The sequence below is a fragment of the Amycolatopsis keratiniphila subsp. keratiniphila genome (genome assembly GCF_001620365.2).
In the GTDB taxonomy this organism is placed as follows: Bacteria; Actinomycetota; Actinomycetes; order Mycobacteriales; family Pseudonocardiaceae; genus Amycolatopsis; species Amycolatopsis keratiniphila.
Genome location: NZ_LQMT02000005.1, coordinates 382,166 through 439,836, shown reverse-complemented (window position 1 = coordinate 439,836; position 57,671 = coordinate 382,166). Strand labels below are relative to the sequence as shown.

Annotated in this window: 42 protein-coding genes (2 of these 42 running past the window's edge); 17 read left to right on the top strand and 25 right to left on the bottom strand. The window is 70.3% G+C overall.

Going from position 1 to position 57,671, the window contains the following annotated elements; translation table 11 throughout:
* Together AVR91_RS04025 and AVR91_RS04020 are read right to left on the bottom strand one after the other, a co-directional pair.
* A protein-coding gene (locus tag AVR91_RS04025; RefSeq protein ID WP_063270882.1) for a flavin monoamine oxidase family protein crosses the window boundary here: on the bottom strand, nucleotides 1-390 show its 5' end (the start). The gene continues 1,272 nt to the left of window position 1, outside the view; only the first 390 of its 1,662 coding nucleotides appear in the window; the start codon lies at nucleotides 388-390; its stop codon lies beyond the left edge, outside the window.
* Nucleotides 391-498: 108 nt separating this feature from the next.
* A complete protein-coding gene (locus tag AVR91_RS04020) occupies nucleotides 499-1,188 on the bottom strand; it encodes a VC0807 family protein (RefSeq protein ID WP_063270883.1) in 690 nt (229 codons plus the stop codon).
* Between the two features lie 217 nt (nucleotides 1,189-1,405).
* Here AVR91_RS04020 and AVR91_RS04015 point away from each other — a divergent pair, with 217 nt between their 5' ends.
* A complete protein-coding gene (locus AVR91_RS04015) occupies nucleotides 1,406-2,188 on the top strand; it encodes a methyltransferase domain-containing protein (protein ID WP_228709117.1) in 783 nt (260 codons plus the stop codon).
* A 237-nt stretch (nucleotides 2,189-2,425) separates the two neighbouring features.
* On the opposite strand, the gene AVR91_RS04010 is transcribed toward AVR91_RS04015, so the two are convergent.
* From AVR91_RS04010 to AVR91_RS03995, 4 genes are all read right to left on the bottom strand, one after another.
* Complete coding sequence (locus AVR91_RS04010) at nucleotides 2,426-5,221, bottom strand: helix-turn-helix transcriptional regulator (protein WP_158077382.1); 2,796 nt, start codon at nucleotides 5,219-5,221, stop codon at nucleotides 2,426-2,428.
* Between the two features lie 236 nt (nucleotides 5,222-5,457).
* Nucleotides 5,458-5,919, bottom strand: coding sequence for a helix-turn-helix domain-containing protein (locus AVR91_RS04005; protein ID WP_063270886.1), 462 nt, complete (start codon nucleotides 5,917-5,919; stop codon nucleotides 5,458-5,460).
* A 164-nt stretch (nucleotides 5,920-6,083) separates the two neighbouring features.
* Nucleotides 6,084-7,193: an MAB_1171c family putative transporter gene (locus AVR91_RS04000; RefSeq protein ID WP_063270887.1), complete on the bottom strand. Its 1,110-nt coding sequence runs from the start codon at nucleotides 7,191-7,193 to the stop codon at nucleotides 6,084-6,086.
* Nucleotides 7,190-7,732, bottom strand: coding sequence for a hypothetical protein (locus AVR91_RS03995; RefSeq protein WP_063270888.1), 543 nt, complete (start codon nucleotides 7,730-7,732; stop codon nucleotides 7,190-7,192). The genes AVR91_RS04000 and AVR91_RS03995 overlap by 4 nt, the downstream gene beginning before the upstream one ends.
* 674 nt (nucleotides 7,733-8,406) lie before the next feature.
* Between AVR91_RS03995 and AVR91_RS03990 the strand changes: the two genes are divergently transcribed.
* From AVR91_RS03990 to AVR91_RS03950, 9 genes are all read left to right on the top strand, one after another.
* On the top strand, nucleotides 8,407-8,751 hold the full coding sequence (locus AVR91_RS03990; RefSeq protein WP_228709116.1) for a hypothetical protein: 345 nt from the start codon (nucleotides 8,407-8,409) through the stop codon (nucleotides 8,749-8,751).
* A 409-nt stretch (nucleotides 8,752-9,160) separates the two neighbouring features.
* Entirely contained in the window at nucleotides 9,161-10,033 is an 873-nt protein-coding gene (locus AVR91_RS03985; RefSeq protein ID WP_228709115.1) for a peptidase inhibitor family I36 protein, read from the top strand.
* A gap of 141 nt (nucleotides 10,034-10,174) precedes the next feature.
* On the top strand, nucleotides 10,175-10,564 hold the full coding sequence (locus AVR91_RS03980; protein WP_228709114.1) for a helix-turn-helix domain-containing protein: 390 nt from the start codon (nucleotides 10,175-10,177) through the stop codon (nucleotides 10,562-10,564).
* A 103-nt stretch (nucleotides 10,565-10,667) separates the two neighbouring features.
* Complete coding sequence (locus AVR91_RS03975; RefSeq protein ID WP_063270892.1) at nucleotides 10,668-13,115, top strand: ATP-binding protein; 2,448 nt, start codon at nucleotides 10,668-10,670, stop codon at nucleotides 13,113-13,115.
* A 115-nt stretch (nucleotides 13,116-13,230) separates the two neighbouring features.
* A complete protein-coding gene (locus AVR91_RS03970; RefSeq protein ID WP_063270893.1) occupies nucleotides 13,231-21,138 on the top strand; it encodes a non-ribosomal peptide synthetase in 7,908 nt (2,635 codons plus the stop codon).
* A complete protein-coding gene (locus AVR91_RS03965) occupies nucleotides 21,135-28,049 on the top strand; it encodes a non-ribosomal peptide synthetase/MFS transporter (RefSeq protein WP_063270894.1) in 6,915 nt (2,304 codons plus the stop codon). Before AVR91_RS03970 ends, AVR91_RS03965 begins: the two co-directional genes overlap by 4 nt.
* Nucleotides 28,050-28,192: 143 nt before the next feature.
* Nucleotides 28,193-28,696 (top strand): hypothetical protein, encoded by a 504-nt coding sequence (locus AVR91_RS03960; RefSeq protein WP_063270895.1) that lies wholly within the window; start codon nucleotides 28,193-28,195, stop codon nucleotides 28,694-28,696.
* 279 nt (nucleotides 28,697-28,975) lie between these two features.
* Nucleotides 28,976-31,504 carry a tetratricopeptide repeat protein gene (locus AVR91_RS03955; RefSeq protein WP_063270896.1) on the top strand — a complete coding sequence of 843 codons (2,529 nt, stop codon included), beginning with the start codon at nucleotides 28,976-28,978 and terminating at the stop codon, nucleotides 31,502-31,504.
* Nucleotides 31,505-31,526: 22 nt separating this feature from the next.
* A complete protein-coding gene (locus AVR91_RS03950) occupies nucleotides 31,527-32,111 on the top strand; it encodes a dihydrofolate reductase family protein (RefSeq protein WP_063270897.1) in 585 nt (194 codons plus the stop codon).
* Nucleotides 32,112-32,240: 129 nt separating this feature from the next.
* Here the strand turns inward: AVR91_RS03950 and AVR91_RS03945 are convergent, their stop codons facing one another.
* From AVR91_RS03945 to AVR91_RS03935, 3 genes are all read right to left on the bottom strand, one after another.
* Nucleotides 32,241-33,203: an RNA polymerase subunit sigma-70 gene (locus tag AVR91_RS03945; protein ID WP_063273550.1), complete on the bottom strand. Its 963-nt coding sequence runs from the start codon at nucleotides 33,201-33,203 to the stop codon at nucleotides 32,241-32,243.
* An 81-nt stretch (nucleotides 33,204-33,284) separates the two neighbouring features.
* A complete protein-coding gene (locus AVR91_RS03940) occupies nucleotides 33,285-33,695 on the bottom strand; it encodes a VOC family protein (protein ID WP_016335614.1) in 411 nt (136 codons plus the stop codon).
* Between the two features lie 38 nt (nucleotides 33,696-33,733).
* A complete protein-coding gene (locus AVR91_RS03935; RefSeq protein ID WP_063273549.1) occupies nucleotides 33,734-34,468 on the bottom strand; it encodes a helix-turn-helix domain-containing protein in 735 nt (244 codons plus the stop codon).
* Nucleotides 34,469-34,813: 345 nt separating this feature from the next.
* Here AVR91_RS03935 and AVR91_RS03930 point away from each other — a divergent pair, with 345 nt between their 5' ends.
* Nucleotides 34,814-35,626: a S1 family peptidase gene (locus AVR91_RS03930; RefSeq protein WP_063276334.1), complete on the top strand. Its 813-nt coding sequence runs from the start codon at nucleotides 34,814-34,816 to the stop codon at nucleotides 35,624-35,626.
* Between the two features lie 225 nt (nucleotides 35,627-35,851).
* Here the strand turns inward: AVR91_RS03930 and AVR91_RS03925 are convergent, their stop codons facing one another.
* The 9 genes from AVR91_RS03925 to AVR91_RS03885 are packed head-to-tail and all read right to left on the bottom strand — an operon-like array spanning nucleotide 35,852 to nucleotide 46,103.
* Nucleotides 35,852-37,351 (bottom strand): class I adenylate-forming enzyme family protein, encoded by a 1,500-nt coding sequence (locus AVR91_RS03925; RefSeq protein WP_063276333.1) that lies wholly within the window; start codon nucleotides 37,349-37,351, stop codon nucleotides 35,852-35,854.
* Complete coding sequence (locus AVR91_RS03920; protein ID WP_063276332.1) at nucleotides 37,348-38,721, bottom strand: CoA transferase; 1,374 nt, start codon at nucleotides 38,719-38,721, stop codon at nucleotides 37,348-37,350. The genes AVR91_RS03925 and AVR91_RS03920 overlap by 4 nt, the downstream gene beginning before the upstream one ends.
* Nucleotides 38,718-39,509 carry a class I SAM-dependent methyltransferase gene (locus AVR91_RS03915; protein WP_063276331.1) on the bottom strand — a complete coding sequence of 264 codons (792 nt, stop codon included), beginning with the start codon at nucleotides 39,507-39,509 and terminating at the stop codon, nucleotides 38,718-38,720. Before AVR91_RS03915 ends, AVR91_RS03920 begins: the two co-directional genes overlap by 4 nt.
* On the bottom strand, nucleotides 39,500-40,993 hold the full coding sequence (locus AVR91_RS03910; protein ID WP_211282626.1) for a class I adenylate-forming enzyme family protein: 1,494 nt from the start codon (nucleotides 40,991-40,993) through the stop codon (nucleotides 39,500-39,502). Before AVR91_RS03910 ends, AVR91_RS03915 begins: the two co-directional genes overlap by 10 nt.
* Entirely contained in the window at nucleotides 40,990-42,294 is a 1,305-nt protein-coding gene (locus AVR91_RS03905) for a protoporphyrinogen/coproporphyrinogen oxidase (RefSeq protein ID WP_063276330.1), read from the bottom strand. Before AVR91_RS03905 ends, AVR91_RS03910 begins: the two co-directional genes overlap by 4 nt.
* Nucleotides 42,291-43,214, bottom strand: coding sequence for a UbiA family prenyltransferase (locus tag AVR91_RS03900; RefSeq protein WP_063276329.1), 924 nt, complete (start codon nucleotides 43,212-43,214; stop codon nucleotides 42,291-42,293). The genes AVR91_RS03905 and AVR91_RS03900 overlap by 4 nt, the downstream gene beginning before the upstream one ends.
* Complete coding sequence (locus tag AVR91_RS03895) at nucleotides 43,211-43,852, bottom strand: class I SAM-dependent methyltransferase (RefSeq protein WP_063276328.1); 642 nt, start codon at nucleotides 43,850-43,852, stop codon at nucleotides 43,211-43,213. Before AVR91_RS03895 ends, AVR91_RS03900 begins: the two co-directional genes overlap by 4 nt.
* Nucleotides 43,852-44,973, bottom strand: coding sequence for a DegT/DnrJ/EryC1/StrS family aminotransferase (locus tag AVR91_RS03890; protein ID WP_063276327.1), 1,122 nt, complete (start codon nucleotides 44,971-44,973; stop codon nucleotides 43,852-43,854). Before AVR91_RS03890 ends, AVR91_RS03895 begins: the two co-directional genes overlap by 1 nt.
* Nucleotides 44,970-46,103 carry a DegT/DnrJ/EryC1/StrS family aminotransferase gene (locus AVR91_RS03885; protein ID WP_063276340.1) on the bottom strand — a complete coding sequence of 378 codons (1,134 nt, stop codon included), beginning with the start codon at nucleotides 46,101-46,103 and terminating at the stop codon, nucleotides 44,970-44,972. The genes AVR91_RS03890 and AVR91_RS03885 overlap by 4 nt, the downstream gene beginning before the upstream one ends.
* 180 nt (nucleotides 46,104-46,283) lie before the next feature.
* On the opposite strand from AVR91_RS03885, the gene AVR91_RS03880 reads away from it, so the two are divergent.
* Genes AVR91_RS03880 through AVR91_RS03855 form a run of 6 tightly spaced genes read left to right on the top strand, consistent with a single transcriptional unit; the run spans nucleotide 46,284 to nucleotide 51,646 of the window.
* Nucleotides 46,284-47,303 (top strand): Gfo/Idh/MocA family oxidoreductase, encoded by a 1,020-nt coding sequence (locus AVR91_RS03880; RefSeq protein WP_063823201.1) that lies wholly within the window; start codon nucleotides 46,284-46,286, stop codon nucleotides 47,301-47,303.
* A complete protein-coding gene (locus tag AVR91_RS03875) occupies nucleotides 47,293-48,111 on the top strand; it encodes a sugar phosphate isomerase/epimerase family protein (RefSeq protein ID WP_063276325.1) in 819 nt (272 codons plus the stop codon). Before AVR91_RS03880 ends, AVR91_RS03875 begins: the two co-directional genes overlap by 11 nt.
* Nucleotides 48,108-49,328, top strand: a complete 1,221-nt coding sequence (locus tag AVR91_RS03870) for a M20/M25/M40 family metallo-hydrolase (protein WP_063276324.1) — start codon at nucleotides 48,108-48,110, stop codon at nucleotides 49,326-49,328. Before AVR91_RS03875 ends, AVR91_RS03870 begins: the two co-directional genes overlap by 4 nt.
* Nucleotides 49,325-50,374: an Ldh family oxidoreductase gene (locus tag AVR91_RS03865; protein ID WP_063276323.1), complete on the top strand. Its 1,050-nt coding sequence runs from the start codon at nucleotides 49,325-49,327 to the stop codon at nucleotides 50,372-50,374. The genes AVR91_RS03870 and AVR91_RS03865 overlap by 4 nt, the downstream gene beginning before the upstream one ends.
* Nucleotides 50,371-51,315, top strand: coding sequence for a Gfo/Idh/MocA family protein (locus AVR91_RS03860; protein WP_063276322.1), 945 nt, complete (start codon nucleotides 50,371-50,373; stop codon nucleotides 51,313-51,315). Before AVR91_RS03865 ends, AVR91_RS03860 begins: the two co-directional genes overlap by 4 nt.
* Entirely contained in the window at nucleotides 51,248-51,646 is a 399-nt protein-coding gene (locus AVR91_RS03855) for a DUF6917 domain-containing protein (protein WP_063276321.1), read from the top strand. The genes AVR91_RS03860 and AVR91_RS03855 overlap by 68 nt, the downstream gene beginning before the upstream one ends.
* Before the next feature lie 195 nt (nucleotides 51,647-51,841).
* Here the strand turns inward: AVR91_RS03855 and AVR91_RS03850 are convergent, their stop codons facing one another.
* From AVR91_RS03850 to AVR91_RS03820, 7 genes are all read right to left on the bottom strand, one after another.
* Nucleotides 51,842-52,378: an EF-hand domain-containing protein gene (locus AVR91_RS03850; RefSeq protein WP_063276320.1), complete on the bottom strand. Its 537-nt coding sequence runs from the start codon at nucleotides 52,376-52,378 to the stop codon at nucleotides 51,842-51,844.
* A gap of 78 nt (nucleotides 52,379-52,456) precedes the next feature.
* The gene (locus AVR91_RS03845; RefSeq protein ID WP_063276319.1) at nucleotides 52,457-53,704 is read right to left on the bottom strand and encodes a nucleotide sugar dehydrogenase; all 1,248 of its coding nucleotides are present in this window, start codon (nucleotides 53,702-53,704) and stop codon (nucleotides 52,457-52,459) included.
* Between the two features lie 14 nt (nucleotides 53,705-53,718).
* Nucleotides 53,719-54,030, bottom strand: a complete 312-nt coding sequence (locus AVR91_RS03840; protein WP_063276318.1) for a hypothetical protein — start codon at nucleotides 54,028-54,030, stop codon at nucleotides 53,719-53,721.
* A gap of 330 nt (nucleotides 54,031-54,360) precedes the next feature.
* The gene (locus AVR91_RS03835; protein WP_170064536.1) at nucleotides 54,361-55,287 is read right to left on the bottom strand and encodes a ribokinase; all 927 of its coding nucleotides are present in this window, start codon (nucleotides 55,285-55,287) and stop codon (nucleotides 54,361-54,363) included.
* Nucleotides 55,284-56,318 (bottom strand): phosphotriesterase family protein, encoded by a 1,035-nt coding sequence (locus tag AVR91_RS03830; protein ID WP_143253862.1) that lies wholly within the window; start codon nucleotides 56,316-56,318, stop codon nucleotides 55,284-55,286. Before AVR91_RS03830 ends, AVR91_RS03835 begins: the two co-directional genes overlap by 4 nt.
* Nucleotides 56,311-57,306 (bottom strand): DMT family transporter, encoded by a 996-nt coding sequence (locus tag AVR91_RS03825; RefSeq protein WP_063276316.1) that lies wholly within the window; start codon nucleotides 57,304-57,306, stop codon nucleotides 56,311-56,313. Before AVR91_RS03825 ends, AVR91_RS03830 begins: the two co-directional genes overlap by 8 nt.
* 31 nt (nucleotides 57,307-57,337) lie before the next feature.
* Nucleotides 57,338-57,671: the final stretch of a glutamine amidotransferase gene (locus AVR91_RS03820; RefSeq protein WP_063276315.1), read on the bottom strand. Its footprint extends 419 nt past the window's final position; the window shows 334 of its 753 coding nt (coding positions 420-753); its start codon lies off the right edge, out of view; its stop codon occupies nucleotides 57,338-57,340.

Sequence of the window (57,671 nt, the reverse complement as noted above, 5' to 3'; positions counted from 1 at the left end):
CGTGGTGGAAGTGCTGCGGGACAACGGGTTCGCGAACGGCTTGGTCTCCAGGCCGACCTCGTCGATGTACCGGTACAGGGTGGTGGCCGAGGGCGGGAACCGCATCGCGCCCATCTCCGCGACCGCGCCGTCCTTGCCCGCCAAGGGGATGGAGCGCATCCGCCCGCCGATCTGGCCCGCTTCGTAGACCACCGGTTTCAGGCCGAGGCGCAGCAGTTCGTAGGCCGCGACCACACCCGCTATCCCGCCACCGACGACGGCGACCTCCTGGCCGAGGCGGTCCGGCGGCAGCTCACCGAGCCCGGCCGGATGCGCGAGCCAATCGTCGTAGGCGAAGGGGAAATCGGGGCAGAGAGTGGTCAGCGGGGGCGCGAAATCGGCTGCGGTCATCGTGGCGGATCTCCCTGGTCATCGGGGCCACACTGTCTCGACCGAAACGTACGACGGGGTCCGGCGGGGACCAACCCCTCACTTTCCCCTATTCGCCCCTAGTCCATTTTAGACAGCCGCAGGCGCCACATCCGCCGTGTGAAGCGATTTTTCCAGGCCGCGGCCGGCGGAGCGGCGCCGGTACCAGACGGTCCAGGCGACCACGCCGGTGATCGCGGTCAGTTCGATCGCGGTGGACAGGCCGACCATCACCGACGCGGGCAGCAGGTAGATCAGGACGAGCCGGGCGGCGGACTCGGCGACCAGGACCGCGCCCCAGCCCGCGGTGGAGACGCGGTGCAGTTTGCGGAACTCGGGTTCCGCGACGTACAGCCGGTCCCAGCCCAGCCGCCGAGCCGGGGTCAGCGCCCGGATCCGGCGGGAGATGAAGAAGGTCACCGGCTTCCCGAAGACGAGGCTGCCGAGGAAGGCGATCCCGGCGAGGCCGCTGGTGAAGGGATCCTTGGCCAGCAGCAGACGTTCGTCCCCGCTCACCAGGGAGACCAGCAGGGTCACCGCGCAGACGCCGAGCACGAACACCCCGAAGCCGTCGACCTTGCGTTCCTTGACCGCGACGGCGAGTACGAGGACGCCGATGGCGACCGTGGCCGCCACCAAGGCGGAGCCGCTGCTCCACCCGAAGGCGAGCAGCGCGTAGTAGACGACGACCGGCACGGTGACGTCGGCGATCAACGAGACGAGGGAGCGCCTGCGCGCGCCGCGGCCGTCGGTGTCCTGGTTCTTGGTTTCCCCCGGCATGTGGAGTTCCTATCACGGGGAAACCATCCGTGCGGAGAACTTCACCCCCTATTCTCCGAACCCCTATTCCCGACGTCGGTGCCGTTCAGTGGTCAAGTCACCCCCTGCATTTCGGCTACCGGACCAAGATCACCGATACCGTGGGGTGGAAAGGAACTCGCGTGACCGTAGGAGATATACCAGAATGCAACGGAACTTCAAGGAATTCAAGATAACGGTGGACCCGGTCAGGGACGACTTCCTCCGGGCGAAGGGGCCCGGCCAGCGCAACCTCCTGCTCGGCCGCGCGGTGTTCGAGTTCGCCAGCGACCTGGAGCACCTGGACACCATCCAGCAGGAATTCGTCGACGGCTCGCACCGGCCGCTGATTCGCCAGAACTGGCAGGACAGCACCGCGGACTACAGCGATCCGACGCAGCTGCTCATCCAGGGACAGCAGGTGATGCAGAACTGGGAACGGCCGCTGATGAAGGTGCTGGCGGAAAACGCCGCGGCGAACGGCGGGGATCTGCTCGAAGTCGGTTTCGGGATGGGTATTTCGGCCACCTACGTCCAGGACGCGGGCGTCCGGTCGCACACCCTGATCGAAATCAACTCCGAGGTGAAGGCGGAGTTCGAGAAATGGCGCTCACAGTGGCCGGACCGCGATATCCGGCTGGAACTCGGCGCCTGGCAGGACGTGCTCGGCGGCCTCGGCCAGTACGACGCGATCCTGTACGACACCTATCCGACCGACGAACGGGAATTCGCCAGGACACTGGGCCCGAAGGCCATCGTGCTGGCGGCCGAATTCTTCGAGCACGCCGCCGCCCATCTTCGTCCCGGCGGCGTCTTCTCCTACTACACCAACGAAATCGACTCATTGAGCCGGGCGCACCAGCGCGCTCTGCTCGAACATTTCAGCTCGTTCCGGGTGGAGGTCGTCCGCGACCTGAAGCCGCCGGCCGACTGCACCTACTGGTGGGCGGGCACGATGGCGGCCGTGACCGCCGTCAAGTAGACGGGACGACGAAGGTCTCCTTACCCAAGCCGGGTAAGGAGACCTTCGTCGTGTCGCGAGCCGGAGATCGACCTGCAGGGCCGATCACGATCAGGGGTAAGGCATAGGTGTCATGCTCGCCCGTCGGCGTGCCGGCTTCGGATGTTGTGAAAGTGGCTTTCGCAACCTTCAACGTTGCGAAAGTGGCTTTCGCAACACCTGACTGAACGGTACGACATAACTTGCCTATCGTTTCGGTCAGGCGCTGTTGACGACCGAAACCTGGAGCCACGACGGGAGATCCCGGCGCCGGTTGACGTCCAGCTTGCGGTAGACGCGGGTGAGATGCTGCTCGACCGTGCTCACCGTGATGTAGAGCTTGCTCGCGATCGCCCGGTTCGTGTGGCCGAGGGAAGCGAGCCCGGCGACCCGTCGCTCGGCCTCGCTCAGCGACTCGATCAGCTCGCGTTCGACGCCCGACACGGCGACTTCCGCCGCGGTGGACGCCGGCCTTCCCTCGTCGCCTGTCCCGTCGAGACGCAGATCCCGGCAGATCACTTCGGCGTGGCAACCCTTCGCGATATGCCACGCCTGCCGGGCCACCGTGCGCGCGCGGCCCGACTCGGCCAGCGTGTAGTGCGCGCGGCTGAGATCGCCGAGCGCGCGGGCGAGTTCGAGGCGGATACCGCCCGCCTGGAAGATCTTCACCGCTTCACGCAGCAGTTCCGGCCGCTTCTGCGGTTCGGCGATCTTGGCCTTGAGCCGCAACGAGATTCCTCGCACATGCGACGTCGAGCCGGCAAGCTTCGCGAGCTGCTCGTCCAGCAGGGACTTGGCCTTCTCCGGCATGCCGAGCCGGAGGTACGCCTCGGCCGTGTCGCCGCGCCAGGGCACCAGCACCGGCAGGTCGAAATCCCAGCTCTTGCTGAGTTCCCCGCACAGGACGAAGTCGCCGAGCGCGGCGTGCACGCGGTCGGTCTCCAGGTAGAGCCTGCCGCGGGCGCGCAGGTAGTGCAGGCCGAACCGGGTTTGCAGCATCGAGGCGGGCACCGGCTGGTTGATCTGCGCGGCCGCCTCCTCGAATTTGCCCATCCCGACGGCGGCGAGGCACAGCGTCGCCAGCGGGACTCCGACGGCCACTCCCCAGCTCTGCGGCGTGATGAACGTCAAGGCCGCCTTGGCCTGCTTCTCCGCCGTCACCAGATCTCCCTGGCGCAGCGCCATTTCCGCCCTGGCCGCGGCGAACACGGCCTGCCAGCTGGGCGCGTCGCAGTCGGCGGCCTCCTGCTGCAGCAGCTCGCACCACGGCACCGCCTTGTCCAGCCGGTCGGCGTAGATGAGCGCGAACAGCGCGCTGCGCACGGATTCGACCATCGTGTCGCCGAGCTGGATGCTCTTCAGCACGTTCTCGGCCGAGGCGATCGCGTCGTCGTCGGGGCCGTTGGTGACGATCCGGCTCAGCGCCATCGCCGCCTGGACGTTGGGGTCGAAGGATTGCGCGGGAACGCGGTCCTTCGCGGCCGGGGCAGGCAGCTTGTCGCGCAGAACGGGATAGGAACAGAGGATGAACAGCCGGGTGATGCGCAGTTCCGCCTCGGTGCGGTCGTCGGCCGACGGCTCCATGACGGCGAGCTTGTCGAGCACCTCGCCCGCTTCCGCGGTGCGGCCGTGCCACAGCAGGAACCGCACCAGGATGGCGGCGGCCCGTACCGGGAGGTGCCCGGCGAGGAAGATCTCGTAGAGATGGTCGGTGTGCACGGCGCCGATGGCCGGGTTGTTCCGCCATTCCAGACCGGCGAGCTGGGTCACCATCTCGACCTCGAGTGCTTCGTCGCCACACGACCGGCAGGCCAGTTTCAGGCATTGGACCGCGAACGAGGTCTGGTTGTCCACTTTGGCCAGTTCGGCCGCGGTGCGCAGCACGGGCACCGCCCACGGCCGCTCGGCCCGGTCGGCGGCGACGAGGTGACGGGCCACCTCGAGCGCGCCGGCGCCGTCGTGGTGCAGGAGCACCGCGGCGCGCTCGTGCAGTCGCGCGCGTTCCGCGACCGGGACGTCGGCCAGCACCGCAGTCACCGTCATCGGATGCCGGAACCGGCCAGCGTCGAGCAGTCCGACCTGGTGCAGGAGGGTGATCGCGCGACCGGCGGTGCGCTGGTCCATCCCGGCCACCCGGACGACGAGGCAGACCGTTTCCCCTTTACCCAGTACCGCGAGGACACCGGCGAGGGTCCGGGTGTCCTGGTCGCCGCGCTGGAGACACGCCGCCACCGCCTGGCAGTAGTGATCGCCGGGGATCGGCCGGGTCTCGGGCGCGAGGGGTACGCCCGAGGCACGGAGATCTTCGAGGAGTGCCTGAGCCAGCAACGGATTCCCGCCACTGAGCTCGTGCAGGCCCGTCACCAGGGTGTCGTCCTGACCGGGCGGGACGAACCGGGCCACCTCTTCGCGGCCCAGCGGCTTCAGCCGGATCCGGCGGCAGTGCGGGAGCCGGAGGTACTCGGCGCCCAGCAAGGGCAAGGTCTGCTTGGCGGACAACGACTCCGTCAGCACGATGAGCACTTTCATCGTGCGCATGCGGCGCATGAGGAACATCAGCCAGTGCAACGACGGGGTGTCCACATGGTGGAAGTCGTCGACCAGGACCACGACCGGGCGGTGCGCGGCGAGCTCGCGCACGAGCTCCAGCAGGTCGAGCATCAGATGTGTGCTGGGCCGCCCGGTCAGCCCGGTCTGCTCGGCTCGCGTCAGCAGGTCCGCGGCCTTCGCGCGCAGGTCTCCGGGCAGTGCCGGACCGCGGAAAAGCTGGAACAGGGCGGTGAAAGGGAGGTCCTTCTCCGCTTCCACGCAAAGCGCGCTCATCACCGTTGCTTCCGCTTCAGCGCATTGTTGCCCGAATGCGTGCAGGAGTTCACTTTTCCCGCTCGCGGCGGTTCCGGTGACCACCGCCGCGACGGCGTTCCCCTGTTCGGATTCCGTCAAGAAGTCTCGCAGGACCAGCAGCTCCGCGCGGGGATATGCCCTCGCACGGACGTCGCCGTCCACTCTGCTCACTGATTTCACGTGCATTCTTCGTCGCCCCCATGGCAAACCCGCAATGTGGAGTCCGGCGGCGGACCGACGTCGTCCGTTCCACGCAGGAACTCTTGCCGAGGAGCCTAGAGGACGTCACCCTATCGTGTCGACCCAAGAGAACAAATGAGAGGTTAGTCCGTTTTCCTCAGTGGATGACCACTGTGGACGAAGCGAAAACCGAGGCACGACAGGCACAACCGGTGCCGCTGGATGCGTCAGTCCTGTTTGGACCCACGCTCCCGCATGGCCTGCTGATCCCGCCAGACCACGTCGAGGAGGTTCTTCACCAGTTCACGGCGATCGGTCGTCAGCTCACCCGCGCGCATGGCCATCAGGCGGACCTCGTCGGTGTCGGCCAGCTCACGCAACCGCGCCTGTTCCGCGCGCAGGTACTCCAGCTGCCGGTCCACCCGGTCGCTCACGTCCTCGTTGAAGAAGTACGTGACCGGGACACCGAAGAAATCCGCCAGTCCTTGCAGGTGCTTGAGCGTCGGGTTGTCCTTCTTTCCCTTGCGCAGCTGCCAGACGTAGCTCTGGGAGATCGTCACACCCTCGGCGGTGATCGCGGACGCGACCTCTTCGTACGTGAACTCGGTGCCGTTGCGCCGGGTGACGTGCGCGAACAGATGGTCGAGTTTTTCGGCCAGGCTCCGGCCTGGTCCGTCCTGCCGGGACATGCTGCCTCCCAAGAACACCGCCGAGTTCCTCACGAACCCGTGCCGCGCTGCCATATGGCGGTGCAGGTCCCCCCGAGTACCGGAGTATAGGTGCCCACCTCCCTTTCATCAACTGACGTGAATGGATCCCTCCCGGTTCCGTACAACTGAGGAAAAACGGACGATCAGGCGCGCAGGGTCTTCGACAGCGTGACGAGCTCCCCGACGTCGGCCTCGACGTCCGGCCCCTCGGGGCGCGCCACCGCCACCGCGGTGCGCGAGCTCGGCCGCTCCCCCGCCCGCAACCGGGCCAGCGCCTCGCGGAAGACCTCGGGCGACACCCGCTCCCTGCCTTCGACGGCTCCGCAGTCGGCCAGGTACGGGCTCAGCCGGACCAGTCCGTCACGGATCTCGACGACTCTTCGCCAGTACCTGCGATGCATCCGCCAGAACGCGAGCTCTTCCAGCCATCCGCCGCGCTGTCCGGCGTACAGCGCGTCACCGGGGAACACGTCGTGCAGGTGCCCCCACAGCGGTCGCAGATCCTCGTACCGCCGCCGGTGCCGCAGCCAGAGCCTGGCGGCGGCGAGCACGGCGAGCAGCCCGACCATGGTGATCCCGGCCATGAACAGGATGATTCCCACGTGGACCAGCACGGCCGTCGCGACCGGCACGGACGACGGCACGTCGCCGCCGGACCAGCGCACCAGGATCGTGCCGAACCGCGCGACCGAGGTCACCGCGAGCGTGATCAGGCCGCAGGCGGCGATCCGCAGGCCCCAGCGGACCCGGCGCGGGGTTTCCACGGCGTCACGCAGCGCCCAGCTCGCCGCCTGCACCGTCGTATAGGTGCCGTATGCCGCGTCGACCAGGAAGAAGAGCGCCACCCCCGGCTCCATCACGACCGACGGCAGCGCCGCGCCGACACCGAAGGCCTGCTCGCGCGACGCGGCCGGCACCACGACCATGGCCACCGCCAAGGCCGCGCAAACCAGCATCAGGAGCCAGGCGTCGAGGGCCACCCGCCGCCGCGAGCCACCCGCGGACAGCAGGAAGAAGACCAGCAGGCAGAACAGGCTGGCGTCGAGGGCGGCCGTCTGGACCAGGCGGAAGGTGGCGACGTCGAGTGTCCCGCCGGTGAACTCGTGCAGCGCCACCATGGTCGAGGGCGCGGTCAGCAACCGCAGCACCAGGCAGCCGACCAGTGCCCAGATCGCCGGGTCGCGCGGCGATCGCGCCAGCCGGAAGGAGAACCACACCAGCGCCGCGATCACGAACTCCTTGGCCAGGCTCACAGCCAGCCCCGAGCCTCACCGAGGACGTGCCGCATCCGCCTGGTCCGCGACGAACCCGGCCTGTCGAGCAGGTGGAAGACCAGGGAACGTTCGAGCAGGAGGGTGGCGATCGTCTCGGCCTCCCGCTCCCTGGCCGAGTCGTACTGCGTTCTTTTCAACAGTCTCCGAATTACCCCCGGATCGAGGTCGGGCATGAACCGGGACCATATTTCCTCTTCGTCCGGTTCCGCCTGATGTCCGGACAGGATATGACCCAGCTCATGCGCGATGATGTGCTCTTGATGTATCCGGGTGGTCTCCGACTGGAAGACGATGTAGTCGCCGGAAGACGCGCTCAGCCACGCTCCACACGGGCCGGGAACCTCCATCGGGAACGCGACGAGTTTGATCGGCCGACCTCGGCTTTCCCCGATGCGGCGGCAGAGTTCGGCCATTTCGACCGGCCCGTCGACCCCGACCTTGACCAATTCTTTACGCAGGCCGCGACGAAGTTTCCGCTCACCGGCAATGGTCTTGACGAAACCATGAATCGCTTTCACCCGACCCCCAGGACCACTCGATACCCACGGGTCCACGGCGACCCGCAGCGAAGAAGGAAATGCTGCACCACAGTTGATTCGCATCCCCAGATGACGCGGACTTCACATCCGAAACGCCAGACCCTCGCGAGCAACCAGCGGCAGGCTAACACGAGTGATCAGTACGTGTCCGCGTATCACCTGAACGGATCAACTCCCGAAAATATCCGCCTCGAACACGTGGCGAACAGCAGGAAGAACCCTCGTCTCCAAAGCGGGAACAAGGCCACCGTCCGCTTAGTCCACGTCCGTTGTCCGGACACCTATGTCCTTATTGGCACTAGGTAATCGATCGATTGCGAAGCGTCAGTCCCACCCCTTTGACGTCGGCCTCCCATCCACCGGACGAACGCCGTTGGCGGGCCGCGAACGCAAGGGCCAATCGCACCACAACCTCACCCGGCCGCGAAACTCGTTAATTCTTCGTATGGGCGGCAAAAAAACGAGAAGACGCGGGGACGGCGATAGTCTTGAAGTCGCCGAGGACTTCGACAAGGAAAGCAGGCGCGATGAAGGAGCCACTGTACCGTCGCGTGAATACCAGGGCCAGGAACGTTCACCACGACCACGGCGGGGACTACCGGCACCAGCGCACTGCGAAAAGCGAAACCTCTTCCGACCTGACGCGCGGGTCCATGGGGCGGCGGGCACGCCGGGGACTGGACTACACGCCGTTGTTCCGGTTCCTGCTCGGCAAGGTCGGCGAGGACTGGGACGGGGTGCGCGACGAAGCCGCCGCCCGGCTCGACTCCCCCGACCCGATCCACTGGCTCGTCGCCCGGCAGCCGCACGAACGGAGCGACTACGTGCGGATCGGGGAGGCCAGTTACTACAGCGGCCTCTACGTGGACGACGAGAACCGGCTGCGGGCCGTCGCCCCCGAGCTGGGTGCCGACGATCTGGAGCCGAGCTGTCCGTGCTGTACCCACACGTTCAACGGTGTCCGGTTCGGCCGGAAGTACCGAGAGCCTGAGCGCTGATGGCGTTCTTGGGGTCTACTTAGGACAGTCTGGTTCGACGGCGGCCTGCCTTCGAGTCGAGGGGCTCAGCGCCCCCAATGTGGCATTGGGGACACTGAGCGTCTCCAATGCCACATTGGGGACATCGCATCCTGTGGCAGACGACCTCGGCAGGCAAGCCGCGGCGCGTCGGATCCCTCGTCAGCGGTGTCCGGCGTCATCTCGAAGCCAGGCCTCCCGCTCACGTTGCGAAAGCCACTTTCGCAACCATCAACGTTGCGAAAGTGGCTTTCGCAACACGTCACCTTTCCTTCACCTCTCGGCAAACCGGACGACCGGCAGTTTCCCCGTTACGGCTTCCCTGGCACCGATCCCGCCCGTACCGTCCGCACTGGCTGATTCGCCGCATTCACCGAGAAAGGGAACGTCGTTGAGAAGATTGATGGTCATCCTGTTCGGCGTGGCACTGGCTTTGAGCGGCACTCTCGTGGTCACCCCGTTGGCGCAAGCCGCGACGGCACGGAACGGCGTCTGCGAAGACGGCGAGTTCTGCTTGTACTACAACAGCAATCAACAGGGATCGGTCAGCGATTTCGACGCGTCCGTCGGCAACTACGGCACGGGTTCCGACTGCTATCACTTCCTCGGCGCGGGCGCCGGGAGAGGCCTGTGCGTGAAGGGCAGAGCGGCCTCGGTGTGGAACAGGCGGGACGCGGTGGTCACTGTGTTCCTCAAGAACGGCTGGACGGGCCCGATCGACTCGTTCCCGCATGGCGCCAAAGGAAACCTGACCTCGACGTACAACGAAAACGCCGGGCACCTGCTCGGCCTTGTGGGCAACGACTGGCTGGAAACCGGGCTGTACCACAGCGACGCCGGCCGTATCAGCTCCTATTTCGACGGTTACGTGAACACGTCGGGCAGGCATGAAGGGATCGACTTCGCCCGCGGCTTCGGTGCTTCCGTGTTCTCGATGACCCAGGGCCACGTGATCAGGAAGACCGAAGGCAGCAACGGCAGCGGAGGCCTGTCCACGTTGGCGATCTACAACCGTGATCAGGATTTCACCATCATCTACCTGCATCTCAACCCGTCGAACGGGCTCGCGGTCGGTGAATTCGTGGGCCGCGGCCAGCAGATCGGCACCGAGGAGTACCGCGGCGCCGGCTCCGCGCACACGCATGTCGAGTACCGGCCGGGCAGGCACGAGAGCGCGTCGGACAGCACCGGCGATCCGGTTCTCGACAACCCGAGCCCCTCGATGTTCTGGCGGAACCACGGCTACAACATCTGCTGCGGATAACGCCGTCGAGCCCGTTCCGCGCACCCGGGCCGAACGGGCTCACCCGGCGGACCGGCACTTCTTCGGTGAAGTTTCCGGTTGTCCCTCCCGCACGGCCTGCCGACGATGATGCGGCATCGCTGAGCGAAGCGGAGGACGCCAGTGACTCAAGGTGTTCACACAGGACCGGCCCTGCCCCGGTACCTCATGCGGGTGACCGAGGGCGGCCCCGCGCCGGAGGCGAAGTGCCCGGCGGACGAAGGGCCGGCCCGGTTCGGCAGATTGCTGCGGAGCCATCGGCACAGCCTCGGCACGACCCAGCGGCTTCTCGCCGCCCGCTCCACCGTCAGTGTCCGGGCGATCAGAGACCTCGAAAACGGCCGGGTCGGCAGGCCTCGCCGCGACACGGTCCGGCTCATCGCGGCCGGGCTCGGCTTGTCCGGTCAGGCTCGCGCCGACTTCGAACGAGCCGCGGAGCCGTCCCCCACGGCCTCGTTCCGGCCGTCCACCGGCACGAGCGCGCCGGGGACACCCCGCGAGAGACCCGTATGAAGCGTCCGTCGAGAGCGGCGATGGCCCGTTTTCGACCAATTTCGATCAAAGTCGTGGCCGAAGCACCGTTTTTCGGAGTCACACCCGCTCTAACATCCGCGAAATGGACCGTGGGGCGAGTTCACTGCTGGGTGAGTCACGACGGGACGCCGGGCTCACGCAAGAGGAGCTGGCGGAGCGCACCGGGTTGACGGTGCGGAGCATCAGCAACATCGAGCGCGGCCGGGTCGCCCGGCCGCGGCGCCATTCGGTGGAGGCGCTGGCGCTGGGGCTGGGTCTCCAGGGCGAGCAGGCGAGCCGGTTCGTGCGGCACTACTGCCCGGACGCGGTGTCGCCTGCGAGAACGCCCGTCGTTTCCGCGCCCGCGCAACTGCCTTCGGGGATCACGTCGTTCATCGGGCGGCAACGGGAGATCGACGCGCTCGACGCCATCCGCGGCGAGAGGGCGGGCGCGGGTGTCGTCGTGGCGGTGCTGGAAGGCATGGCCGGGGTCGGCAAGACCTCGTTGGCCGTGCAGTGGGCGCAGCGGGTCAAGCAGGAGTTCCCCGACGGGCAGTTGTTCGCGAACCTGCGTGGGTACGGGCCGGGGGCGCCCGCCGATCCGGGCGAGGTGCTGCGGTCGTTCCTGCGGGCACTCGGCGTGCCGGTGGCGGACGTGCCCGCCGATCTCGACGACCGGGCCGCGTCGCTGCGCAGTGTGCTGGCCGGCCGTTCGGTGCTCATCGTGCTGGACAACGCCCGCTCGGCGGACCAGGTCCGGCCGCTGCTGCCCGGCCACGCGGGTTGCGCGGTGGTGGTGACGAGCCGCGCGGCCCTGCACGGGCTGACGATCAGCGCCGACGCGCACCGGGTGCCGGTGCCGCTGCTGACCGAACAGGAGTCGTTCTCCTTGCTCGACCGGTTGGCGGGCAACGGACGAAGATTCGCCGACCGCACCGCGCTCGCCGACATGGTGTCCGGATGCGGCGGTCTGCCGCTCGCCCTGCGCATCGTCGGCGAACGGCTCGCGCATCACCGGAACCTGGCGAATGTGGCGTCCTCGATGCGGTCGGCCGGGGACCGGCTCGCCGCACTGACCACCGAAGAGAAGACCACCTCCCTGCCCTCCGTGCTGTCCTGGTCCTACGACGCGCTGCCCGGCGACGTCGCCTCGGGCCTGCGCCTGCTCGGGCTCCACCCCGGCCCGCACTGGGACATCGCCGCCGCGGCGGCACTGCTGGGCACGGATCCGCCGGAGACCGGCAGGCTCCTCGACGCGCTCATCGACAGCCACCTGCTGCTCGCGCACCGCACGGACGGCCGGTTCGAATTCCACGACCTGGTGCGCGACTACGCGCGGGGCCGCGCCGAGGAGGAACCGGCCCAGCGGCGATCGGCGGCCCGGCGGCGCCTCGCCGAGCACTATGTGGCCTGGGCGGCCGACGCGGCCGCGTCGATGGGGGCGGGCGATCCCAACCGAAGACCATTGCTGACCCCGATCGCCGAGAACGTCCACTTCACCGGCGCCGAAGACGCGGCGACCTGGCTGGCGGCGGAGCTGCCCACCTTGATCGCCATCGCGGAGCAGTCGTCGGCCGACGGCGACACCTACGCCCGCGACCTCTCGACCGTGCTGTGGCAGGTGCTGCGGGTGCACGGTCACTACGGCGCGTTACGCACACTGCACCGTCTCGCGCTCGCCGAAGCGCAACGAGCCGGTGACGCCATCGGTATCCAGCAGGCACTCGTCGACCTGGCCTCGATCTGCGCCAGGCTCGGCCATTTCGACGAGGCGGTGACGCATCTGACCCGCTGCCTCGACGTCGACGGGAGTCCGGTCGTCACCGGCCGCGCGCTGAACATCCTCGGCACCGTGTACGGGCAACTGGGCCGCTACACCGACGCGGCGGACCACTTGAGCAGGGCGGTCGCGGTTTCCCGGGAGACCGGCGACCGCCTCAACGAGGGGCGCGCGCTGTCCAACCTCGGCTTCGTCCACGAACGCCGCGGGGACCTCGGCTCCGCGCTCGACTGCTACCGGCAGTGCCTGACCAACGCCCAAAGCATCGGCGACCGGCTGAGCGAGGCGATCGCGCTGCACAACCTCGGGGACGTGTACCGCGCGCTGGGCCGGTGGACGGAAGCCCGCGATCACCTCGACCGGTCGCTGACGGTCAGCCGGGCCGAGGGTCACCGGGAGGCCGAAGGGTACGCACTCGCCTATCTCGGGCTGGTACACCTCCGGCAGGGCGACGCGGCCACGGCGCGCCTGCACCAGGAGGCCGCGCTCGAGATCGCGGTGGCGACGGGCATCCAGCCGTTGGAGACCCTCGTGCACAACGGGCTCGCGGACAGCGCGCTGGCGTGCGGCGACCGGCAGGCCGCGCTCGCGCACTACACGCGCGCCGCCGGGCTCGCGCGGCTCACCTCCGAACCGCACGAGGAGGCCCGCGCGCTGACCGGGATCGCCGCGGCCCACGACGAGGTCGGTGCTCCGGACAAGGCCAGGCCGTACCGCGAACGCGCGCAGTCGCTCTACGAGGCGATGGGCATCGCGATGGTTCCTTCGTGACCGGAACTTGCCGTCCGCGCAGTTTCCGGTCGGGTTTCCTGGTCCGGACGCCGTCCCGGAAGTTCAATCTGCCGAGGTCGGCGAACTCCGGCCGGGTCACGAGGGGATTCAGCGGTTGCGGGTACACGAGGCGTTCGAGGAGCAGGCGAAAAGGACACCCCACCGCTGTGCGCTCGTCGCGGGTGACGAGCGGCTGAGCTACGCCCGGCTGGACGAGATCGCGAACACCGTCGCGCACACACTGCTCCGTCGTGGGGTGGCCCGCGGTGACCTCGTCGGCGTCTGCCTGCGCCGCGGCCGGTGGCTGGTACCCACCCTGCTGGGGATCCTGAAGGCGGGCTGCGCGTACGTCCCGCTGGACCCGGCCGCTCCCCCGGCGCACGGCGCGTCGGTCGTCGCGGACTCCGGGCTGTCGCTGGTGGTGGCGGACGAACCGGATCCGGCCGCGCTCGCGGGCGCCGACGTGCCGGTGCTGGCCGTCGAGGACATCGCTTCCGCGCCCACGACCGCCCCCGCCGTCCCGGGTTCCGGCACGGATCTCGCGTACGTGATCTACACGTCCGGCTCCACCGGCAGGCCGAAAGGTGTCCAGGTCGAGCATCGCAACGTGCTCGCGTTGCTGGCGTGGGCGGCGGCGACCTACACCGACGACGAGCTGCGGGGCGTGCTCGGCGCCGCGTCGGTGTGCTTCGACGCGTCCGTCGCCGAGATCTTCCCGCCCCTGGTGACCGGCGGGAGCCTGGTGCTCGCCGAGAACCTGCTCGCGCTGCCCGGGCTGGCCGCGCGGGACGAGGTGACGTTCGTGCAGGGTGTGCCGTCCGTACTGGCGGTGCTGGCGCGCACCCCGCTGCCGCGTTCGGTGCGGACCGTCGCGATCGCGGGCGAGGCACTGCACCGGTCGCTCGTCGACCGCCTCTACGCCAACGAGGGTCTGCGGCGGATCGTGAACTGCTACGGCCCGACCGAGGCGACGGTGAACTGCTCGTGCCACGAGGTCGGCCGGGACGAACCGGACGACCCGCCGATCGGCACCCCGCTGCCCGGCGCCACGTTCTCGGTGCGGGACGCCGACGGTCGCGTGCTCGGCGACGACGAGGTCGGGGAGCTGTGGGTCAGCGGGACGCTCGTGACCCGGGGATATCTGGGGCAGCCGGAGCTGACCGCCGAGAAGTTCGTGGTCGACTCCGGCGGTGTCCGGCACTACCGCACCGGTGACCTGGTGCGATGCCGCGAGGGCGTGCACCACTTCGTCGGCCGCGCCGACGATCAGGTGAAGGTGCGGGGTTTCCGCATCGAACCGGGACAGGTCCAGGCGGCGCTCCTCGCCCACCCGGCCGTCGGCAACGCGGTGGTGCTCGCGCCAGCCGACGAACACGGGGAACGCAGGCTCGTCGGGTTCGCCGAACCGGCCGGTGACCCGGTGTCCGAGCCGGAACTGTTGCGGTGGCTGCGATCGCGGCTTCCCGCGCATCTGGTGCCGTCACGGATCGCCGTACTCGACGCGATCCCGCTCGGCACCACCGGGAAGGCGGACCGGACCGCGCTGGCGGCGTGGGTGTTCGACCGAGAGGACACCGAGTACGTCGCGCCGGGCACCGAGGCGGAGCGGCTGGTCGCCGAGGCGGTCGCGGACGCGTTCGGGCTGCCGGGGATCGGTGCGCACGACCGGTTTTCCGAGTCGGGCGGGCATTCACTGGCCGCGGCGCGCGCGGTCGCGCGACTGCGGGAAGACACCGGCCGGGTGGTGACGCTGGCCGAATTCCTCTCCGACGGCACGGTGGCGGCGGTCGCGCGGCGGCTCGCGGACGCCCCGGCCGCGGCGCCTTCCTTGCCGCTGGAGGAGAACCCAGAGACTTTTCCCTTGACCGGCACGCAGCGGGATCTGTGGACGCTCGCCCAGCTCGGCTCGACCGGCACCGCGACGACCGTCGCCTGGCGGCTTCGGCTGCGCGGCCGGGTTTCGGTGCCCGCGCTGCAGGCCGCCGCGGACGGGATCGTCGCACGGCACGAGGTGCTGCGCGGCACGATCGGCGACCACGACGGCGAACCGGTCATGGTGGTGGGCCCGCCCGTGCGGGTTCCCATGGACGTACACGACCTGCGCGGACTTGCCGACGCGGACCGCCGGGCCGGGGAACTGTCCGCGGCCGCCGCCCGGCACGCTTTCGACCTCACCGTCGACACGCCACTCCTGCGGCTCACGCTGCTCCGCCTCGCCGACGACGTGGCCGATCTGGTCGTCGTGTCCGACCACATCGCCACCGACGGTGCGTCCATCGGCGTGCTCATGGCGGAGCTCGCCGGCGCACCCACGGCTTCCTTCGCGCAGGTAGGCGCGGTGGCATCGCGGGAACGCGCGCTCGCGCAGGTGCCCGGTGAACGGGACCGGCTGGCGGCATACTGGTCGGAACAGCTGGCGGGCGCGACCCCGCCGGACGCCCTGTTCGACCGCACCGCACACGGCCGGCGGCGCTTCGACGGGGAACGGATCAGCACGCCGTTGCCCGAGTCGCTGGGAACGGCGTTGCGGGCACTGGCCGAATCGACCGGGGTAACGCCGTTCGCGGTGTACCTGTCGGCACTGGGACTGCTGGTCGGCGAACTGGTGCGGGGCCAGGACGTGCTGCTGGGGATGGCGGCCGCGCACCGGGACCGGCCCGAGCTCGAACACACCGTCGGGCCGCTGGTCGACGTCCTGCCGGTGCGGTTGCGGCTCGACCCGGGCACGTCGTTCCGCGATCTGCTGCGCACGGCCATGACCACGGCGGCGCGCGCCATCGACCATCGTGGGCTGCCCAGCGGTGAACTCGCCGGGCTGTGGGGCGGCGACCGGCCTGCCGGGGTACCACTCACACCCGTGTCGATCGCGGTGCAGCCGGACGGTCTCCCGCTGTCGGTCCACGGTCCGGACACGCGGCTCGACCTGCTCGGCGAGCTGCCGACCGGTGGCAGCCACAACCCGCTGACGGTGTTCGTGAACACCCATGCCGACGGCACCGAGCTGATCGTCGAGCACGACCCGTCGTGGCTCGCGCCCGACCGCGCCCGCTGGTTCTCCCGTTCCCTGCTGCGTTTTCTGCACATAGCGGTGTCCACACCGGACACCGCGCTCTCCGAGCTGACAGTGGCCTCGGACGGCGAACTCGCCGAGCTGACGAGGTGGGGCACCGGCCCCGCATTGCTCGCCGACGACGTGAGTGGCGTGCCGGACGCGGTGTGGCGCGCCGCGTCGCGGACACCGGACGCGGTGGCGGTGTCGGCGGAGGGCGGGCAGCTGACGTACGCGGAACTGGTGGGGCACGCGGACCGGATCGCGCGCGTGCTCGCCACGTCCGGGGTGACGGCGGGTGACACGGTCGGGGTGTGCCTGCCGCGCGACGAGTTCCTGCCCGCCGCGCTGCTCGCCGTGTGGCGGGCGGGTGCGGGGTATCTGCCGCTCGACACCGGGCAACCCGTCGCCAGGCTGGCCCAGCTCGCCGACGAGGCGGGACTGCGTGTCGTGCTCACCCGTGGCGGCGCCGAGCCGATGGCGGCGGAGGTCGCCGACGCCGTGCCGGGCTTGCACGTGGTCAGTGCCGACCGGGCCGACGGGGCCCCCTTCGAACCGGTGCTGCCGGACGGCGACGCGCTCGCCTACGTGCTGTACACCTCGGGATCGACCGGGCGGCCCAAGGGCGTCGAGATCAGCCACGCGAACCTGCACGCGTTCATCCGTTCCCGGGGGCTCCTCCCGGGTATGACGCGGGACGACGCGATGCTCGCGGTCGCGCCACTCGCCTTCGACGTGTCCGCCGAGGAACTGTGGTGGCCGCTCACCACCGGCGCGCGCTGTGTCGTCGCCGACCGCGACACCGCCGTCGACGGCCACGAACTCGCGCGAAGGATCACCGAGAGCGGTGTCACGGTCGTCGATCTGACCCCCACGAGCCTGCGGATGCTGCTCGCCGCGGGCTGGACCGGCGACCCCGCGCTGCGGCTGCTGCTCGGCGGCGAGGTGCTCGACCCGGATCTCGCTGAGCGGGCCAGGCCGCTGGTCGGCGAGCTGTGGAACGGCTACGGCCCGACGGAGACCACGGTCGCGGCGACCGCGCACCGGGTCACCGAGCACGACCGCGACCGGGTCCCGATCGGTTCGCCGACGCCGGGCGCCCGGCTGTACGTGATGGACGAGGCGGGCAGGCTCGCGCCGCCCGGTGCGATCGGTGAGCTGTGGATCGGTGGCACCGGCGTGGCGAGCGGCTATCGGGCGCGGCCCGAGCTGACCAGGTCCGCGTTCGTCGCCGACCCGGTGCGGCCGGGCGAACGCTGTTACCGCACCGGCGACCTGGTCCGGTGGCGCCCCGACGCGACACTGGAGTTCCTCGGCCGCGCCGACGACCAGGTGAAGGTGCGCGGCAACCGGTTCGAGCCGGGCGAGATCGAGTCCGTCCTGCGTGGACTGTCCGATGTGGACGACGCGGCCGTGACGGTGGCCGCGGACGGCGTGGACGCGCACGTGATCGGCTACCTCACTCCTGCGACCGTCGACGCGGCGGCCGTCGAGCGACGGCTGCGGTGGCTGCTGCCCGCCTACATGGTGCCGAGTTCGTGGTGCACCTTGGACGCACTCCCCTTGCTGCCCAACGGAAAGCTCGACCGGCGCGCGCTACCGCCGGTGTCCGTAGCCCGTCCGGCCACGGTCGCGCCGCTGTCGGAGGCCGAGGCGGCGGTCGCGCGGGTGTGGCGGGAATGCCTCGAATTCGACGGGGAAATCGGCCCGGACAGCGACTTCTTCGCCCTCGGCGGCCGGTCGCTGGCGGCGACCCGGGTGGTCGGTCTCCTGCACGCCGGGCTGGGACGCCGGATCACCGTCCGCACGTTGTTCGACCACCCGGTGCTCGCCGACTTCACCGCACAGATCGACGAGGAAGCCGGCCGCCCGCTCGTCGCCCGCGAAGATCCGGCCGCACCCGCTCCGCTGTCGCCGTCGCAACGCATGCTGTGGTTCGCGGCGAAGCTCGACCCGGACAGCGCCGCCTACAACTCCCCCACCGTGCTGCGGATCCTGGGCGAAGTGGACGGGCCGCGGCTGTTCCGTGCGGTCCGCACGCTCGCGGCGCGTCATCACGTGCTGCGCAGCCGGTTCACCGAGATCGACGGGGAGCCGGTCGCACTCCTCGGTCCGGTCGACGCCGTTCCGATGTCCACAGTGGACGTCCGTGAACCCGACCTGGCCGCGGCGGTGACGGCGGAGATCCGGCGGCCGTTCGCCCTGGACGCCGCTCCGCCGCTGCGCGTGGTCCTGTTCCGGCTCGCACCGGAGCACCACGTGCTGGCCCTCACCTGCCACCACATCGCCACCGACGCGACCTCCCAGCGGATCCTGCTGTCCGAAATGGACACCTGGTACCGCACGGAACCCGACGGCCCGCCACCCTCGGTCCAGTACGCCGACCACGCCGCACGGGAACGCGAGCAGGACCGCGCGGCCGGGCTCGACTGGTGGGAGCGACGGCTCGCGGATCTGCCCGCGTTGCGGTTGCCCGCCGACCGGCCCCGCCCCGCCGTCGCGGACCGGACGGCCGACGAGGTCCCGGTCCGGCTGCCCGCGGACGTCACGGAACGGGTCCGGGCTCTGGCGAGCGCGGCCGGGACCACCCCGTTCACGGTCCTGCTCGCGGCGTGGCAACTGCTGCTCGCCCAGCTGGCCGGGGTGCGGGACCTCGCCGTCGCCGTGCCGCACAGTGGCCGCCGCACCGCCGAACTGGCGGAAATGGTCGGCTTCTTCGTCGACACCGTCGCCGTCCGTGCCGATCTGGGATCCGACGTCCGCTCGGGCCGCGACCTCGTGGCCAGCACCCGCGACGCGGTGCTCGACGCGTTCGCGCACGCCGACGTGCCCTTCGACGAGGTCGTGCGGCGGCTCGCGCCGGAGCGGGATCCGGCGAGCACCCCGGTGTGCCAGGTGATGATGAACGTCCTCGACGAGCAGGCGGCCGCGACCCTCGGCGACCTGGCCGTGACGGTGCTGCCGCAACCGGTCGCCACCGCGCTCTACGACCTGAACCTGGACCTCGCTGAAACCGGTGACGGGTACACGGGCAGGCTCGTGTTCCGCACCGGCCTGTTCGAGCGGGGCACGGTCGAACGCTGGGCCCGCTGGTACGGCACCCTCCTGGAGCGGCTCACCGCCGATCCCGGCACCGAACTGTCCACACTGGACATCCTGAACGACGCTGAACGTGCCGCGCTGCGCGCCTGGGGAACCGGGAAACCGTTGCCCGCCACCCGGACCGTGGTCACCGACGTGCTCGCCCAGCGGCACGGCGCGATGGCGACGTCATCGCCCACCGGCCGGCTGTCCTATGCGGACCTGGCCACCTGGTCGGCACAGGGCGCCCGCGGTCTGCTCGCCGCGGGTGTCGCCACCGGTGACGTGGTCGGCGTATGTCTGCCCCGCGACGAATACCTGCCCGCCGGGCTGCTCGCGGTATGGCGGGCGGGTGGCGCGTATCTCCCGCTGGACCCCGGCCGGCCCGCGGACCGGATCGCGGCGCTCGCCGCCGACGCCGGGATCCGCGTCGTCGCCGCCCGCGGCCAAGCGCTGGACGCGGCCCGCGCCGCGCTGCCGCACCTGACCGTCGTGGATCTCGACGCTCCCGTCACGAACACCCTCCCGCTGCGGGAGCCGGGCCAGGACGACCTCGCCTACGTCCTGTACACCTCCGGTTCGACGGGCAGGCCGAAGGGCGTCGCGGTCACGCACCGGAACCTCGCCGCGCTGGTCCACGCCTTCCGCGAAGTCACCGGCGTCCGGCCGTCCGACACGTGGCTCGCGGTCGCACCGCTCGCGTTCGACACGGCCACCGGCGAGATCTGGACGACGCTGACCGCGGGCGCGCACTGCGCGATCGCCGACCGGGACACTGCCGTCGACGGGCACGCGCTGGTCCGGCGGCTCGTCTCGACCGGCGCGACCCGGTTCAACCCGACACCGACCACCTTGCGGATGCTCGTCGCCGCCGGACTTCCCGATCTGCCGGGGCTGCACGTGCTCTCCGGCGGTGAAGCCCTCGACGTCGCGCTGGCGCGGCAGGTCACCGCCCGGGTCGCGAGCCTGCGCAACTGCTACGGCCCCACGGAGACCACCATCACCGCGACCACCCACCTGGTGACCATCACCGATCTGGCGGCCGACCGGCCGATACCGATCGGCGGACCGCTCGGCGGCACCCTGCTCACGGTGGTCGACCCGTTCGGCCAGACCGCGCTTCCCGGCGCGGTCGGTGAGTTGTCCATCGGCGGCGCGGGTGTGACACCGGGCTACCGGGACCGCCCGGGGCAGACCGCGGCCGCCTTCGGCACCGATCCGTTGCACAGGGCCCGTTCCTACCGCACCGGCGACCTGGTCCGTTGGCGCGCCGACGGCACGCTGGAGTTCCACGGCCGCGCCGACCACCAGGTGAAGATCCGCGGCAACCGGGTCGAACTCGGCGAGGTGGAGCACGTGCTGCGCACCATCGCCGGAGTGACCGACGCGGTGGTCGTGGTGCGTACCGGGGAAGGCGAACCGCATCTCGTCGGCTACCTCACGCCGTCCACTGTAGACACGGACGCGGTGGCGGCCGTGCTGCGCGGCCGGTTGCCCGACTACGCGGTGCCTCACCGCTGGGTACCGCTCGACGCGTTCCCCGCCACCGCGACCGGAAAGGTGGACCGCGCCGCGCTGCCCGCTCCGGCGGCGGCGCAGCCGGACAGCGAGCCGGAATCCGCGGTCGAGGAACTCGTCGCGGTGATCTGGGCCGAGGCGCTCGGCCGGGAACGGGTCGGCGCGCTGGACGACTTCTTCGGCCTCGGCGGACATTCGCTCGCCGCGACCAAGGTCGTCGGCCGTCTCGGCGAGGCACTCGGTTTCCCCGTCCCGGTGCGGTGCCTGTTCGACCGGCCGGTGCTGCGGGACTTCGCGACGGAACTGGAACGGATCGCGATGACCGCCCTGGCGGACGAAGGCACCATCGATGTCCCGGCGGGGAGCACGGCATGACCGATTCACTGATCACTCCCGCGCAGCGACGTATGCGCGAACTGCTCGCCGGCCGCGCCGCCGCCGCGTTGCGTGGTGGCGGGCCCGCCGCGGAGCCTGCCATCCCCCGGCTCCCTCGCGACGGATCGCCGGTGCCGCTGTCGTCCGCGCAGGCCAGATTGTGGTTCCTGGCCCGTTTCGAACCCGGCGGCCATGCCTACAACCTGCCGCTCGTGCTCGAACTGACCGGACCGGCCGACGAGACCGCGCTCCTCGCCGCGGTCCGTGACGTCGCCGACCGCCACGACGTGCTCCGCGGCGTGTACCGGGAAATCGACGGCGAGCCGATGCGATGCGCGGGTCCCGGCGTCCCGGTGTCCACTGTGGACGTGACCGCGGAGGAGCTGGACGCCGCCGTGGCCGCCGAGGCCATCCGTCCCTTCGCGCTCGGTGACCTGCCGCCGATGCGGGCGGTGTTGTTCCGTGTCACCGCCGGCCGGCGTGTGCTGGCGTTGACGTTCCACCACATCGCGATGGACGCCCCGTCGGCGGCGGTCGTGCTCGACGACCTCGCCGCCTGCTACGCGGCCCGCCTCGGCGCCCGCGACGTACCGCCGCCACCGGCACTCCAGTACGCGGATCTGGTGGCGTGGAACGGTTCCGGCCCGGACACCGCCGAGGCCGACCTGGACTGGTGGCACGAGCGGCTCGCCGGGCTGCCCCCGGTGCTGGAGCTGCCGACCGACCGGCCCCGGCCGGCCGTGGCCGGGGACGAGGGCGCCGAGGTCGCCATCGAGGTGCCCGCCGCGCTCACCGCGCGGCTGCGGGAGATCGGCCGCACCACCGGCGCCACCCCGTTCATGGTGTTCCTCGCGTGCTGGCAGACGCTGCTCGGCAGGCTGGCCGGGACGACCGACGTGCCGGTGGGGGTGCCCGAGTCCGGGCGGCGTCACCCGGACGCCGAACGGGTCGTCGGCTGCTTCGTCGACACGCTGGTGCTGCGCACCGACCTCGCCGGGGCGGCCACCGGCCGCGAACTGCTCGTCGCCGCCCGGGAAACGGTGCTCGACGCGTTCGCGCATACGGGCGTGGCGTTCGAGCGGATCGTGGAGCGGGTCGCGCCCCGCCGCGGGCTCGACGCGTCGCCGATCTTCCAGGTCATGCTCAACGTGCTCGACGAACCGTCGCGGGCGCCCGAACTCCCCGGACTGACCACCCGGGTCACCGAACCACCGGTGCGCGGCGTCAAGTTCGACCTGAGCCTCGCGCTCTCCCGGTCCGGCGAGGGCTATTCGGGCGGACTCGCCTACCGCACCGACCTGTTCGACCGGGGTACCGCGGAACGGATCGCCCGCTGGTTCGTCACGCTCGTCGACGGGATCACCGCGGACCTCGACCGGCCGGTGGCCGAGGTACCCGTCGAGGTCGTCACCTCCCCCGCGCTGGCGGGGCCCGCACCGGAGCCGACCGGACTCCGCCCCGTGCACACCCTGATCGAGGCGGCCGCCGACCGCTTCCCGGACCGGATCGCCGTCGTCGGCGCGACCGGCTCGCTCACCTACCGGCAGCTCGACGACCGGGCCAACCGGATCGCGCACCGGCTGCGGGCGCTCGGCGTGCGCGCCGACGAGCCGGTCGGGCTGCTGCTCGAGCAGGGCACGGACGTGGCGTGCGCGGTGCTGGGCATCATGAAATCCGGCGGCGCGTACCTGCCGATGGACACCACCTATCCCCAGGCGCGGGTGGCGACCATCCTCGCCACCGCGGGCGCGCGGATCCTGCTCGCGGAACCCGGCCTCGCCGCCACCGTTCCCGGGGTCACCGTCCTGACCGTCGACGACGCGGTCGAGGGTCAGCCCGGGACCCGGCCGGACGTCCCGGTCGCGGGGCACGACCTGATCCACGTGATCTTCACGTCGGGTTCGACCGGCGCGCCGAAGGGGGTCGCGGTCGAGCACCGCAACGTCGCGCACTACCTGTCGGGCATGCTGCCCCGGCTCGGCGATGTGGCGGGCGCGTCGTTCGCGGTCGTCTCCACCCCGGCGGCCGACTTCGGCCTCACCTGCGTGTACGGCGCGCTGACCACCGGCGGCACGGTCCACCTGGTCGAGCGGGACACCGCAATGGACCCGGAATCCTTCGCCGGATACCTGGCCGAGCACCCGGTCGACGTGCTCAAATGCGTGCCCAGTCACCTGGAACTCCTTGCCCGGCACGGGGATCTGGCCGCCGTGCTGCCGGATCGGCTGCTGATCCTCGCCGGTGAGGCGTGCCCGTGGTCGCTCGTCGAGCGTGTCGAGGCGGCCCGTCCCGGCCTGCGGGTGCAGAGCCACTACGGGCACACCGAGAGCACGATGATCTCGATGACGTGCGACGTGGCGACCGTCCCGCCGCACGAGCGCACCGGATACGTCCCGCTCGGCACGCCGCTGCCCGGGGTCGTCGGTCATCTCGCCGACGCGCGCGGCGCGGTCGTGCCCGACGGTATGACCGGCGAACTGGTGATCGGCGGGCCGCAGATCACCCGCGGCTATCTCGGCGACGACACGCAGACCGCGGCCCGGTTCGTGCCCGACCCGCTGGGCACCGGCGTGCGCTGCTTCCGCAGCGGCGATCTGTTGCGGGTCCGTGCCGACGGCACCGTGCAGTTCCTCGGCCGGGCCGACGACCAGGTGAAGGTGCGCGGCCACCGGGTGGAACTGGGCGAGGTCACCGCCGCCCTCCGCGACATCGACGGTGTCGCCGAGGCTGTGGTGCTGCCGGTCGGCTCCGGCATCGACCGGCGCCTGGCCGGTTGGCTGGTCGGGCCCGGGCTCGATGTGACGGCCGTGCGCCGGACGCTTCGGGAACGCCTGCCGGACTACCTGGTGCCCGCCTCGCTGACGGTCCTGGATCGCTTGCCGCTCAACCCGAACGGCAAGATCGACCGGGCGGCACTGCCCGACGCGGCCGAGCGTGCACCCGCCGCCCGGCGGCCGGTGGCGACCCCGGCCGAACGGCTCGTGGCGCGGATCTGGGGCGACGTGCTCGGGGTCGACGGTCTCTCCGCCGACGACGATTTCTTCGCCGCGGGCGGGCATTCCTTCGCCGCGGCGCGTGTCGCGGGGCGCCTCGGCGAGGTGCTGCGCCGCGACGTCGCCGTGCGCACGGTGTTCGAGCATCCGGTGCTGGCCGACCTCGCCGCCGTGCTGACCGCCGATCCGGACGGCGTTTCCGGCGGCGCGCCCGTCCCCGTGCGGCCGGACCCCGAAGCGCCCGCTCCGCTGTCGTCCGCGCAGGCGCGGCTGTGGTTCCTCGAACTGCTCGGCCCCGGTTCGGCTTATCACGCCGATCTCGTGCTGCGGCTGCGTGGGCCGCTGGACGCGGCGGCGATGGCGCTCGCGGTGCGGGACGTCGCCGCCCGGCACACCGTCCTGCGCACCGTCATCGAGGAGCGGGACGGCACCCCGATGGCCGTACCGGTTCCCGCCGACCGCGTTCCGGTGTCCATTGTGGACATTGCCGCCGACGAAGTGGACGCGGCGTACCGGGCGGAACTGGCCCGGCCGTTCGCGCTCGACCGGGAGCCGCCGCTGCGGGCCTCGCTGTTCCGGATCGACGGCGAGGAGCACGTCCTCGCACTCACCGTGCACCACATCGCGACCGACAACTGGTCGCGCGGCGTCATCGGGACGGACCTCGCCGACGCGTACGCCGCCAGGCTCGCGGGATCGGCACCGGACGCGACCCTGCCCGTCCAGTACGCGGATTACGCCGCCTGGCTGGCCGCCCGTGCGCGCGACGAGGACCTGGACTGGTGGTGCGACCGCCTTTCCGGGCTGCCGCCGCTGCTCACGTTGCCGACCGACCGGCCCCGTCCGCTGGTGGCCGAATGGTCCGGCGGGCACGTCCGGTTCGCCCTCCCCGCCGCGCTCACCGCACGCGTGCGCCAGGTCGCGGCCGAGACCGGCGTGACACCGTTCATGGTGTTGCTTGCCTGCTGGCAGGAACTGCTCGGCCGCCGTGCCGGCACCGACGACGTCGCGGTCGGCGTGCCGGAGTCCGGACGGCATCACCCGGACGTCGAGTCGACGGTGGGCTGTTTCGTGAACACGCTCGTGCTGCGCACGGATCTCGGCGGCGACCCGACCGTGCGGGAGTTGCTCGGCCGGTCCCGCGAGACCGTGCTCGGCGCGTTCGCGCACGCCGAGACACCGCTCGAACGGATCATCGAGCGGCTGCGGCCGGAGCGATCCGTTGGCGCGACGCCGATCTTCCAGGTGTTGCTGAACGTCCTCGACCAGCCCGCGACACCGCCCGTCATCCCGGGTGTCGAGGTGACGGCCGTCCGAGACGCGGGCGAGCAGGTGAAGTTCGACCTCAGCCTGGTGCTGGTCAACGACGGTGACACCTATCTCGGCGGCCTCGCCTACCGGGCCGACCTGTTCGACGTCGGCACCGCCGAAGGGATCGTCGCCGATTTCCAGGCACTTCTGGCCGGGTTGCTGTCCGATGTGGACCAACCGGTCGCCGCGGTCGGTCCGGCCCGTGCCGGGTACCGCCCGGTCACCGCGCCCCTTCCCGCGCCGGTGACGGGTTCGCGTGCGCCGGAAACGCCGACGGAGCACCGTGTCGCACAGGTGTGGGCGCAGGTGCTCGACGTGTCCGAGGTCCGCGCCGACGACGATTTCTTCGCGCTCGGCGGCCATTCGTTCACCGCGGTCCGCGCGGTCCGGCTGATCGACGAGCGGCTCCGGGTCATCGACCTGTTCCTGCACCCGACCGTCCGCGAACTGGCCGCCCATCTCGACGCCGGACGGGAGACCGACGACGGGCGCCTGCTGCACCGGCTCTCCCCCACCCGGACGGGCACGCCGGACCTGACGCTCGTCTGCGTGCCCTATGGCGGCGGCTCGGCCGCGGTGTTCCAGCCTTTGGCCACCGAACTCGCCGCCGCCGCACCGGAGATCGACCTGCTCGCCGTCGAACTGCCCGGCCACGACGTGGCGCGGCCCGACGAGGCGTTCCGCACCGTCGACGAGGTCGTGGACCTGCTGGCCGAGGAGATCGGCCGGACCGTCACGGGTCCGGTCGCGGTGTACGGGCACTGCGTCGGCTCGGCGGTGGCCACCGCGCTCGCCGCCCGGCTCGAAGCCGACGGCCGCGCCGTCGCCGGGGTGATCGTCGCCGGCAGCTTCCCCGCCGCACGCCTGCCGGGGAGGCTTTCGGCCTGGCTGCAGCGCCGGTTCCCGCGCGAACGCTGGGTGGCGGACCGGCTCTACCGGGACACCCTGCGGGCCACCGGCGGACTGCTGGACGACATGGACGAGGCCGCGAGTGCGGCGATGCTGCACGCGCTGCGGCACGACGCCGGGCAGGCGCAGGCCTGGTTCGGCCGCGCGCTCGACCCGGACGCCGGGCAACGGCCCCGGCTCGCGGCGCCGATCCTGTGCGTGGCCGGGTCGAGCGACCCGGCGACCGAGCTGTACCAGGAGCGGTACCGGGAGTGGGGCGTGTTCGCCGACCGCGTCGAACTGTCCGTGCTGCCCAAGGCCGGGCACTACTTCCTTCGCCACCAGGCCGCCGAGGTCGCCGCACTGCTGCGGGAACGGCTGTCCCGCTGGGCCGCCGGTGATCTGCCGCCGGAAGTGGACGACGTCCCGGTCGCCGCGGCCGCGACCCGGCGCGGGCTGCGCGCGTTCTACACCGTGGCGGGTGGCCAGGCCGTGTCGATGATCGGCAACGAACTGAGCGCGTTCGCGCTCGGCGTGTGGGCGTACCAGCTCAGCGGGCGCGTCATCGACCTCGCGCTGGTCGTGTTGCTCGCCCGCGTGCCGAGCATGCTGCTGACGCCGGTCGGCGGCGCGCTCGCCGACCGGGTGGACCGCAGGCGGATCATGCTGTGCTGTGACCTGACGAGCGGCGCGGCGATGGCCGTGCTCGCCGTGCTGGTCGCCTTGGGACAACTGGATCTCCTGGCGGTGTGCCTGATAGTCGGGGTCATGTCGGTGGCGTCGGCGTTCCACCGGCCCGCGTACCTGGCGGCGATCGCCCAGCTGGTGCCGAAGCCGTATCTGCCGCAGGCCAACGCGCTCGCCGACATGGGCGCCGGGCTCGGCACCGTACTCGGACCCGTGCTCGGCGGTGTCCTCATGGGACTGTCCGGGCTGACCGGGGTCGTCGTGGTCGACGTCGCCACGTTCGCGATCGGCGTGACCACCCTGGTGCTGGTGCGGTTCCCGGACCGGATGTCCTTCACCCGGGTCGAACCGTTCACGCGGGCGGTCACCGGCGGCTGGAAGTTCGTGCTGCGCCGCAGACCGCTGCTGGTGATGATCGGCTATTTCGCGGTGGTCAACTACTTCACCGCCGTGATGTGGGTGGGGCTCACCCCGCTGGTCCTGTCGATCGGCTCCACGGGAGAACTGGGTGTGGTCAGCGCGGTCGGCGGGATCGGTGCGGCGGTCGGCGCGCTCGTCGTGATCACCTGGGGCGGCACCGCGCGCCGGGCCACCGGCATGATCGCGTTCGTCATCGGCTCCGGGCTCGGGGTGGCGCTCATGGGTGCGTGGCCTTCGGTGCTCGTGGTCGCGATCGGCCTGTTCGTACGGCTGGCGTGCATGAGCATCGGCAACGCGCACTGGCTGTCGATCATCCAGACGAAGGTCGGCCAGCATCTGCAGGGCCGGGTGCTCGCGATCAACGTCATGCTGGCGACCGCCATGCAACCGCTCGGGTTCCTGACCGCGGGACCGCTCGCCGGCCTGCTCGGCGGTTTCGCCGCGCTGATGGTGGTCTCCGGTGCCGTACTGGTGGTGTGGGGCGTGCTCGGCCTGCGGTACCGGCCGTTGCACGACATCGAGGAACTGCTGCCGGACGCGGCACCTCCCGCGGAGATCGACGCCGACCTCGACCGCGTGCAGGCACTCGCCGACCGGGATCTGGTGCGTTGACCCGGTTTTCGAACAACCTCGATCAAGGTCGTCGTTCAAGATCATTGTCCGGTTCCCCGCGTCGCCGTTAACGTCTGACGTAGCCGAATCACCGGCTGATGGAAAATATCCGACCGAGCGCACAATCGAGAAAGAGACGCATTTTGAAGAAATGGACGACACGGGTCACGACCGGCCTCGTGGTCGCGGGAATGGCGCTCGCCATGCAGAGCGCGCCGGCCATGGCCGATGACGGCACGGCCGAGGTCACGTTGACCGAAGAGGCGCCGGAAGCCGGCACCACCGCCTGCGGTGGATGGCGTGGTGCCACGGCCGGTTACAGCGGCTGGAAGGTGTCCACTTCGGACTGTGCCTGGATCAGCCAGGAATCGAAGAAGAATCCGCAGCACCGCCGCTACAAGTGGGCCGCGCAGGCCGGAAGCAACACCAGGATCTGCGTCCAGGTTCAGGGGCACTACTGGAGCACCAAAAAGAAGAAGAGCGTCGCGACCTGGAAGACCGCGGGATGCGGAACCAGCGGCACCGCCGTCGTGCGGTGGTCGGGACCGCCGAAGAAGGGCGGCGGCTACCTCGGCCTCGCCGCCACGCCCAAGGTACGGGCGAAGGTCCAGCCGGGCTTCTTGGGTGTCGGCTACAAGTGGGCGTGAGCAGGCTCGCTCCGGGATGACCGCCGGCCGGGGTCTTCCCCGGTGATTCGAACCGTACGGTCCTCGGCACCAAGGCCGTGCCGGAGGCGTGGTGAAGGCTCCCTTCGTCGCATCAGACGCGGCGAAGGGAGCCTTCGGCCCAGCCCTCGCACGACACGCCGATGCAGCTCCCGATAGGACACGCAGTTCACCGGCCACCGAGTTCGCCGATCCGGCCCATCGGCCGTTGCTCTCGACTAAGGTCGACCGGCATTCGGTTCACGTGTCCAGGGGGTTCCCGTGACGGAGGAGCAGCCGCCGAGCCCGGTCGGAGCCCGGTCGTACGACGAGCTCTCCCAGCGGCTGAGGCAGGCGCTGGCCTGGGCGGGGTTGACGCACCGGGAGCTGCACCGGCGGGTGCGGCGCCTGCGCACGGCCCGCGGGACGGCCGACCTGCCCGCCTACAACACCGTGTACCGCTGCCTGCTGCCCGGACGCAAACGGCTGGACGTCGAGCTGGTCGTCGACATCGCGGCCGTACTGCTCGGCATGGACGTCGCCGCGGAATGGCGGCAAGCGCACCGGGTGATCACCGGAGACGCCACCGAGGCGGCCGTGATCAGCGTGGCCGACCACCTTCCCTCCGGGGTCGGCGGATTCGTCGGCAGGCAGGCGCAACTGCGCCGGGTGCTGGCGGCCGAGCCGGACGACGCCGGGGTGTGGGCGATCTCCGGAATGGCCGGGGTCGGCAAGACCCGGTTCGCCGGTGAGGCCGCGCGGCTGCTGGCCGAACGGGGCCGGTTCGCCGACGTGCGGCTGGTGGTGAACCTGCGCGGCTTCGACGCGGACCGGCCCGCCGCCGACCCGGCCGCGGTGCTCGAAGGTTTCCTGCGCCGGCTCGGGGCGTCCGGCAGCGAGATCGGCTGTCTCAGCCTCGCCGACCGGAGCGCGCTGTTCCGCCGTCTGCTGGAGGGACGGCGCGCGCTGATCCTGCTGGACAACGCCGCGTCGGTCGACCAGGTGCTGCCGCTGCTGCCCGGCATCCCGACCTGCCTGGTGCTGGTCACCAGCAGACGCCGCCTGGTCGAGTTGACCGCGGCCCGGCACGTGGCGCTCGACGTGTTCACGCCGGAGGAGTCGGTCGAGTTGCTCCGCGACGGAATCGGCGACGAACGCGTCGACGCGGAGCGGGGCGAAGCGGCCGACATCATCGAGCTGGTCGGCCGGTTGCCGCTGGCCCTCGCACTGGTGACCCGGCGGCTGGCCGCCTCGGACGAGTGGACGATGGCCGACCACCGGGACCGCCTCGCCGATCTGCGGACCATGCTGCGGCTGGACGACGGGGTCGAGGTCGCGTTGCGCACGTCGTACGACGAACTGGCCGAACCGGACCGGGCGCTGCTCGGCCTGCTCGCGATGTACCCGGGACGCGATTTCGACGACCACGCGGCGGCGGCGCTGGCCGGCGTCGAGGTCGGCGTCGTCCGCGGCAGGCTCGACGATCTGGTGGAGGCCAGCATGGTCACCGCCCGCGGGTCCCGGTTCGAACTGCACGACCTGGTGCGGGTCTTCGCCGAGAAACGCGTCCGCGAGAGCGTCCAGGCCCGGGTGCGCCGGGCCGCGGTCGGCAGGCTCCTCGACTTCCAGCTGGCCACCGCCCGCGCCGCACTCGTCACCTGTTACCCGCACGAGGCGGACCGGTGGCGGGACCTGCCCACCCCCGCGGTGCAGGCCCTCGTGTTCGACGGAGCGGACGAGGCGATGGCATGGCTGGACACCGAACGGGTCAACCTCGTCGTCGCATCCGGCTGGGCGCTGGGCGAGGGGCGCGACGAGCACGTGACCCGGCTCGCGTGCGTGATGACGAGCTATTTCGAGGCCCGCGTGTGCGTGAGTGACGCACTCGCCCTGTACGGCAATGCCGCCAGGGTCGCCTCCGGTGTCACCCGAGGGCACGTGCTGAACGGGCTGGCCATGATCCATTGGCAACGGGGCGACGCCGCCGAATCACTCGCCGTCCTGCAGGACGCGATCTCCGAATTCGACGCCGCCGGTGCATCCGATTACGTCTTCAACCTGTCGGGGAACGTGGGCCTGTTGCTGGCCGGTCTCGGTGATTACCGGGCGGCCCTCCCCTGTTTCCGGCGGGCACTGGAATTCGCCGTCGCGACGGACAACGAGTCGTTCCGGGCCCGGCAGTTGTGCAACATCGGCGTCGCCGAGATGCACCTGGGAGATCATTCCGCCGCCGTCGACAACCTGTCCCAGGCCCTCGACGCGACCAGGGCGAGCGGCGACCACCTCTGTGAATGCCGGACGCTCGACGGCCTCGGCACCACGTTCTGGCGCATGGGAAGGGACACCGAGGCCTGGGCCTGTTACGAGCAGGCGCTCGCCGTGGCGAGGCAGACGCACAACCGGGGCGACGAGGGCAAGGTGCTCAACCATCTCGGTGTCCTGCTCGTCGCCGCCGGACGGTTCGACGAGGCGTTGGCGCATCACCGGCAGGCCATCGATCTGGCGAGGGAGATCGGCAGCCGGGAAGGCGTGCTGACCGCGAGCACCGATCTGGCGGCCACCCTGCTCACCGCCGGGCGATCGGCCGAAGCCGTCCGCTGCCTGCGGAAGGCGATCGAGTCGGCGACCGCGGCGGACAGCCGCTACGAACTGGCGAGAGCCCAAAGCGGACTCGCCGACGCGCTGTTCGCCGACGGTGATCCGGTCGCCGCGCGGCGGCACCGGCGGACCGCGCACGCCGCGTACACCGAGATGGGGGTGCCGGAGGCGAGACCGATCAGTTTTCCGCACCGCGACCGTCTGTACGGGTGAGATCGACTCACCGGAGGCTGACGTGCGGAAACTGAGCTTTGGCATGAACGTGACCGTGGACGGCTACATCGCCGCGCCCGGCGGCGACCTCGGCTGGAGCGGGGGCGACGGACCGGACTCGTCGCCGGGCGACGAGCTGTTCCAGTGGTGGTCCGACCGGGTGGCGGCGACGGACCTGGCGCTGTACGGGCGCAAGCTGTGGGAGGGGATGAGTTCCCACTGGCCGACCGCCGATCGGCAGCCCGGCGCGACACCGGCCGTGATCGAGTACGCCCAGCGCTGGCGGGACATGCCGAAGGTGGTGTTCTCCTCGAAGACCGCCGCCGTCGACTGGAACACCCGCCTTGTCACTGCCGACGCGGTCACCGAGATCACCCGGCTCAAGGCCGAGGACGCCGGCCCGATGGACATCGCCGGCGCGACGCTCGCCGGGTCGGCCATGCGGGCCGGGCTGATCGACGAATACGTGCTGGTCACCGTGCCGGTCCTGGTGGGCGGCGGCACGCCGTTCTTCACCGCGCTGGACAGCTGGGTGAACCTGACCCTGGTGGAGACGCGGACGTTTCCCGGCGGCGTGCTCCTGACCCGGTACGAGACGAGGCGCTGAGGCAGACCTGGGGCAGGCCCGATGTGTTGCGAAAGCCACTTTCGCAACGTTGAAGGTTGCGAAAGTGGCTTTCGCAACCCCTTCGACGGCCTGCCCGCGAGGAATACCGGACCCAGGGCACAGGGGCGGTCACAGTGCCGCGGGCAGGCCCAGCCACGGCTTGCCGGTGGCGTCGAATCCGGTGAGCTCGGCGATCTTCCCGTCTTCGACGCGCAGGACAGCGATGGCGAACAGCCGGTACTCCGGCTCTCCGGGGGTGCGCAGGTACAGCGCGGCGGCCGGCATGCGGTTGACCGTGGTGGCGATACCGCGCCAGTCGTCGTGGCCGCGCCGGAAGAGCCCACCGGAGACCCAGCCGTCCACCGCGTCCTTGGCCGTCGTGGTCGTGGTGCCCGCCTCGGGCAGCATCGCGAAGCGCAGGTCTTCGCGCAGCAAGGCCGCCAGCCCGTCGAGATCGTTTCGCTCATGAGCCTCGATGTACGCCTTCACCACGCCACGCTCGTCCTTGGACAGCTCCGCGCCCCGCCACTCGAGACGGCGGCCGGGCAGCCGTCCGCGCATCGTCACGCGCGCCCGCTGCAAAGCGCTCGTCACCGATGCGACGGTCAACCCGAGGGCGGCGGCCACCTTCGACGCCGGCCAGCCGAGGACGTCGCGCAGGATGAACACCGCCCGCTGCCGCGGCGGCAGATGCTGGACGGCGACGATGAACGCCAGTTCGATCGTCTCCCGCGCCACCACCGATTCCTGCGGGTCCTCGGGGAGCATCCGGTCGGGGTACGGCTGCAGGTACAGCACCTCGGAGTCCTGCGGCGTGCGGTCCTCGCGTTTCTCCAGGAAATCGAGGCAGACGTTCGTCGCGATCCGGTATAGCCAGGTCCGCGGCGCGGCGTGGCCCTTGAACGACTCCCGCTTGTGCCACGCCCGCAGGAAGGTCTCCTGCGTCATGTCCTGGGCGTCCTCGTAGTTCGCGAGCATCCGGTAGCAATGCACCTGCAGCTCACGCCGGTGGCGTTCGGTGACGAGCGCGAACCGCGCCGGATCACCGGAGCGGGCCACCTCGATGAACGTGGCCGCGTCCGCGTCGGTCATGGTCGTCGATCCTTCCACCGGTGCGAGGGGTCACCTGAATCGACGACGCGGCGGAGGATTTCTGATCGGTGAGGCCCGTGGTCACTCCTGGCCGTCGCCCATCGCGGTCGGATCGTAGGCCAGGAATTCCCAGCTGTGGCCGTCCAGGTCGTCGATGGCCCGGTTGTACAGCCAGCCCATGTCCTGTGCCGCGCGCGGCTCGGTGGCACCCGCGGCCAGTGCCGCGTCGACCAGGCCGTCCACCTCTTCGCGCGACCCGGCGGCCAACGCGTTGATCACCTCGATCGGACCGTCCGTCATGGACCGCTTGGTGAACGACGCGAACGTTTCGCGCGTCATCAGCTGCACCAGGATCGTGTCGGCGAGTGCCACCTGCACCGAGGTGTCACCGCTGAAGTCCGGGTTCACCGTTCCGCCCATCGCGGTGTACAGCTTCGTGCTCGCCTCGAGGTCGGAGACCGGCAGGTTGACGTAGATCTGCGAGATGGCCATGACTTCTCCTCCAGTAGGTCTGTGTGTCACCACGAAACCTACGGGTGCACCGCGACCTCGGTCTTGTACAGAAGCGACAGCACCTCGTCCTCGCTAGCGTGCCTGAGCTGAGTGGCCGTGCGTCCGGTGAACCGCGTCAGCGAACGGGCCAGATGCGGCTGGTCGTGATACCCGGCCCGCTGCACGACCTCGATCGCCGCCAACCCCTGCCCCAGCAGCATCACGGCCTGCCTGGCGCGCTCGATCTGCCGGATCGCGCCCTGGGTCAGCCCGGTCGCCGCGGCCACCCGCCGCTGCACCGACCGCGGTGTGACCAAAGTGGGCACTTCGCCGCGGAGCACGTCGGTGACGAGCGGATCGCGGATCAGCAATCCGGCACGGACCAGGCGATCGACGAAGACGTCGGCGTTGTCGTAGCCCGGGGTCTCCCACTCCTCGCCCTGCAGGACGAACGAACGGGCCGTGGTGTGGGGACTCGGCACCGCGGTGTCGACCAGCCCCCGCACCGGCATCGGCGCCAGGTACGCCCCGTGCCGGAAGATGATGCCGAGCGTCTCACCCTCACCCGGGCCCAGGTCCAGCACCGTGGGGCTCGTCTCGGGCCCGCGCACCGCCACATGCGTCTCGCCCCGGTCGCGCCACACCACGAGCTCCCAGTTCGAGTTCGCGATGGACCGCATGCGCGACGGCCCGACGGCGGCCTGCCCGGCACGGTAGACCCGCTCCACGTAGGGAGAATCGGACGGGCGCTGCTCGACGCCATCAACGCTCACAGGCAAGAAGCTAGCACCGGCCCCGGCCACACACGCGGGTTCCGCCGATCGGTCGAGGTGGTCGTGAGTGGCGTTTCGGGTTAGAACCCGAAACGCCACTCACGACCACCTCGACCGAAGCCACAGCTGCCACCGCGGTCACACAACCCGTGGCGGATGTCATGAAAGGGTCGTTCAGGACGGAAAACGTCCTGAACGACCCTTTCATGACATAGGTGGTACCTGCGCTACCGGCCGGCGTCGGGCCACCACCACCGCGGGTCGGGGGCTTGCCCGATGGTCACGGGCGAGCTGGACGACAAGGCTGGACTTGATCGATCCGAAGTCGTCGAACAAAGGAAAAGCATGTCGAAGGTGGCGACCCTGCGCCGCAATCTGGTTCGTGCCGCCGCTGTCACGCTGGCGGGAGTGTGCTGCGCGATCGCGGTACCCGGCAGCGCCGGTGCGGTGGTGAACGGCAAGAACTCCACCGAGCGCTACGAATTCATGGCCTCGATCCCGGAGGTCGTGCCCGAAATGAACAACGCCAAGGGCGTCTGCGGGGCCGTGCTGGTGCATCCGCAATGGGTGGTGACCGCGGCACACTGCGTCGACCCGGACAACAACCCGGCCAGGCCGGAGGGAACCGTGCGCATCGGCAGCGAACGGCGGACCTCCGGCGGCACCGTCCGCACGATCGACCGCTGGGTCCGCCACCCTGGCTACCAACCGGGCGCGCCGAACAAGAACGACATCGCGCTGGTACGCCTGGACCGCCCGGTCTCCGAACGGCCCATCCGCATCGCCGACCGTCCCGGCCGCCCCGGCACACCGACCCGCTTGATGGGCTTCGGCACCACGGTCGACACCGCCGACCTGGACAAGGTCGTGTTCCCCGAACGGCTCCAGCAACTCGACACCCGCATCGGCGCCGTGTCCGAATGCTCGCCCGGTTACGCGGACTCGACCCGGCTGTGCACGGTGAGCCGCAAGCGCGGCGCGATGGCGTGCGTGGGCGACTCCGGCGGACCGCAGGTCCAGCGCGGCTGGGGCGGCCGCTGGGAGCTGATCGGCGTCACGTCCGGCCCCGGTGACGACGACGTGCCGTGCGCCAACGGCCCCGGCCTGTACACGAGCGTGCCCGCCTACGCCGGGTGGATCCACCGGACCATCCACTGATCCTTCGATCCACGGTGCCGATGGTGGGCTGAAGCGGGTTCCCGACCGGGGCGAGCGTGGAGGATTTGGGACGTCGAACGTCCCAAATCCTCCACCGTCGCGAGTTGGTTGCTCGGCGCGCCGGAAGTCGACGATGTAGGAATCGGGACGTTGAGTGTCCCAATTCCTACATCGTCGATCGGTCTATCGGCTCTCGGAGCTTGATCAACGGAAGATTGGGGGCACTCAACGTCCCCAATTCTCCGTTGATCTTGGTCGCGCAGTTGGGCTGGCGGGGTCGCTTCGCCTCACCGCGATCTCCGTCAACGTACGGTGGCACACCTTCCCCGTACGCCCCAGCGGCAGCTCAGGAAGCGCGATCAAGAACTCCGGCATCTTGGCGGCAGCCACCCCCCGGTCGGCAAGAAAAGCCTTCAGCTCGGGCAATCCCAGCGATCGTCCACTGAGGACGGAAACACACGCACAGAGCCGTTCCCCCAGAACACCGTCCGGCACCGGGACACAGGCGACCTCGCTGATCGCGGGGTGGTCACCCAGCGCGAGCTCCACTTCGGCCGGGCTGATGGTGTACCCGCCGCGGATCACCACGCGTTTGCGCCTGCCGGTGACGTGGAGCCTGCCCTCGTCGTCGAACCGGCCGTTGTCCCCTGTCCGCACCCAGCCCCCGTCGAGCCGGTACGCCGCGTCCAGTTCGGGCGCGCCCACGTAGCACAGCGGTGTCATCGGGCCCCGTGCGCAGATCTCGCCGTCGACGAGCCGCACTTCGCAGACCGCGGGATCCGGGACGCCGACGCCGTTTTCCGGCATCGTCGTATGGCAGTTGACCCCGTCCGAGGAGCCGTAGATGTCGACCATCCCCACGCCGAACCGCCGTCGGCAGGCGGCGCGCGTCGAAGGTGGCAGGGTGTCGCCGCTCGACACGATGGCCGCGAGTCCGGAGGTGTCCACGGCCGCGGGATGCTCGACCATGCGCCGCCACATCGCGGGCACACCGAACACATGGGTCGGCCGGTGCTCGGAGATGAGCCGGAGAGCCGCGCCCGCCTCGAACCGGCTGGCCAAGATCAGCGTGCCGCCGAGGCGGCAAAGGGTCACCGCGACACCGAACGAACCGAATCCCGACGTCAGTGAGACGAGGACCAGATCTCGCGGTAGCTCGGTCCCGCCGTGCACGGCACGGACGTAGTTCGCCCGGCCCCCGGCGAAGGCGTTGTGCGAGTACGCGACCATTTTCGGTTCCGATTCCGAGCCGGACGACACCAGGATCCGGGCCGGGGCATCCGGGTCGACGTCGCCGACGCGACTCGGCTTCGACGAGCCCGACACTCTCCCGCTTTCGATGACGAACCGGACGCCGGCGCGTTCGAGGAGACCGTCCGCCCCGCGCGGCAGGGGCAAGACCACGGCGCCGAGCGCGAGGATCGCGAGTTCGGCGACCACCGCGGCCCGTCCGTCGGGTTCCCTCACCGCGACGATATCCGCCGAGCCGCATCCGGCGGCCGACAGTCGTGCGGCCATCGCCCGCACTGCGACGTCCAGCGTCGTGTAATCGAGCGCGCCTTCGTCGTCGATCACCGCCGTGCGAAGCGGATGCTCGCCCACCTGGTCACGGAACAACGAATACAGATCGCGGTCCGGGCAGTGTCCACATCGGACCCATTCGCGGCGCAGTCCGGCGGGAACGAGGTCACGCAGGACGATCCCGGTCTCCGACTTCCAGATCATGACGTGAATTCCCACGGCGACGCGACAAGCGCGCAGTCGGCATGGATGAGGGCGCGGGAAAATCGCGGATCCGCGGCGAGTGCGGCGAGGTCGTCGCACACCGGCACCGACAGCGGCCGGTCGCATCGAAGGCGGGCGCCCGCGTTGAGCCGGTACGCCGCGGACAGGAGTGACGACTCGACCCGCGTCGCGCCTTGGGCCAGGCCCGTCACGATTCCGTGCGCGCACACGATCCCGCCGAACACGTCGACGATCGTCATCAGCGTCGGCGGGACCCCCGCATAGGCCTGGACGACGAAATCCGTGCCCACCGGCGGTTGGGGCCCCAGTTCGGTTCCCCATCCCGACGCGTGCGCGTACAGGATCCCCGGCCGGGCACGCGCGAGATCGAGCGCGCTCAACGACCACCGCTCCGCCTTGCCCGGCGCCCAGTTGTGCAGGAACACATCGGCCCCGGCGGCGAGTTCGAGCAGATGCCGCCTTCCCTCCGGTGTGCTCAGGTCGATTTCGACGACCTCCTTGCCGTCGTTGAGCGCACGGAACCGGGCCGACGTGTGGCCGGCGATCGGCGGAACCCACCGCAGCGGATCACCGCCCGGCGGCTCGATCCTCAGCACCGTCGCGCCGAGAAGACGTAGCAGGTGACCCGCGAGCGGGCCCTGGACCCGGCGACAGGATTCGAGTACGACCAAGCCGGACAACGGAAGCGGCTCCACCGCCCGCACCGGACGGTAGCCGCGGCCCTCGCCGCTCACGACGAACGCGGGAGCCCGGTCGAGCGGCTCCTCCGCCGTCCGCACCAGAGTCATGCCCGTCAGGAGGGCGATCTGTTCGAGCTCGCCGACCGGCCGTGCGGCAAGTGCTTCCCACAACTGCGATGGCAGCGGGCAGGTCGCGGTCGCGAACCGGTGCAGGAACGGATGCCAGCCACTCGAAATCGCGCGTGTGCCGACTCCGAGCGTCGTCCAGAACCGTTCCCAGACCGCCGGTTCGAGTGTCTCGATCTCGAACGAGACACCGTCGGCCGCGCGGAAGGGCGGCCCGCCGGGGACCCACGGCTCCCGATGCTCGTCCACGGTCGTCGCCGCCGCGAGATACTGCGAGATCGCCAGCAACGCCGCCTGGGCCAGCGAAGTGGACACACCGCGCAGCGGGATTCCGCGGCCACGCGCGAGCTTCAGCGAGACGGCGCCCAGCGCCGCGAGTTCGGCCGCGAGGATGGACGCGTAGTCGAGACCGAGCCTGGTCGGCTCGCCGAGGCTCCGGCCGTGCACATGCATGATGCCGCAGGCGGCCTGCACGTCGAATTCGCCGTCCAGCGGCAGATCGAGTGGCCCCGCCACCGTCACGGTGTCCAGCGCGGTGATCATGCGGGACGCCTGCCCCGCACCGAGTACACGACACACGAAGACGCTCGGAACCCCGGATCCCGCATGACCGCACGCACTTCGGCGAGCTCGCCGTCGGTCATCCCCGCGGCGACCAACCGGTCACGCAGGTGATGTGTGTGGTGGATCAGCAACTCCAGCCCCGGCGATCCGGCTCGCCACGGGAAGACCGCGGGCACCGGATCGACGTCGACCAGCCCCGCGGCGACCATGGACGCGGCTGCGCGACGGCCCCACGTGCCGTCCCCGCCCGCCATCAAGAACGCCTTTTCCTTGGCCGCCAGGAAAGTCTCGTAAAGGTTCGCGGCCCTCACGTCGGGCGCGAGCAGGACCGGGCCGTAGGAGATGTCGAACTCGTCGATCTGCATCCACCCGCCCGGCTTCAGCGCGCGGACCAGTTTGCGGAGTACGGCCTCCCGCTCCGGCAGATGCTGCAACACCAACCGGGTGTGGACGAGGTCGAACTCCTTCTGGGGCAAGGGATCGTGGACGATGTCGTGCCGAAGGACGGTCAATCCCGGCGCGGGGGCGATGTGGTGGGGTTTGATGTCGGTCGCCAGCACCGTACCGGTCGGTGCCACCCTGGCGGCGAGCCACTGTGCCACGCCGCTGCCACCCGCGCCGACCTCGAGACAGGACCAGCCCGCCCCGACCCCGGTTCCCGCCAGCCGCGCGAAGGTGACCGGGTCGTACGCCTCGGAGAGACAGCGATGCTGCTCGACGGCGTGCCCGCTGTCGTTGTCGAATGCGTAGGCCGTGCTCACGTCCACCTTCCCGAACCGTTCGTTTCGGCCGTGCCGGTCAGCCGCGCCAGCAGTTCCAGGCGCCGCACCTTTCCCGTCCCGGTTCTGGGGACCTCGTCCCACGGGAGCACCACGGGCTCCCCGAGCGGCGGCAGGCCGAGCACCGCCTTCCGCCAGTCGTCCTCGTCCAGCCCGTCGTCGGTCACGACCACCGGGATCGGCGCGCGCCCGGCCGCGGAGAGCACCACGCATTCGGCGATGGACGGGAGCCGGTCCTCGATGGCGTCCTCCACCGCGAGGCAGCTCATCCCCGGCACGCTGTCGACCTCACGATCGAGCAGTGTCACCGCACCACCGCGGCCCACCACGCCGAGATCACCGGTGTTCCACCACCGCCCGTACACCTTGGCCTCCCACCGGTCCTGTTCACCCACGTACGCCACGCATCGCGCCCGCGTGCGGGCCAGCAACAGCCCGGCGGTGCCCCGCGGCACCGGTTCGGCGGTCTCCGGGTCGACGGCCCGCAGCCGGGCGAGGCCGGGCAACGGCCTGCCGAGATCACGGGTGGTGTGCGCGGTACGCCTGGTGAAGAACCGGAACGACAGCGGTCCCGTCTCCGATTGGCCCCAGCCCTGCATCCACAGTGGACACTTCCGGCCGCTGGCGCGGAGCATCGTCCGGATCACCGGTGGGTGCACGGCGTCGTAGGTGCTGACGAACCTCCGCACCCGGAGGAACGGGTTCTCCGGCGAGTTCGCGAGTGGCCGCCAGCGCACGAACGCCGACGGGAGCGCTTCGACGACGGTCGGCCGATGACGGCCGAACATCGACGACGCCGAGGAAGGGTCGCCCAGGACCACGATCCCCCGCGGCGCGAGGCACAACGCAGACGCCGTCCAGCAGAAGGTCCGGCCGTGCGCGTACGCGCTGGCGTTGGCCAGCACGTCGTCCCGCCGGATACCGAGGACGGGCCAGCGGACCGCCTCCGGCCGCGCCAGCCGGTCGATGATCGTCCGCGTCGTGTGGACCACCAGCTTCGGCGTCCCGGTCGTCCCCGAGGTGTGACAGATGAGCAGCGGATCGTCGGCGTGCCTCCGGTGTACCGCGGGTGGCGGCGCGGGGGCGAAGTCCTCGACGCGCAGGATCCGGTCCGCCCGCAGGGAAGGCCGGTCGGTCACCAGCACCGCCGGGCCGAGACGCCGCAGCAGGAGCTGCACGGTGTCGTCCGGCAGCGCCCCGGACAGCTTCGCCGGAACGGCGCCGATCCGTACCGCGGCGCAGGCGAGCAGGTCGTAGTCCCAGTGGCCGCGTTTGACGATGGCCACCCGGTCCCCCGGCCCCACCCCGGATTCGGCCAACCATCCCGCCGCGTCCCGCACCAGCCTGGCGAGCCCGGCGACCGGGTACGCCGTCCCGCGCTCCGGGGCGATGTCGAACGGCCGGTCGAGGTACACCCACGTCCGGGCGCCCGCGCATTCGTCGAACAACGTGCCCATGTCGTGCGGCTTCATCGACCTCCGCCCTCCTCCGCCGGCTGCACGACGCGACCGGCCAGCCGTCGCGCCGCCCGCAGGCCGGAGCGGACGGCCGCCTCGCTGCACGGGCTCAGGAACACCCAGTCACCCGCGTAGTCGACGACGCCACGACCGAGGTCCGCCTCGAACCCGGCGCGCAGGGCCAGCGCCCGAGGTGTCGCTTCGGGCGCCGCGTGGCGTACCCGCCGGACGATCGCGCGGCGGGTCGCCGACCGCAGACCGGGGACGAGTGGCTCGGCGGCGCCGGTCAGCCGGCTCGCCACGTCCTCGTCGGAGGCGTCCAGCAGTTCCGGCACCACGGCCGGATGGGCCATGAGCGTGACCAGCCCGCGGCCCTCAGGCGCACGGCCGGGATGTTTCAAATGGTCGAAGATGACCGTGGACACCGTGCCGTTCTCGGCGGCCGGCACCATCAAGGCGTAGTCGGGGCCACCGAGCGGGCGATCGAGCAGCAGGTGCGCCTTGACCACCGGGGTGAACGAACACTCGCGGAGAAAGGCCGAATCGTGCCCGGGATGGAGCCGGGCCGCCACCGGGGCGGGGACGGCCAGCACGACCGCGCGGGCGCTGATCTCCCGCGTGCCGCTGAGAACGCGCGCCGAGGCACCGTCGTCGACGACCCGATCGACGGGGAACCCCGTGGTGACGTCCGTTTTCGCGGCGAGGGCCCGGGCGAAGGTGTCCATCCCGTCGCGATACGCCCGCCAGGTCGGCGGTGGCCCCACCGCGGTGAGCAACGCCAGCAAGGGGGCCACGGCGGACCGCGCCGGATCCCAGCCGAAGAAGCCGGACACGATCGGTTGCAGCAGGTAGTTCATCAGGTCCGGGTGATGCGGTGCGGCGAACTCCGCGACGGTGGCGCCGCCCAACGCCGAACTCTCCGGCCGTCCGGTGTCGAACGCGCCCCTGATCAGCCGTGCCGCGTCCAGCCGCGCCCGGAGGGACAACCCGGCCCCGGTGATCAATCCACGCGTCTGCGCGACGCCGGGCCTGGCCCTGCCGCGCCACATCGCGATGCCGCGCCCGATCGGGGGCGCCGCGGTGGGTCCGACACCCAGTTCCGCCAGCAGCCGCCAGGTCTCGTCGTAACCCCGCTCGGCCATCTGCTCGGCGCAGGTGTCGATCAGGTAGCCGTCCTCGCGCAGGGTGGTCATCCGGCCGCCGACCACGTCGGCCGCCTCGAAAACCCGCGCCTCACAGCCTGCCTTGCCCAGCTGGTACGCGGTGGTGAGCCCGGCGACGCCCGCGCCCACGATCGCCACGTCGACATCGGTCACGTGATCACCACCAGGTTCACCAGGACGAGCGTCAGCACGGTGAGCCGGTGGATCCGGATGCCGAGCATGCGCGCCCGCAGGATGTCCCCCACCGCGAAACCGAGCCACAGCTGCCATCCGCGGGACACGATCGTGGGTACCAGCGCGAGGGGGAACCACCACGGGCCGCCGAGGGCGGGGACGGCGAGGATCAGCACGAGTTCGGCCGCCGACACGCCGATGACGAAGAACATGTTGCCCCGTGCCGAAGTCAGGGCGGCCACCGTCGGCCTGCCGACGCGACGATCGCCGTCGACGTCGTTGGTGTTGGAGTAGACGCCGAACAGCAGCGGCCCCAGGCCGAAGAGCAGCGCCTGGGCGAGCGCGAACCCGGTGAACTCGCCGGTCGCGAGGCCGTACGGCGCGAGGACCAGCGCCCAGCCGAGCGCCGCGATGAAGAACTCCTGGAAGCCGTGATAGCTGAGCTTCACTCCCCAGGAGTACTGCAACGAGAAGAAGTAGGTGACCACGATCAGCACGACCGTCCACACAGGACTGTATGGGGCGATCGCGATGGCCGCGAGCCACAGTGCCGCACCGACGACACCGGTCGCCCACGCGAACCGCAGCACCTGGTTCTCGTTCAGCGTCCCCGCCACCAGTGGCTTGCGGTATCGCTTGCGCCGCGCGTCGTCCGGCGAGTAGTTCGTGATGTCGCTGCCGTCCCGGTAACCCGTGAGATCGTCCAGCGCGACCATCGCCGCGATCACGAATACCTCGCCGAGCAGGAACACCCCGACGGTCGCCAAGACACCCGGATCGAACCTCGACATCGGCGCCAGCAACGTCCACACCACGACCACGCCGAGGTAGTAGTCGACGATGTCGAGCTTCGCGAGCCTGAAATACGCTTTGCCACGGGAGACGGCGAGGGTGGTCATCGCGGGTCGTCCAAGGCGATCAACGCGGCGAACGACCGGTCGCCGCCGTAGTCCAGCTCACGCCGGTCGAGCAGGCGGGCGCCGGGAAGCAGGGCCAAGTACTCCTCCACGGTCCGCAATCTCGAGAACCGGCCGACCGGGATCTCCGCCTCCTCGTACTCGATCAGGACGAGATGCCGTGCCGCCGCGGCGATCGCCCGGCACGCTTCGGCGATCTCGTCCTCGTCCAGGACGTGCATCAGCACCCACACGCAAACGGCGACGTCGAAACGCCTGTCCTGCCACGGCAGCCGCTGGACGGTCGTCCGCACGAAGTCCACAGTGGACAGATGCGCGCAGTTCGCCCTGGCGAGCGTGAGCATGCGCGGGGTCATGTCGATGGCCGTCAGCGCACGCGCGTGTGCCGCGATCGACGGCGTGAGCCTGCCCATCCCGCAGCCGATCTCCAGCGCGGATCCCACCTCGCCGAGCGATTCCAGGAACGTCGTGACGAGCCGGATGGTGCGGGCGGTCGTCCCGGCCGCGAGTTCGGCGGGCTGGGAGGCACGCATGACCCGGGTCAGCCCGGCCCGTTCCGCGCGTTTGCGCCACTCGTCGGCGACCTCGCTGGGCGCGGGGGTGCGGGTAACCTGCTGCATCACGACTCCTTCGCGAATCGGCACACCGCGTCCGCGATGCGTTCCACCTGCCCGTCCGTCAGGTGCGGGTAGATCGGGATGGCCAGCGTCCGCCGCGCGGCGAGCTCCGCCGCGGGCCAGGCCTCGCCAGGCCGGGCGAAGGGGGCGAACGCGGGTTGCCTCGGCAGCGGCGCCGGGTAGTAGACGTGCGAGCCGATCCCTCGCGCCGCGAGGTACTCACGGAGTTCGTCCCTGCGCTCGCAGAGGAGCGAATAGACGTAGTAGCACCGTCCATCACGAGCCGGAGGCGGTGCGAGCACACCGCAGCCCTCCAGCTCGGCGAAGCGTCCGGTGTAGTACTCGCCGATCCGTGCCCGGCGCCTCAGCCGCCGGGGCAACGTCGGGAGCCGGTACAGCTGGAACTCCGCCATGATCTCGTCGAACCGGCTGTTGTAGCCGACGCGGTGATACACGAACCTCGACTTGCCGTCCTGGCCGTGGTTGCGCAGCATCCGCACCGCCGAGCCGAGCCCGGTGTCACGGGTGACGACCATGCCGCCCTCGCCCGGCATCCCGAACGTCTTGACCTGCACGAACGAGTAGACGCCGGCGTCGCCCCACATCCCGGCGGGAACGCCCGCGAGCGTCCCGCCCTGGGCGACCGCGGAATCCTCCAGCAACCGCGCGCCGGCCTCGGTGGCGATCCGGCGCAACTCCGGCATGTCCGCCATGACCGAGAACATGTGCGCCGGCATGATCACCTTGGTGCGCGGCGTGACCAGGCGGGCGACCGCGGCGGGATCGACGACCATGGTCCACGGGTCGATGTCGGCGAACACCGGCGTCGCGCCGAGCAGGGCGGGCGCGGCCGCGAGCGGAGCGCAGCCGAAGGCGGGCACGATCACCTCGTCCCCGGCTCCGACGTCCATCGCGCGCAAGACCAGCGTCAGTGCCGAAGTTCCGCTGCCGCAAGCGACCGCGTCCTCGGCGCCGACCGAGTCACGGATGGCCGCTTCGAAGCGGGCCGTGCGCTCGCCGAGGATGAATTTCTGCTCGGATGCGAGGCCGACGCGATGGACGATGTCCAGCAGTTCGGCACGGTCGTCGTCGAAGAGATCGGTCGGGAAGAACGGCAGGGTCATCCTCGCCGCCCGTGGTAGAAGTCGCGGATCGCGTCGCAGACCCGGTTGCAGTCTCCGGCGGGCATGTCCGGATACAGCGGTAGCGCGAGCGTGTGACGGCAGGCGCGCTCGGCGTTCGGGAATTCACCCTTCCGGTAACCGAGACCGTCGAAGCAGGGTTGCAGATGAAGCGGGGTCGGGTAGTAGATCTCGGTCTCCACACCCACCGCCGACAGATACGCCGCCAGATCGTCCCTCGCGTCGACCTCGACCACGTAGACGTAGAACACGCTGTCCGGCCGGTGCTCCGGCACGTTGCGCACACCCGCCACACCCGTGAGCGCTTCGCCGTACCGGGACGCCAATTCCGCGCGCCGGGCGATGTCGCCGTCGAGCGTGGTGAGCTTCGAGAGAAGCACTGCGGCCTGGATGTCGTCCATCTTGCTGTTCACGCCGGGCAGGCCGGTCGCCGTCGAGATCGCGGGGAAGTCGGCGATCGTGGCGCCGAAGCGGCCGTGATGGCGGAGCGCGTCGGCGGTCGCGGCGATCCGGGCGTCGTCGGTGAGCACGGCGCCGGCGTCACCGAGCGCGCCCAGCGTCTTCGTCGGGAAGAACGACAGCACCCCGCCCGCGCCGAACAGGCCGGCGTGCGTGCCGCGGTGACGCATGCCGATGGCCTCCGCGCTGTCCTCCACCACCGTGAGGTCGAGGCGCCGCGCGACGCGGAGGACACCGTCGATGTCGGCGAGCCGGGAGAACAGATGCGTCGGCATGACGAACCGGGTGCGCTCCCCGGCGGCGTCCGCCACCGCGGCGGGATCGACGCCGTACCCGTCCGGCTCGATGTCGGCGAAAACCGGCCTGCCGCCCGCGAGCACGACCGAGGTCGCCGTCGCCCCGAAGGAGAAGGCGGGAACGATCACCTCTTCGCCGGGCAGCAGCCCCGCCGCCCGCAGCAGGAGGACGAGCGCGTCCGTTCCGCTGTTCACCCCGACGACGAACCTCGCACCGGTGTACGCGGCCAGCGCGGACTCGAGTTCGGCCACCTTGGCACCGTGCGAATACTTGCCATTTTCGATGACGTCGAGAATATGTCGCCTGGTGCCGGCCCACGTCCGCTCGAATGTGGCCGATTGATTGAAGAAAGACACCGACAGCGTACCCACCTCCGGTGGTGTAGGAACCGTTTCCGAGCGTAGGACAGGCAATCCGCCCGTCCGCCACGTTCGCACTTCCTGGTCAACCCGTGGCCGAACTGTTGACAGTTGATCTTGGCGATGTCAGTTTCGAAATGGATTTCCGATTGCGAAACTCGAGGAGCGGGCTCGCCAGTGCGATCATTCGTCGTTGGACTCGGCCGGGCAGGAGCGGGTCTGCATCTCCCCGTCTTGGCCAAACTGCGTGAACGGACCCCGAAGCTCTTCGGCGACCATCCCGTCGTGGCCTGCGAACCGAGGGAGATCGCCGTCTCCCGGCCGGGTCTGGTGGTCGCGCCGACCCTCGGCGCCGCGGCCGACGGGCTCTGCCCCGCCGACACGATCGTGCACGTGTGCACGCCGCCGACCCAGCGGCTGGCGGTGCTCTCCGATCTCGCCGCCCTTGGCTTTCGCAAGATGATCGTGGAGAAGCCCCTCACCACCGACATCGACGACCTCGCCCGGATCGTCCGCCTGCGCCGCAAGTACAAACTGCATATCGAGGTCGTCGAACCCTGGCTCGCCAGCAGTCTCACGGCACGGCTGGTCGAACTCCTCCGCGGTGGCCGGTTCGGCTCCGCGAAGTCGATCGACGTCGTGCAGAACAAGCCGAGGTTCCGCCGGTCGCTCGTGCGGCCCGGTCACCCGACCGCGTTCGATGTCGAACTGCCGCACGGGGTCGCGCTCGCGCTGCGGCTCGCGGGCGCCGCACGGGTCACCCACGCGTCGGGAACCGATCTCGAGGTCGAGGGCAACATCGGCCCGCGGATGGGCGGGGCCGCCGTCGGCCTCCGGCACAACTCGGGTGTCCACACGGAGATCCGCTCGGATCTGACCTCCCCGGTCCGCGAGCGGCGGGTCACCGTCGAGTTCGAGCAGGGCAGCGCGGTCGGGCATTTCGCGGTGAGCGGCGAGGACCATCACTCGCAGTTGACGCTGCGTTCGAACGGCCGGTCCGAGCACGTCGTACTGCGGGACGACGCGATGACGGAATGGATGTTCGACGCCTACCGGAAGTTCCAGCTGGACGGGGAGCAGACGCAGGGCTTCACCTTCGCCACCGAGGTGGTACGGCTGCTGTCGGTGGCCAAGAACATCTGCGCGGAACCGGTCACCAGCCCGGAACCCGACGCGGTGGCGACCCATGCCGGATGACCCGGTGCTCGCCGGCATCACGGACGAGGCGGCGTACGACATCGGTGGGCAGCTCTCGGTGCTCGACGAACTGGGCTGGAAGGCGATCGAGCTGCGCACGGTCGACCGGGAGGCGGTCGCCGACCTCACCGGCGAACGGTTCGACGCCGTCGCGACCGCCTTGTCGGACCGTGGTGTGCGCGTGGTCTGCCTGGCGTCCCGGATCGGTGGCTGGTCCCGTCCGGCCGGCACCGATTTCGAGCACGACCTCGAGGAACTCGACGTGCTCGCCGGACGCGCACGAGCGATCGGCACGCGCTACGTGAGGATCATGTCCTATCCGAACGACGGGTTGAGCGATCCGTCCTGGCGCGCGCTGGCCATCGAGAGGATCACCGCGCTCGCCGAACGGGCCGAGCGGCATGGGGTGACGCTGCTTCACGAGAACTGCTCGGGCTGGGCGGGCACGCGGGCCGAGCGCATGCTCGACCTGCTGGACGAGGTCGCGAGCCCGGCGCTGAAACTGTTGTTCGACACCGGCAACGGCGTCGCCCACGGTTACGACGGGTTCGATCTGCTCGCCGACATCGTCGCCCTTGTCGAACACGTGCACGTCAAGGACGCCGACGAGCGCGGCTTCACCCTGCCCGGCCAGGGCACCGCACGGGTCGCCGACTGCGTGAAACTCTTGCGGGCCAACGGATACCAGGGTGCCTGGTCGCTGGAGCCGCATCTCGCGATCGCACCGCACGAAGACGGGGTGCTCGCCGACGGCGCGGCGGACACCTTCGTCGCCGCGGGCAGGGCGATGGCCGGGCTGCTCCGATGATGCCCGGGGACCGGAGCCTGCTGCTGAAGCTGCTCGATCTCCCGACGGCCGGTCCACTCGAAACGAAGGGTGAAGTCCGCCTGTGGGACGCGATGCGGACGTACGCCGACGCCGCCGCCGGCCTCGGTTTCGACGTCCTGCGATTCGCCGCACCGGATCCGTCGGTGCTGGACCGGCCGGGGGTTCCCCTCCTGCTCCGCGACACCGGCCCCGGATTCCTCGCCTGCCAGCCGAGCCTCGTGCTGCGGATCGGCCCAGCCGCTCCCGCCGTCATGTTCAACGTGCACCTCGACACGGTGGCCCCGTTCGAACCGGCCGGTTTCGACGGGACCAGATTCGTCGGCCGCGGCGCGATCGACGCCAAGGGGCCCGCGGTGGCCCTGCTGGCCGGTGTCCGGGCCGCGCTGGCGACGGAGCCGTCGGTCGGCCGGGACGTCGGCGTCCTCATCCAGGCCGTCTCCGGTGAAGAGGGCGGGGCGATGGGCACCTTCGGCACACGGCCGCTCGTCGAAGCGGGATTCCACGGTGAACTCAACATCTTCTGCGAGCCGACCGGACTGCGGTACCTCCCCCGCTGCTCGGCGTCGATGACCGCGTGCGTGCGAGTGGACGGCGAAGACGCCATCGACGACGAGCCGCACCGAGGGCACAACGCGACGGTCCTGCTCGGTTTCCTCGCCCAGCACCTCGCGGACGACTTGCCGAAGCACGGCCAGGTCTGCGTCGCGGGCTTGCACACGGGTCGGATGCACAACAGGGTGTACGGCCGCGGCGAGCTTCTGCTCAACATCCCTTACGACTCGCCGGAAGCGGCGGCGAAGATGGCCGCGGCGCTGGAGGACGGGCTGAGGACAGGCCTCACCGCGTTCGAAGCCAGGTTCCGGCGGTCCCCGGCGTTCGCCCGCACCGCGACCGACGCGGCGAGGATCACCGGCCTGCGCTGGCTGAAACGCGATCTGCCTGTCTTGCCGGCGCAGGACATCCCGCTGCTGGACGCGTTCGTTCCCCGCTGGCCGGACGACGAACCCGGGTTCACCTGCGACGCCCTGTGGCTCGCCGGCGTACCCGGTGCCAAGACGGCCGTTCTCGGTCCCGGTTCGCTGGGAGCGAACAACGCGCACTCGCGCGGGGAATACGCCGATGTCGGAGAACTCGACCGGTTCGGCGATCTCGTCCACGAGATCGTCGTGCGGTTCGCCCGCGACGGAGGAGCATGACCGTGCTGGTGCCCTATCGCGTTCTTCTTTCCCTGGTCGTCGGGATCTTCGTGGATCGCGGGATACCCGAGGACCGGGCGGCGATCGCCGCGACCGCGTTGTGCCACGGCGATCTCACCGGGGTGACTTCGCACGGCCTCGTGAACCTGACCCGGCTGTACCTGCCTCTGCTCGATCAAGGGCGCGCAGAGCCGAAGGCGGACATGGCCGTCGAGACCGACCTCGGCGCGTGCGTCCTCGCCGACGCCCGCCGCACCCTCGGGTTGTGGTCGGCGTCGCAGGCCATGGAACTGGCGTGTGCCAGGGCTTCCCGGCACGGCATCGGCATGGTCTCGCTGCGCGGGGCGACCCATATCGGCTGCGCCGGGCACCACGCCGCGCGGGCCGTCACCCACGGCATGATCGGCCTCGTCGCTTCGAACTGCGGCGGGCAGCGCATCGCCCCGCCGCCCGGCGGCACGGCCGCGATGCTCGGCACGAACCCGCTCGCGCTGGCCTGTCCCGCCGGTGGCGCGCATCCGTTCGTCCTCGACATGAGCACCACCGTCGTACCGACCGGCCGGATCCGGGCCGCGGCGCGCGAAGGCAGGGAGATCCCGCCGGGCTGGCTCGCCGACGGCGACGGTTCCCCGGTGACCGATCCCGCCGCGTTCGACCGGGGTGAAGCCCATCTGCAATGGCTGGGCGGCGGTCCCGAAACGGGCGCCTACAAGGGATTCGGGCTCGGCCTGCTCGTCGAGGTACTCGGTGCGCTGGTACCCGGCGCGATGCTCGGCGCGACTTCGGCCGACGGGAACCGCGACGACGACATCGGGGTGCTGACGCTCGCGATCGCTCCGGACGTGCTGCGCACCGGGTTCGCCTCCGACGCTTCCGCGCTCTTCACGGCGGTGCGGGAGTGGCCTGCCCGCGATCCCGCGGTCCCGGTCGTCTACCCCGGCTGGCACGAGGGTGAGCGCGCGGCCCGCCACCGTGCGCACGGCGTGCCCGTGGCCGACGCGGTCTACCGGGAACTCCGCGCCGCGGCGGAGAGGACGGCGAGGTGATCCGGGTCGGTGTCGTGGGCCTCGGTGTCATCTCGCGGTTCTACCTCTCCGCGGTGGAGCGGTCGCCGTCCTTCGACCTCGCCGCGGTCTGCGATCTCGATTCCGCGGAACTCGCGAAAAGCACCGTGCCCGGCTACCGCGATCATCGGGAGATGCTCGCGGCCGGAGGGCTCGACGCGGTGATCGTCACGGCTCCGAACGACGTGCACGCCGCCGTGTGCCGGGACGTGCTGGACGCGGGTCTGCCCGTGTGCGTGGAGAAGCCGATCGCCACGAGCCTCCTCGACGGCGAGGATCTCGTGGAGCGGGCGGCGCGGCGGGATGTCGCCCTGTTCACGGCGTTCCACCGGCGGTACAACGGCAACGTGCGCGCGTTGCGCGAGAAGATCGCGGGCGGGCCGCCGATCGATTCCGTGACCGTGCGCTACCTGGAGCGGATCGAAGAGCACGTCGGCGGGGATCGCTGGTATCTCGACGCGGCGCGATGCGGCGGCGGATGCGTGGCGGACAACGGACCGAACGCCCTCGACCTCGTCCAGTTGTTCCTCGGCACGCTGACGCTGCGAGACGTCCGGATCAGCCGCGACGCGGACGGCATCGACCGGCAGGCGACGCTGGAGCTCGACGGCGCGGTCGTCGAACTCGACTGGTCGTTCCCCGGGGAGGTCAAGGACGTCGAGGTCCGGCTGGCGGACGGCACGGTCCTGCACGCCGACCTGCTGGACGGCTACCCGGAGTTCAAGGAATCGCTGTGGCACGAGTACAAAGGGCTGCTTCGCGAGTTCGAGGACGCCGTACGCGAGGGCGGTTCCTGGCGCGACAACGGTCTGGCCGCGCTGTCCATAGTGGACGATTGTTACCGGAGGGAGAACGATGCGGGAAGACGGGCCGAAGCGGGAGATCGTCGGCACGGTGGTGAAGGTGCTGGTGCACCGGCGTGACGACCGGGGCATGAGTCTCGAACCGTTCGCCAGCCGGTGCGTCCGCGCCGGCGAGGTGCACGAACTCGTGACGACCAGCCACGACGACACGGAGCCGGGCGCACGCATCGACCACGTCGGCTTCCTCGGATTCGCCGAGATCGACCGCGCCGGCGTGATCGACAGGGGCGACGAAGTGTGGATCGGCGGCGAACTCGTCGGCACCGTACTCGGCTTCGACGGCTGCCATTTCCCCAACCACTACAACATTCTCATCCACACCGCGCTGCCGGTCACCGGTGAGGGGATCGGCCTGAAGCCGGAGCGGGAGGTCTGCTTCCGGGGCCGTTAGCTTCCGTCGCGAGTCGTCCGTCCAGACACGTGTGTCGTCCGTCTGATCACGTGTGTCGTCCATCCAGTCACGCAAGACCGCCAGTAGGTATCCAGGACAGGGTCGGCTCTGACCCGAATCGCCACTCACGACCCGGTGCGGGGGGCCGGTGGTGAGTGGCTCCCCGGCGCGGGCGAGCCACTCACCACCGCGCGGTCACTTGCCCAGCAGCGGCACGTCACTCTTTCCGAGGTGGTAGTCGCGAACCGCGTGCACGAGTTCGTCGACGGTCAGCTTCCCGTTTCCGTTCACGTCGATGGCCTGGAACGCCGGGCCCACGGCCGAAGCTTCGACACCGATGGCTTTCAACCACTTCGCGAACTCCCGCTGGTCGACCTCGCCATCGCCGTCGGTGTCGCACAGGCCGACGATCGCGGAAATGGTCGGGCGGACCACCCTGGCGAATCCCGCGTCGCCTTCCTGGAAGATCTGCGCTTCGATCACCTGGGTGAACTGCTGCTCGTTCAGCGAGCCGTTCGGGCCGACGCCCGCCTTGTCCGCCAGGAACTCGAACATCGTCACGAACGAGTCCTGCACCGCGCGCGCCTGTGGCGAGGTCTGGTCCTCACCGAACGCACTGATGATCCGCTTGGCCTCGGCCTCGAAGTCGGACTTCTCGATCCTGCCGTTGCCGTTGACGTCCCACTTCTCGAAACGCTTCTTGAGCCGGTCGTTCTTGATCGCCGTGGTCATTCGTGCACTCTCCTTTTCGCGAAAGATCGGAAGAATTGCGGTACGCGTGCCTGCCCTGCTCTCGACCAGGCAGAACGTTCAGAGCCGGACGACCTCCTTCCCGGGAACCCGTCCCGTCACGTCGAACAGCAACCTGGCCGTCGAGGCCAGGCGGCCGTGGTCGTAGGCGCGATGCGCCACCAGCAGGACGGCGACATCCGCGGTGCGCAACGTCGCGTCGAGATCGGCCACCGGCGGCCCCAGTTCGGGGACGGTCTCCGCCACCGGATCGTGGTAGGACAGGTCCGCCCCGAGCCCTCGCAACCGAAGAGCGATCCGGATCGCGGCGGACTCGCGAGTATCCGGCACGTCCGCCTTGTACGACACACCGAGCAGCAGAACTTTCGCGCCACGTAACGGCTTTCCGTGTTCGGCGAGCAGCCGGGTGACGCGTTCGACCACGTGCTCCGGCATCCGGTCGTCCACGAGCCGGGCGGCGTGCACCACGCCGAGCAGGGCACCTTCCCGCTCGGCCTTGTCCAGCAGGTACTTGGGGTCGACCGGGATGCAGTGCCCGCCGACACCCGGCCCCGGCGCGAACGGTGTGAAGCCGAACGGTTTGGTCGCCGCGCAGTGCATCACGTCCCAGACATCGACGCCGATCCGGTCGCAGAAGATGGCGATCTCGTTGACCAGCGCGATGTTCACGTACCGGTAGGTGTTCTCCAGCAGCTTGGCCATCTCCGCTTCCCTGGTGCCGCGCGCGATCACCACCGTGTCGACGAAACGCTCGTAGAACTCCGCACAACGTTTCGCGCAGGACGGGGTGTGCCCGCTGATCACCTTCGGCGTGTTCCTGATGCCGAACCGCGTGTTCCCGGGGTCGACCCGCTCGGGCGAATAGGCGAGCGAGAAATCGGTTCCCGCCGTCAGACCGTGCTTTTCCAGGATCGGCCGGACGATCTCGTCGGTGGTGCCCGGAAAGCTCGTCGACTCGACGATCACCAGCATGCCCGGCGCCAGACGTTCGGAGACCGTCTCCACCGCGCGGCGCACGGCGGCCAGATCCGGTCCGCCCGCCGTGGTCAACCCGGTCGGCACGCACAGCACGATCGTCTCCGCGCCACCGAGGACTTCGGGGTCGGTCGTCACCGTGAAGCCGTTCGCGCGCATGGCCCGTAACCGGCTCGCGGACACGTCGGGCACATGTGGCCTGCCCGCGGCGATCTCGGCGGCCACCAGGGGCGAAGTGTCGTATCCGATCACCGACAACCCCGCCCCGGCGACGGCTTCCGCCAGCGGTAGCCCGACGTAGCCGACTCCCACCACGACAACGTCGATGGACACGTGAACCTTCTCGATCAACGGTTGACCGAGAAGGAGCCGCTGCCCGGTGTGACATGGGAGCCGAACCCCTGGCCGACCACCATGCCCGGTGTCAGGCAGAGCGGATCCGCGTGGACGACCACTTCCGACGAACTCAGGTTGAGCAGAACGTGTGCGGCGACAGGAAGTTTGTTACAACCTTCGGGATTCCGGTAGTTGTCCAGGCGCTGGAATTCGGTTGAAAAGACCACCACCTCGCCCGCCGCCGCCAGAGCAGGCGGACTCGGCACGATCAGCAGTGCTCCCACGGATGCCGCGCTCAACACCGCGGCGACAAGACGGTTCATCGCATGCCTCCCACATCCAAGATCACGACTTCTCTCCGCACGCTAACAGTCACTCCGTGTCAAACTTTTGCTCACGGCGGATCTTCACGCGCGCAGGTTGCGGCCGCTCGGACAGGGTCATCCGGATGGTGGCGTCAAGCGCTCCCTGTGTGATGTTCGAGAACGGGCGGTTCACATGAAGGAGTGGCGCGGATGGTCGTCAGGACGAACCGGGACTACTCCGCTTCTCGCACGTTGAGGGGGTATGTCGAACGTGATGCGTTGCGAAAGCCACTTTCGCAACGTTGAAGGTTGGGAAAGTGGCTTTCGCGACGTCTGCGGCCTTATCCCTCAAGAGAATCCGGCGACCTCGGCCGAAGTCGGCAGCGAAGGATGCGCTCCGTGCCGTGTCACCACGACCGCGGCCACTTTCGCCGCGAAACCGCAAGCCGCCACCACATCCGCGGTCGTCGGCTCACCGGGGATTTCCGCGAGCCGGGCGGCGAGTGCTCCGACGAACGAATCCCCCGCGGCGGTGGTGTCCACCGCCCGTACCGCGACGGCCGGGACATGCGTGGACGACGACGCGTCGAGGACGGCACAGCCCGCGGCCCCCAGCGTCACGATCACCCACCGGCATCCCACGGCGGACAGTTCGGCACCCCCGCGCCGCAAACCGTTGCCGTCGAACGGATCCTGACCGGTGAGCTGCCGGAACTCGATTTCGTTCGCCACCACCACATCGCTGAGCGGCAGCAGTTTTTCGGCCGCCTCCCCGGCGGGAGCGGTGTTGAGCACGGTCAGCGCGCCACGGGAGCGAGCGGCCGCGAAAGCGCGTTCCGTCGCTTCGGCGGCCGCCTCCAGCTGGCCCGCGACCACCCGAAGCCCAGGCAGTCCGCTGATCGCCGCTTCGGCCGCGGCCGCCGGGATGTCGGCGTTCGCCCCGGACACCACGACGATCGAGTTGACGCCCTCCGCGTCGACGGTGATCGCCGCGCGGCCGGTGGGCAGCGCGGATCTACGCACGTTGGTCACGTCGGCGCCCTCGGCGAGCAGGGCTTCGAGGTATTCGTCGCCGTCCTCGTCCTGGCCGACGCAGCCGATCACGGCCACTTCCGCGCCGAGCCGGGCGGCGGCGACCGCTTGGTTGCCGCCCTTCCCGCCCAGCTCCCGGCTCGTCGAAAACCCCATCAGGGTCTCCCCCGGCTCCGGGATGCGCGGCGCGTGGACGATGTGATCGACGTTGAGCGACGCGACCACCGCAATCGCGCGGCTCATGCGGTCAGCCACCGGGCCGGGACGTCTCGCATCAGCCGGGCCACGGCCTCGGCGGGCACGCCTTCGGCTTCGAGCAGATCGGCGAAGATCGTCGGCACGAACACGAGCCCGTTCCCGCCGTTGTGCGTCCACATCTGCTTGAGGAACAGGTCGTGCGACAGCATGATCTGGTCGCCGAAGCCCTCGTGCACCCACCTCGCCACGGCGCGTGCGGTCTGGGAGACCGTCGGGGCGACCCCTTCGCCGGGAAACGAGATGTCGAGGCCGATCATGTCGAACTCCAGCAGCACGCCGCGTTCGAGAAGCTCACGCTGGTAGCCCGGGTCCTCACCGGACGGATCGCTGTGCGCGAGCGCGACTTTGCCCGGCAGCGCACCGCATTCCTCCAGCACGAGGTCGAGCACCTCGTGCCCGCGGCGCTGCCAGCCCGGCATGTGGATGTTCAGCCCCACGGAGGGCCGCTCCGCCTGCGCGAGTGCCGCGGCCCGCAAGGAGGCCCGCTCCCCGTCGGTGAAGAACGGCGAGACACCGACCTCGCCGATGACACCGGCCCGGATCCCCGTCTCGCCGACACCCTCGTCCAGTTCGGCGAGGATGCGCTCGGTCTGCGCGTCGACGGTGACCGCGGTGATGCGCTCCCCCTCGAACTTCTCCAGGTACGCACCGGTGCCCATGACGACGGTGACCCCGGTGGCCTCGGCCACCGCCGCCAGGGCGAGCGGATCCCGGCCGATCGCGGCGCTGCCCGTCGCGTCGACCAGCGTGCCGCCGCCCGCCGCGGCGAAGGCGGTCACCTCGCGCACGACGCTCGCCCGGTCCTTCGCCGCCACGTTGTCGGCGCAACAGTAGGGATCCTGGCGGAGCAGGAACTGCCACCCCGGCCCCACTTCCGCCTCGGCGAGCGGCCGCGTGGAGGCGTACGAGGGTTCGGCGACCGCGGAGGACAGATCGTTGAAGAGGTGCTCGTGCGGCAGCACCAGCCCGAGGTCCGCCGCGGCGACCGGGCCGAGAACACCGCGCACCTCAGCCACGGCGCACCTCGGCGGGCTGGGCGAGGACCGCCGGTTCGGCCGTGTGCCGGGACGGGATCATCGCGATCGCCGCGGCCGCCAGTGCCACGACCGCACCGATGACGGTGACCAGGTGCAGGCTGGACCCCGCCGCGGGGGCGACGAGTTCGAGCAGCAGCGACCCGATGAGCTGACCGGCCGTGGAAGCCAGCCCCAGCAACAGAAGTCCCAGCCCGCGCACCAGCAAGGCCATCAACGCGATCGACATCAGGCCGAGCGGCCCGCCGAAGTACATCCACCAGGTGCCCGGCAACGTGAAGTGGGCGCCCGAAACCGCCATCCGCACCACGTACACGAGCCCGAGCGCCACGAAGCCGATGAGGAAGTTCCAGGTGATGGAAACGAACATCGAGCCGGACAGCAGGCCGACCTCGGAGTTGCCCGCGGGCTGCCAGCCGGCGAGCAGGCCACCGACGAACGGCATGATCGCCAGCGCGATCATGTGCGGTGCCGACCAGTTCGGGGAGACCACCAGCACCGTGGCGCAGATGGCCAGGATCGCCCCGGCCACGCGCGGCGCGCTCATCGCCTGCTTGAACGGGACGCCGATGCCGAGGCGGTCGCACACCACACCGGAGATGACCATGCCGGAGATCAGCGACGTCTGGAAGATCGCCACCCCGAGGAAGCCCACCGTGACCCCCTCGGAGAGCACGATCACCGCGCCGCACAGGCCGGCGAAGAAGTTCCACCGCGGGATCTCCCCGCGCATCAGCTGACCGGGCAGCCGGAAGAACGCGTCGCGCGTCCGGGTGCGTGCCAGCACGAGGATCAGCATCAGCACCAGGCCGGTGCCGAAGGACACCAGCGCGGCGGCGTGCCCGTCGGCGAGCGCGGTGCCGAGGTGTCCGTTGACGAGCGACTGCAAGGGGCCGAGCATTCCGGCGAAGACGGTCGCGATCGTCAGGACGACGACCGAAGCCGCGCGGCCGGTGGGTGACGTACTCATCGAATCCTCCTTGATCCCGAGTGCGCGCGGCTCAGTTTTCGCGTCCGGCGAGCCAGCTCATCGCCTGCGCGAAGAGCTTGCCGTAGCCGTTCCAGGCCATGAACTCCTCCGGAGCCCAGTGCGGGGAGATGTCCGAGGTGAACGCGAGGGTCCGGCCGCGGCCGACCTGGCGCGCGGCCAGCATGACGTCGCCTTCGACGGTGGCGAGCAGCTCCGCGTCCGGCTTCAGCGTGGTGTGCTGGTAGCCCAGCAGGATCGGCCACTCCTGGTCGAGGCCGGAGACCACCGGGTGCCCTGGCCGCACGACCTGGGCACGCACGCCCTCCGGCGTCTCGACGCGGTCGTCGTACGGGTCGATGTCGACC

Coding starts and splice junctions, on each gene's coding strand:
- AVR91_RS03840 (WP_063276318.1), bottom strand. CDS start 54,030: ATGAACCGTCTTGTCGCCGCGGTGTTGAGCGCGGCATCCGTGGGAGCA.
- AVR91_RS03865 (WP_063276323.1), top strand. CDS start 49,325: ATGACCGTGCTGGTGCCCTATCGCGTTCTTCTTTCCCTGGTCGTCGGG.
- AVR91_RS03975 (WP_063270892.1), top strand. CDS start 10,668: ATGGACCGTGGGGCGAGTTCACTGCTGGGTGAGTCACGACGGGACGCC.
- AVR91_RS03895 (WP_063276328.1), bottom strand. CDS start 43,852: ATGCAGCAGGTTACCCGCACCCCCGCGCCCAGCGAGGTCGCCGACGAG.
- AVR91_RS04020 (WP_063270883.1), bottom strand. CDS start 1,188: ATGCCGGGGGAAACCAAGAACCAGGACACCGACGGCCGCGGCGCGCGC.
- AVR91_RS03870 (WP_063276324.1), top strand. CDS start 48,108: ATGATGCCCGGGGACCGGAGCCTGCTGCTGAAGCTGCTCGATCTCCCG.
- AVR91_RS03940 (WP_016335614.1), bottom strand. CDS start 33,695: ATGGCCATCTCGCAGATCTACGTCAACCTGCCGGTCTCCGACCTCGAG.
- AVR91_RS03825 (WP_063276316.1), bottom strand. CDS start 57,306: ATGAGTACGTCACCCACCGGCCGCGCGGCTTCGGTCGTCGTCCTGACG.
- AVR91_RS03925 (WP_063276333.1), bottom strand. CDS start 37,351: ATGATCTGGAAGTCGGAGACCGGGATCGTCCTGCGTGACCTCGTTCCC.
- AVR91_RS03930 (WP_063276334.1), top strand. CDS start 34,814: ATGTCGAAGGTGGCGACCCTGCGCCGCAATCTGGTTCGTGCCGCCGCT.
- AVR91_RS03875 (WP_063276325.1), top strand. CDS start 47,293: ATGCCGGATGACCCGGTGCTCGCCGGCATCACGGACGAGGCGGCGTAC.
- AVR91_RS03850 (WP_063276320.1), bottom strand. CDS start 52,378: ATGACCACGGCGATCAAGAACGACCGGCTCAAGAAGCGTTTCGAGAAG.
- AVR91_RS03920 (WP_063276332.1), bottom strand. CDS start 38,721: ATGATCACCGCGCTGGACACCGTGACGGTGGCGGGGCCACTCGATCTG.
- AVR91_RS03910 (WP_211282626.1), bottom strand. CDS start 40,993: ATGAAGCCGCACGACATGGGCACGTTGTTCGACGAATGCGCGGGCGCC.
- AVR91_RS04005 (WP_063270886.1), bottom strand. CDS start 5,919: ATGTCCCGGCAGGACGGACCAGGCCGGAGCCTGGCCGAAAAACTCGAC.
- AVR91_RS03835 (WP_170064536.1), bottom strand. CDS start 55,287: ATGAGCCGCGCGATTGCGGTGGTCGCGTCGCTCAACGTCGATCACATC.
- AVR91_RS03945 (WP_063273550.1), bottom strand. CDS start 33,203: ATGACCGACGCGGACGCGGCCACGTTCATCGAGGTGGCCCGCTCCGGT.
- AVR91_RS03990 (WP_228709116.1), top strand. CDS start 8,407: ATGGGGCGGCGGGCACGCCGGGGACTGGACTACACGCCGTTGTTCCGG.
- AVR91_RS03900 (WP_063276329.1), bottom strand. CDS start 43,214: ATGACCACCCTCGCCGTCTCCCGTGGCAAAGCGTATTTCAGGCTCGCG.
- AVR91_RS03855 (WP_063276321.1), top strand. CDS start 51,248: ATGCGGGAAGACGGGCCGAAGCGGGAGATCGTCGGCACGGTGGTGAAG.
- AVR91_RS03965 (WP_063270894.1), top strand. CDS start 21,135: ATGACCGATTCACTGATCACTCCCGCGCAGCGACGTATGCGCGAACTG.
- AVR91_RS03890 (WP_063276327.1), bottom strand. CDS start 44,973: ATGACCCTGCCGTTCTTCCCGACCGATCTCTTCGACGACGACCGTGCC.